This is a genomic window from Pseudomonas sp. KH_027, from assembly GCF_057838565.1.
In genome coordinates this window covers 3,239,042-3,296,398 of record NZ_CM174470.1, presented here as the reverse complement: position 1 = coordinate 3,296,398, position 57,357 = coordinate 3,239,042, and the positions used below count along the sequence as shown (strand labels likewise).

Below are 57,357 nucleotides of genomic sequence, written 5' to 3'. Positions count from 1 at the left end.
TGCTTTCGGGTATGCGCCCCAGTGGCCGTTTGCACCTTGGTCACTACCACGGCGCGCTGAAGAACTGGGTCAAGTTGCAGCATGAATACGAGTGCTTCTTCTGCATCGTCGACTGGCATGCGCTGACCACCGATTACGACGAAGTCGGGCAGATTTCCCAGCACGTCATGGACATGGCGGTGGACTGGCTGGCCGCGGGCGTCAGCCCCAGTTCGGCGACCCTGTTCATCCAGTCGCAGGTGCCGGAGCACGCTGAGCTGCATCTGCTGCTGTCGATGATCTGCCCGCTCAGCTGGCTGGAGCGGGTGCCCTCCTATAAAGAGCAGCAGGATCAACTGCACCACAAAGACCTCGGCACCTATGGTTTTCTCGGCTATCCCTTGCTGCAGGCCGCCGACATCCTGTTGTACCGAGCCGGCCTGGTGCCGGTCGGTTCCGACCAACTGCCGCATATCGAGTTTGCCCGCGACGTCGCGCGGCGCTTCAACCACCTGTACGGCCGCGAACCGGGCTTCGAGGACAAGGCCGAGGCGGCGATCCTCAAACTCGGCAAGAAAACCGCCAAGCTCTATAACAGCTTGCGCAAAGCCTTTCAGGAGCAGGGCGATGTCGAGGCGCTGGAGACCGCGCGGGCGCTGCTCAAAGAGCTGCAAAGCGTCACCCTCGGGGATAAGGAGCGCTTGTTCGGTTACCTGGAGGGCGGCGGCAAGGTGCTGTTGCCGGAGCCGCACGCATTGCTCAGCGATTCACCGCGGTTGGCCGGGCTGGACGGCGGCAAAATGTCCAAGTCCAATAGCAATGCCGTCTACCTGCGCGACAGCGCCGATGACGTGGAAGACAAGCTCAACCGCATGCCGACCGACCCGGCGCGGGTCCATCGTAGTGATCCGGGTGATCCGGCGCGCTGCCCGGTGTGGCCCTTGCATGAGGTTTACTCCAGCGACGAGACGCGGGCCTGGGTGCAACAAGGCTGCAAAAGCGCCGGCATCGGCTGCCTGGACTGCAAGGCGCCGCTGATCGAGGCGGTTCAAATCGAACTCAAACCTCTGCAAGCACGCGCCATCGATTACCAGGACAGCCCGGAGTTGGTGCGTAGCATCCTCGCCGAGGGCGCTGAACGGGCCCGCGATGAGGCGCGTGAAACCTTGGTCGAAGTGCGTTCGGCCCTGGGTTTGAATTACCGCTGACCCGTTCTAGTCCCGTCACGGGCGCTGCCCCGGTATAGGCAGTTGCCCGCCCCAGAGGAATATATGCAGGACATTTCGCCAGTAGATCCGCCAGACAGCCAGGCCGGTGCGCAGCAGGAGTTGCCGTTCGCCCTGGTGTACGGCAAGGCCGTCACCGAGATGCCGCTGGATCTGTATATCCCGCCGGATGCGCTGGAGGTGTTCCTCGAAGCCTTCGAAGGCCCGCTCGACCTGTTGCTGTACCTGATCCGCAAACAGAACATCGACGTGCTGGATATCCCGGTGGCGGAAATCACCCGCCAGTACATGGGCTATGTCGAATTGATGCAGTCGGTGCGCCTGGAGCTGGCCGCCGAGTACCTGGTGATGGCCGCAATGCTCGCCGAGATCAAGTCGCGCATGCTGCTGCCACGTTCCAGCGCGGTGGAAGAGGAAGAGGACGACCCGCGTGCTGAGTTGATCCGTCGCCTGCAGGAGTACGAACGCTACAAGGCCGCGGCCGAAGGCATCGACCAGCTGTCGCGGGTCGGTCGCGATCTCACCGTGCCGCGCCTGGATGCGCCGGAGGCGCGGGCGCGCAAGCTGTTGCCCGATGTCAGCCTGGAAGAGCTGTTGCTGTCGATGGCCGAGGTGTTGCGCCGCGCCGACATGTTCGAGAGCCACCAGGTCACGCGCGAAGCGCTGTCGACCCGCGAACGCATGAGCGACGTGCTGGAGCGGCTCAAGGGCGGGGCCTTCGTACCGTTCGTGGCGTTGTTCAGTGCCGATGAGGGCCGCCTCGGTGTGGTGGTGACCTTTATGGCGGTGCTCGAATTGATCAAGGAATCCCTGGTCGAGCTGGTGCAGAATGAAGCCTTTGGGCCTATCCATGTGCGTGCGCGAGCCGAATAAGAGCTGATAGATGAACCTGACCGACCCCCGCGAGCTGGCCTCGCTACTCGAGGCTTTCCTTCTGGCTTCCGGCAAGCCGCAGTCGCTGGAGCGGCTGTTCGAGCTGTTCGAAGAGGCTGAGCGGCCCGAGCCGGCCGTGTTTAAAAAAGCCCTGCTGCTGCTGGAGAAATCCTGCGCCGGGCGCGCCTTCGAGCTGAAGGAAGTGGCCACCGGTTACCGTTTGCAGGTTCGCGAACAGTACGCCCCCTGGGTTGGCCGGCTGTGGGAGGAACGCCCGCAGCGCTACTCCCGCGCCATGCTGGAAACCCTGGCGCTGATCGCCTATCGCCAGCCGATCACCCGTGGCGAGATCGAGGATATCCGTGGCGTGGCGGTGAACAGCCATATCGTCAAAACCTTGCTCGAACGCGAGTGGATTCGCGTCGTCGGTTACCGCGACGTGCCGGGCAAGCCGGCGATGTTCGCCACCACCAAACTGTTTCTCGATCACTTCAACCTGAAAAACCTCGATGAGCTGCCACCGCTGGCTGTGCTGCGCGAGTTGGAGCCCGAGCCGCTGTTGGCCTTCGGCGATGATGATGTGCCGGTACCGAGCGACTTGCAGGCCCGCGCTGACTTGGCCGATACGCCAGAGGAGGCGCTGGAGGCGCGGGATGAAACCAGCTTCAGCAGCCTGTTGGCGGAGTTGGATTCGATGGAGCAGGGCCTGAAAACCGATTTCGATGATTTGGCCGACGTGGAGCCGGACGACGAGCAGGAAGAAGCCCTGCCGGACGAGCAAGAGGCGAGCCGCGACTGAGCGGGCAGTCATCGTTGGTGGGGAAAGGGGCGTGGGAGGCGGGATGAGTGAAACCAAGAACCCCTGCATCAAGGTGTGTGAGTTCGAGCGGCGCATCTGCCTGGGGTGCGGCCGCAGTCGTGCCGAGATCAGGGGCTGGAAGGCGTTTGACAAGGCCGATAAACGCGCCGTCCTGGCCGAAGCCGCGCTGCGGTTGCTGAGCCTGGCGGCCACGGGGCGGCGTAAAAAACGCTAGCAGGCGAAGACTTCGAGCGCGGAGCTGGGCGCCTGGCTGCTCTTTCATCGGCTCGTGTCCGCCAGGGTTGGCCATATACGCTAGGCTTGCAAGGCTGCGCAGCGTATGATGCGCGCCCCTCGGCGAGTCCTCGCCGCAGGCGATCAGATTGCTACACCGGGAGGTGCCCAGAATGAGTGAGTCCGAAGAATACAGCCCCGCTGGCGAAAAACTGCAGAAAGTCCTGGCGCGCATAGGCCTGGGCTCGCGCCGCGACGTGGAAGCCTGGATCGGCGAAGGTCGGGTCAAGGTCAACGGCAAGCCCGCCACCCTCGGTCAGCGTGTCGATCTGCACGACGCCATCGCCATCGATGGTCGCCTGCTCAAGCGCGAAGAGGCTGCGGAAGAAACGCGCCGCGTGCTGATCTACAACAAGCCCGATGGCGAAATCTGCACCCGCGACGACCCGGAAGGTCGCCCCACCGTATTCGATCGCCTGCCACGGCCGAAAGATGGCCGCTGGATCAATATCGGTCGCCTCGACATCAACACCACTGGCTTGCTGATGTTCACCACCGATGGTGAGCTGGCCAACCGCTTGATGCACCCGTCCTACCAGATGGACCGCGAATATGCCGTGCGCGTGCGTGGCGAAGTCGATGAGGACATGCTCCTGCGCTTGAAAAACGGCGTGCTGTTGGAAGACGGCCCGGCGCGTTTTACCGATATCAAAGAAGCGCCCGGCGGCGAAGGCTTCAACCACTGGTATCACTGCGTGGTGATGGAAGGCCGCAACCGCGAGGTGCGGCGCCTGTGGGAGTCCCAGGGTCTGGTGGTCAGCCGCCTGAAGCGCGTACGTTTCGGTCCGGTGTTCCTGACATCCGATCTGACCATGGGCCGCTGGCGCGAAATGAGCCAGAGCGAAGTGGACATCCTCAGTGCCGAAGTCGGCCTGGCGTCCGTCACTCAGCAGGGTATGAAAGCCAAGACCCGCGAGAAGCTCGACCGCCTGCAGCGCAAATCGGCCAAGCCCGTGGGTCGTGGCGAACGCCCGGTGCGGACTTTGCGTCCCGCCCATGGTGGTGGCCCTGCCGTGAATAGCGAAGGTGGCGAGCGTCCGTCCCGCACTCCGCGTTCCGAGGCGGGTGAGCGCCCTGTGCGCGCCCCGCGTGGCGAGGGTGCTGAGCGTCCGCAACGCAGTGGCGAACGCCCGGTGCGCAGCCCGCGTCCGGAAGGCGGCGAGCGTCCGCAGCGTAGCGGTCCGCGTACCGACTCGAGCGAGCGTCGCAACCCGCGCCCTGAGGCTGGCGAACGTCCGCAGCGCAGCGGGCCGCGCTCCGACTCCGCCGAGCGTGGTTCGCGCACGCCGCGTCCAGCCGCTGGGCGTGGTGAGCAGAACCGTGGCACGCCATTGGCCGAGCGTCCGAGCGATGTGAACAAGAAGCGTCCAGGCAACGGTAAAACCGGCCGGCCGGGTATCGAATTGGCTGATCGGCCGGCGCGCAAGCCCGCCGGTGCGCCAGCCAAGCGCCGTGGCCCGCCGACTGGCGAAGGTCAGCGCCCGGGTTTCGGTCGCGGTCGCAAGCCGGAGAAGTAATCCGGCCAATCAAAAAAAGGGGCTCATTGAGCCCCTTTTTTTTGGGTCTGTCACTTTGCAGGGTTCCCACCTTCGCGGGAGTGACGGGATGCCAGAAGTGCTCCGTCGTCCCCGCGAGGGCGCGGAGCTAAAACCTCAGCCGGCCATGGTCAGGCGGTTACGGCCATCGCGCTTGGCAATGTAGAGCGCGTTGTCTGCGCGGCGCAGCAGGCTCTCCACCGACTCCCCGGGCAGCAGGCTGGCGCAGCCAAGGCTGGCGGAGAGTTCGATGGCTTGCCCTTGGGCCAGGCATTGCAACTCCTGCACCGCAGAGCGCAGGCGCTCGCCGACCATCGCGGCGGCTTCGCGGTTGGTATTGGAGAGCAGGATCAGAAACTCTTCGCCACCGTAGCGAAAGATCATGTCGATGTTGCGCAACTGCGCCTTCATGGTTGTCGCCAGCGCTTTCAGCACTTCGTCGCCGATGCTGTGGCCGTGGCTGTCGTTGATCCGCTTGAAGTGATCGACATCCAGCATCAGCAGCGACAAGGGTTGCAGGTTGCGCCGGGCCAGGTCGACTTCACGCTGCAAGGCCTGATCCATGGCGATCCGGTTGCCGGTGTCGGTCAAGGGGTCGCGCAGGGCGCACTGCACGGCCGCGCGATAGAGCAGGGCATTGCGCAGCGGAAAGAGCAGGCTGGCCAGAAGGGATTCGAGGTGGCTGAGTTCTTCTTCGGTGAAGCGCTGGTTGCGCCGGAAGATCAGTTCGCCAAGGTATTCGCCTTCATGGCTCAGGCGGTAGCCGGCGGAGTGGCTGGCGCGTTCGCCAAGCTCGAGGCGCAGGTCGCTGGCCGGCTGTTGATAGGCCAACGCATCCAGAGGCACCAGGCGTTTAACCTCGCGGAAAAACAGGCTGATGATCCGTTCGGCTTCCAGGCTGGTCTGCAACTGCAGGCTCAGTTGCTGGCGCAATTGGGCCAGGCTGACCGGATGCAGGGATTGCGTGCGGTTGCTGGAGAAACCCAAGCGCTGCAATTTGGCAGCGTCGAAATCGATGGTGTTGGTCTTGCTCGGGGGAACCATAGGCATACCTCTGGCGCGGGGCGCGGCGACAGGGTGTTAGAGCGAAATTCGTGCCAGAGGGTTCATTTTAATTTAAGTCCTTTATTTTCAATTCCTTGTGTTGTTTGTCTGATGGCGTGCGGCCAGCTTTTGCCGGTTGTTTGGCGAAAGCTGGCAATGTGATGCCGATCACATCAGGGGGTTGCCGGTTTCCCGTCGCGAGCCTGGCTGGTTGCTGATTCGGGTGCGGCGGCGGGGCGTGCGGCAGACCGTGTCCGAAGCATTGCCGACGCAGCCTGCCGAGGCTTTGAGGTGGAAGGGTGGGCTGGGATTATTGCGCGTCGAAGGCCTGGCCGTTGACCCCGATACTGTCCGGGCCCATCAGGTAAAGGTAAACCGGCATGATCGCTTCGGGCAGCGGGTTGTTCGTCGGCTTCTCGCCCGGGTAGGCCTGGGCGCGCATGTCGGTGCGGGTGGCGCCCGGGTTGACGCTGTTGGCGCGGGCGCCGCTGGTGCCGTCGAGTTCGTCGGCGAGGGTCTGCATCAGGCCTTCGGTGGCGAACTTGGACACCCCATAGGCACCCCAGTAGGCGCGGCCCTTGCGCCCGACGCTGCTGGAGGTGAAAAGCACGGAGGCGTCTGGCGAGAGTTTCAGCAGTGGCAGCATGGTGCTGGTCAGCATGAACATGGCGTTGACGTTGACGTGCATGACGCGCATGAAGTTATCGCCGGACAGCTGTTCCAGTGGCGTGCGCGGGCCAATGATCGAGGCGTTGTGCAGCAGGCCGTCGAGGCGCCCGAATTCGTTTTCGACCATGGCGGCCAGTTCGTCGTACTGATGCGCCAGAGCGGTTTCCAGGTTGAAGGGAATGATCGCCGGTTGCGGGTGGCCGGCGGCTTCGATCTCGTCATACACCTGGGTCAGGTTCGCTTCGGTCTTGCCCAGCAGCAGTACGGTGGCACCGTGGGCGGCGAAGGTCTTGGCGGCAGCGGCACCAATGCCACGGCCGGCGCCGGTGACGAGGATCACGCGATCCTTCAGCAGGTCGGGGCGGGCAGAGTATTGAAACATCGTAAAGTCTCTCTCATTTGTAGGGGGGATTAGCGCAGCGTAATCCACCAATGCCGCCACAGGCGGCACCTTGCGGTACCGATGGTGGATTACGCCGCTTTGCGGCTAATCCACCCTGCGCCTGCCGTCAGTCGTTCAGCAGCTGCACAGCGCCCGGTCGAGTACGGCGCGCAGCTGCAACGGGTGATCGACCACCACATCGGCGCCCCAGTGCGTGGGGTTGTCGTCCGGGTGGATATAACCGTATGTCACGGCAGCGGTCTTGGTGCCGGCCGCGCGTCCCGATTCGATGTCGCGCAGGTCGTCGCCGACGAACAGCACGCTGGCCGGCTCCAGGCCCAGCTGGCTGCAGGCGAGTAGCAGCGGCTCGGGGTCCGGCTTGCTGTTTTTCACGTGATCCGGGCAGATCAGCACGGCCGAGCGCTCTGCCAGGCCGAGCTGCTGCATGATTGGCGCGGCGTAGCGCACGGGTTTGTTGGTGACCACGCCCCAGATCAGCTTGGCTTGCTCGATGTCGGCCAGCAGTTCGAGGATGCCGTCGAAAGGTCGGGTCAGGACGGCGCAGTGTTCCTGATAACGTTCGAGGAACTCCAGGCGCAGTGCTTCGAACTCGGCCGATTGCGGGTCCGCGGCGAAGGCGGCGGCGACCATGGCGCGGGCGCCACCGGAAACCTGATCGCGGATCAGTTTCTCCGCCAGGAGGGGCAGGCCGTGGGCGACGCGCATGGCCTGGGTGATGGCAATGAAGTCCGGCGCGCTGTCGAGCAGGGTGCCGTCCATATCGAAAAGAACCGCTCGCAGGCGCATCAGGCTTCCTTCAGGGTCTGGATCATGTAGTTGACGTCCACGTCGGCGGCCAGCTTGTAGTGCTTGGTCAGCGGGTTGTAGGTCAGGCCGATGATGTCCTTGACCTCAAGCCCGGCAGCCCGGCTCCAGGCGCCCAGTTCCGAGGGGCGGATGAACTTCTTGAAGTCATGGGTGCCGCGCGGCAGCAGGCGCATCAGGTATTCCGCGCCGATGATGGCGAACAGGTAGGCCTTGGGGTTGCGGTTGATGGTGGAGAGGAACACCTGGCCGCCCGGCTTGACCATGGCAAAGCAGGCGCGGATGACCGAGGCGGGGTCGGGCACGTGTTCGAGCATCTCCAGGCAGGTGATCACGTCGTACTGCTCGGGCATTTCTTCGGCCAGCGCTTCGGCGGTGATCTGCCGGTATTCCACCGAGACGCCGGACTCCAACTGATGCAGCTGGGCAACGGCCAGCGGTGCTTCACCCATGTCGATGCCGGTGACGGTGGCGCCGCGCTGGGCCATGGCTTCGCTGAGGATGCCGCCGCCGCAGCCGATGTCCAGCACCTTCTTGCCGGCCAGGTTGGCGCGCTCGTCGATCCAGTTCACCCGCAGCGGGTTGATGTCGTGCAGCGGCTTGAACTCGCTTTCGCGGTCCCACCAGCGGTGTGCCAGGGCGGCGAATTTGGCGATTTCGGCGTGGTCGACGTTGCTCATGATGCGGTCCTCAAATCCAGAAATTCGGCTTGTGGAAGCGGTTATCCCAATCAAGCGCCATGCGGTTCCGTGGGGCGTACTCGCGAGGCGGTACGCCAGCTGTTTGTTGGGTTCCCGTCTTCACGGGAATGATGCAAGCAGGGCTCGGTGTCTTCATGGCTCTGCGGCGGGCTGTGCGCTTCGCTCCTGAGTCCGCCCTAGTTGCCGGGTCGGGTTGCAGCGATCTTCCTGCCCCACGCCTGAGCGCGGGCGATCAATTTCTCTTCGTCCAGGCGCGTCAGGCGGCGGTCGTCGAGCAGTTGCTTGCCGCCTACCCAGACGTGCCTCGCGCAGTCACGGTTGCTGGCATAAAGCAATTGCGATACCGGGTCGTAAACAGGTTGCTGGGCCAGGCCGGACAGGTCGAAGGCCACGATGTCGGCGGCCTTGCCGACCTCCAGCGAGCCGATCTGGTCGTCCAGGCCGAGGGCGCGGGCGCCGTTGAGCGTGGCCATGCGCAATGCGCGGTGCACATCCAGGGCCTTGGCCGAACCGGCCACGGCTTTGGCCAGCAGCGCCGCGGTGCGGGTTTCGCCGAGCAGATCCAAATCATTGTTGCTGGCCGCACCGTCGGTGCCGATCGCCACGTTCACCCCGGCCTGCCACAGGCGTTCCACCGGGCAGAAGCCGCTGGCCAGCTTGAGGTTGGATTCGGGGCAATGGATGACGTTGCTGTTGCTTTCTACCAGCAGTTGCAGGTCGTCATCGTTGATCTGGGTCATGTGCACGGCCTGGAAGCGCGGGCCGAGCAGGCCCAGGCGCGCCAGGCGGGCGAGCGGGCGTTCGCCGCGCTGCTCCAGGCTCTGTTGCACCTCGAAGGCGGTTTCCTGTACGTGCATATGAATGCCGGCGTCCAGCTCCTCGGCCAGCATGCAGATGTTTTCCAGCTTGTCGTCGCTTACGGTGTACGGCGCGTGCGGGCCGAAGGCGACTTTGAGGCGTGGGTGCACTCTGAGGTCGTCGAACAGGGCCAGGCCTTTGCGCAGGGCTTCGTCGGCGTCGCGGGCGCCGGGAATCGGGAAATCCAGCACGGGAATGGTAATTTGCGCGCGGATACCGCTCTTGTGCATCAATTCGCTGGCAACTTCCGGGAAGAAGTACATGTCGGAGAAGCAGGTGATGCCGCCTTTCAATTGCTCGGCGATGGCCAATTCGGTGCCGTCGCGTATGAATGCCTCATCCACCCACTTGGCTTCGGCCGGCCAGATGTGCTGTTCCAGCCAGTTCATCAGTGGGGTGTCGTCGGCCATGCCACGGAACAGTGTCATCGCTGCGTGACCGTGGGCGTTGACCAGGCCGGGGGTGAGCAGCATGCCCGGCAGCTCGCGCACTTCGCGGGCGGAATGCTTGAGGGCCTCGGTGCGGGGCGCGATCAGGGCGATACGGCCATCGCGGATGCCCAGGCCATGCGCGTGCAGCACTACGCCGGCGGGCTCGACAGGCACCAGCCAGGTTGGCAGGAGCAGCAGGTCGAGCGGGGCAGCGTGGTCGGGCATGATGGCTTCCAAGGGCATATCCTGAGGTCGATGAAGTATACCCGAGCGCCTTGGCAGGGGGCTCGCTATAATCCGCGGCTTTTCGTTTCCGAGTACGAGGTTGGCCATGCGCGAGCAATTGTTGGCGGCAGAGAAGGTTAAGGCCATCGATTGGCGGGATGGCGCGCTGTATCTGCTCGATCAGCGGCGCCTGCCGTTCGAGGAAACCTGGTTGCGCTACGACTCCGCGGCCGGGGTGGCCGAGGCGATTAAAGCCATGGTGGTGCGCGGTGCCCCGGCCATTGGCATCAGTGCGGCCTATGGCCTGGTGTTGGGTGTGCGGGCGCGGCTGGCTGCAGGCGGGGACTGGCAGGCGGCGCTGGAAGAGGATTTCCGCGTGCTGGCCGATTCGCGGCCGACGGCGGTCAACCTGTTCTGGGCGCTGAACCGCATGCGTGAGCGTCTGGGGCGTCTGAAGGCGACGGACAGCCCCCTGGTGGTGCTGGAGGCCGAGGCGGTGGCCATCCATCTGAGCGATCGCGAGGCCAACCTGACCATGGCGCAGCTCGGCGTCGATCTGATCCGCAAGCACCAGGGCAATCTGCAAACCCTGCTGACCCATTGCAACACCGGCGCGCTGGCCACTGGCGGCTTCGGCACGGCACTGGGGGTGATTCGCGCGGCTTATCTGGATGGGCTGGTCGAGCGGGTCTACGCCGACGAAACCCGGCCCTGGCTGCAAGGTTCGCGGCTGACCGCGTGGGAGCTGGCCAACGAGGGTATTCCGGTCAGCCTGAATGCCGACTCGGCGGCGGCCCATCTGATGAAGACCAAGGGCATTACCTGGGTGATAGTCGGTGCCGACCGGATAACCGCCAATGGTGATGTGGCCAACAAGATCGGCACCTATCAGTTGGCAGTCAATGCCATGCACCACGGGGTGCGCTTCATGGTGGTGGCGCCGAGTTCGACTATTGATATGACCCTGGAAAGCGGCGATGACATCCCGATCGAGGAGCGTGATGGTCGTGAGTTGCTGGAATTGGCGGGGCAGCGGGTGGCGGCGGATGTGGATGCGGTCAATCCGGTGTTCGATGTCACGCCGGCCGATCTGATCGATTTCATCGTGACCGAAAAGGGCATAGTCGAGCGCCCGGATGCCGCCAAGATGACGCAATTGATGTGCCGCAAGCGCCTGCACTGATCGGGTTGGGCGAAAGCGGCCGTGCCCGTTCCGGGTGCTGGCATTTGCATGGCGCGGCTAGCGCGTTGTCTGCTGGCTGGGGATAGGTGCGGGGCGCTGATTGTGGTACTCTCCGTCAGTTTTCAAGGGGGGCGACCAGGGGCGTAATTACTGCGCAGGTCCATGTCGTAACCCGTTGATTTGTCGTGAGTCGTTGCTGGGCCTCAGCCCGCGGCGGCGAGCTTCGCCCTATTCAGGATGGATGCGGTGGAGCTTCACCAGAAAAAGGAACCAGGCTTCTCATGGGCGAACTGGCCAAAGAAATCATACCGGTCAATATCGAAGACGAGCTGAAGCAGTCCTACCTCGACTACGCGATGAGCGTAATCGTCGGACGAGCCTTGCCGGATGCGCGCGATGGCCTCAAGCCCGTGCACCGTCGAGTGCTGTTCGCGATGAGCGAGCTGGGTAACGACTGGAACAAAGCGTACAAGAAATCCGCCCGCGTGGTCGGTGACGTGATCGGTAAGTATCACCCGCACGGTGATACGGCGGTATACGACACCATCGTACGTATGGCGCAGCCGTTCTCGCTGCGCTACCTGCTGGTCGACGGCCAGGGCAACTTCGGTTCGGTGGACGGCGATAACGCCGCGGCCATGCGATATACCGAAGTGCGCATGACCAAGCTGGCCCACGAGCTGCTGGCGGACCTGGACAAGGAAACCGTCGACTGGGTGCCCAACTACGACGGCACCGAGATGATCCCGGCGGTCATGCCGACCAAGATTCCGAACCTGCTGGTCAATGGTTCCAGCGGCATCGCCGTGGGCATGGCGACCAACATTCCGCCGCACAACCTCGGTGAGGTCATCGACGGTTGCCTGGCGCTGATCGAAAACCCCGAGCTGACGATCGACGACCTGATGCAGTACATCCCGGGTCCGGACTTCCCGACGGGCGCCATCATCAATGGCCGCGCCGGGATCATCGAGGCCTATCGCACCGGTCGTGGGCGGATTCAGATCCGTGCCCGCGCCGAGATCGAAGACATCGACAAGGTCGGTGGTCGCCAGCAAATCGTCATCAGCGAGCTGCCGTACCAGCTGAACAAGGCACGGTTGATCGAGAAGATCGCCGAGCTGGTGAAAGAGAAGAAGCTTGAAGGCATCACCGAGTTGCGCGACGAGTCCGACAAGGATGGCATGCGCGTGGTGATCGAGCTGCGTCGCGGCGAAGTGCCGGAGGTGATCCTCAACAACCTCTATGCCCAGACCCAGCTGCAGAGCGTGTTCGGTATCAACGTGGTGGCGCTGATCGACGGCCAGCCGAAGATCCTCAACCTCAAGGACCTGCTCGAAGCCTTCATCCTTCACCGCCGTGAAGTGGTGACCCGGCGTACCGTCTACCTGCTGCGCAAGGCCCGTGAACGTGGCCACATCCTTGAAGGGCAGGCGGTCGCGCTGTCCAACATCGACCCGGTTATCGCGCTGATCAAGGCCTCGCCGACGCCCGCTGAAGCCAAGGAAGCCTTGGTCTCCACGGCGTGGGAATCCACCGCGGTACAGGCCATGGTCGAGCGCGCTGGCGCCGACTCCTGCCGCCCGGATGACCTCGATCCGCAGTACGGCTTGCGTGACGGCAAATACTTCCTCTCGCCGGAGCAGGCCCAGGCCATCCTCGAGCTGCGCTTGCACCGTCTGACCGGTCTGGAGCACGAGAAGCTGCTGGCCGAGTACCAGGAAATCCTGACCCAGATCGGCGAGCTGATCCGCATCCTCACCAGCGCCACGCGCCTGATGGAAGTGATCCGCGAAGAGCTGGAGGGGGTCAAGGCCGAGTTCGGCGATGCTCGTCGCACCGAGATTCTCGATGCCCGCCTCGATCTGACCCTGGGTGACCTGATCACCGAGGAAGATCGCGTGGTGACCATCTCCCACGGTGGCTATGCCAAATCCCAGCCGCTGACCGCCTATCAGGCTCAGCGTCGTGGCGGTAAAGGCAAGTCCGCGACCGGGGTGAAGGACGAGGATTACATCGAGCACCTGCTGGTCGCCAACAGCCACACCACGCTGATGCTGTTCTCCAGCAAGGGCAAGGTGTACTGGCTGAAGACTTATGAGATTCCGGAAGCCTCGCGGGCTGCGCGTGGTCGGCCGCTGGTCAACCTGCTGCCGCTGAGCGAAGGCGAGAGCATCACCACCATGTTGCCGGTGGACGAGTACACCGAAGGTCACTTCATCTTCATGGCCACCGCTGGCGGTACCGTGAAAAAGACCCCGCTGGAGCAATTCAGCCGTCAACGCAGCGTCGGTTTGATCGCACTGGAGCTGGACGAAGACGACATCCTGATTTCCGCCGCCATCACCGATGGTTCTCGTGAGGTCATGCTGTTCTCCGATGGCGGCAAGGTCACCCGCTTCAAGGAAACCGACGTGCGCGCCATGGGCCGTACCGCTCGTGGCGTGCGTGGCATGCGCCTGCCGGAAGGGCAGAAGCTGATCTCCATGCTGATCCCGGAAGAGGGCAGCCAGATCCTCACCGCCTCGGCCCGTGGTTATGGCAAGCGCACCGCCATCGCCGAGTTCCCCGACTACAAGCGTGGTGGTCAGGGTGTGATCGCCATGGTCAGCAACGAGCGCAACGGCAAACTGGTAGGCGCCGTGCAGGTGCTGGACGGCGAGGAAATCATGCTGATTTCCGACCAGGGCACGCTGGTCCGTACGCGGGTCGACGAAGTTTCCAGCCTGTCGCGCAACACCCAGGGTGTGACCCTGATCAAGCTGGCCAGCGATGAAACGCTGGTGGGCCTGGAGCGTGTGCAGGAACCGTCGGCGCTTGACGAGGAAATGGGCGAGGGCGAAGAGCTGGAAGGCGAGGCGTCCGAAGAGGCCGAACTGGAAGGCGAAGAGGGCGTAGAAGCCCCGGCTGCGGAAGCCAGCGAAGAGTAAGCGCGTAGGGCGTACTGCTACGCGAGTGCGCCCTGCACGAAAGCGCACCGTCGTCCCGGCGGCGGTGTTGGTGAACTGAGAGAGATTGACGTGAGCAAGCGAGCCTTTAACTTCTGCGCCGGCCCCGCCGCGCTTCCCGAAGCTGTACTGCAACGCGCCCAGGCGGAACTCCTCGACTGGCAGGGTAAAGGCCTGTCGGTGATGGAGATGAGCCATCGCAGCGACGAGTATGTTGCGATCGCCGAAAAGGCCGAACAGGACCTGCGTGACCTGCTCGTCATCCCCTCGAACTACAAGGTGCTGTTCCTGCAGGGCGGCGCCAGCCAGCAGTTCGCCGAGATCCCGCTGAATTTGCTGCCGGAAGACGGCATTGCCGATTACATCGACACTGGCATCTGGTCGAAGAAGGCCATCGAAGAAGCGCGCCGCTATGGCAACGTCAACGTCGCCGCCAGCGCCAAGCCGTACGACTACTTCGCGATTCCCGGGCAGAACGAGTGGCAGCTGAGCCGCGATGCGGCCTACCTGCATTACGCCTCCAACGAGACGATCGGCGGCCTGGAGTTCGACTGGGTTCCCGAGACGGGCGATGTGCCGCTGGTGGTGGACATGTCCTCGGACATCCTCTCGCGGCCCATCGATGTGTCGAAGTTCGGCCTGATCTACGCTGGCGCGCAGAAGAACATCGGCCCGTCCGGCCTGGTGGTCGTCATCGTGCGCGAAGACCTGCTCGGTCGCGCCCGTTCCAGCTGCCCGACCATGCTCAACTACAAGGTCGCCGCGGATAACGGCTCCATGTACAACACCCCGGCAACCTTCTCCTGGTACCTCTCGGGCCTGGTGTTCGAGTGGCTGAAGGAGCAGGGCGGTGTCGAGGCGATGGAGCGGCGCAACCGCGCCAAGAAAGACCGGCTCTACGGCGTCATCGATGCCAGCGAGTTGTACAGCAACCCGATCGCGAAAAACGCCCGTTCCTGGATGAACGTGCCGTTCCGCCTGGCGGACGAGCGCCTGGACAAGCCCTTCCTGGTGGGTGCCGAGGCCCGTGGCCTGCTCAACCTCAAGGGCCATCGTTCTGTTGGCGGCATGCGTGCCTCCATTTATAACGCCGTGGGTCTCGATGCCGTGGAGGCTTTGGTGGCTTACATGGCGGAGTTCGAGAAGGAGCACGGTTGATGTCCGAGCAAGAGCTGAAAGCCCTGCGGGTGCGGATCGACAGTCTCGACGAGAAGATTCTCGACCTGATCAGCGATCGCGCCAGCTGTGCCCAGGAAGTGGCGCGGGTGAAGATGCTGGCCTTGCCGGAAGGCGAGAAGCCGGTGTTCTACCGTCCCGAGCGCGAAGCCTGGGTGCTCAAGCACATCATGGATCGCAACAAGGGGCCGCTGGGTAACGAGGAGATGGCGCGCTTGTTTCGCGAGATCATGTCCTCCTGCCTGGCGTTGGAGCAGCCACTCAAGGTGGCCTACCTCGGCCCGGAGGGTACTTTCACCCAGGCGGCCGCGCTCAAGCATTTCGGCCATGCGGTGATCAGCGTGCCGATGGCAGCGATCGACGAAGTGTTCCGTGAAGTGGCCGCCGGTGCGGTCAATTTCGGTGTGGTGCCGGTGGAGAACTCCACCGAAGGCGCGGTCAACAACACCCTGGACAGCTTCCTTGAGCATGACATGGTGATCTGTGGCGAAGTCGAGCTGCGTATCCACCATCACCTGCTGGTGGGCGATACCACCAAGACCGATCGCATTACCCGCATCTACTCCCATGCCCAGTCCCTGGCGCAGTGCCGCAAGTGGCTGGACGCGCATTACCCGAATGTCGAGCGCGTGGCGGTTTCCAGCAACGCCGATGCGGCCAAACGGGTGAAAAGCGAGTGGAATTCGGCGGCGATTGCTGGCGATATGGCGGCAAGCCTGTATGGCCTGACCAAGCTCGCCGAGAAGATCGAAGACCGTCCGGATAACTCCACGCGCTTTTTGATTATCGGCAGCCAGGAAGTGCCGCCTACCGGCGACGACAAGACTTCGATCATCGCCTCCATGCGCAACAAGCCGGGCGCGCTGCATGAATTGCTGGTGCCGTTCCATGCCAATGGCATCGACCTGACCCGGATCGAAACGCGTCCGTCGCGTAGCGGCAAGTGGACCTATGTATTCTTCATCGACTTCGCCGGCCACCACCGTGATCCGCTGATCAAGGATGTGCTCGAGAAGATCAGTCAGGAAGCAGTGGCGCTCAAGGTGCTGGGCTCCTACCCGAAAGCCGTTCTTTGACCCTGGAGAGGGTGTTTTCGAAACCGTCGAGCGAGCCCGTATCTATTGGGGCAAAGGGCGCCGCGCAGTATTGCACGCGAGCCCGTCGGCAATTTGAAAGCAACTTCTGAAAGCGATTCTCTGAGGAGAGCCCATGAGTAGCGACTTCCTCGCCCTGGCCCAGCCTGGCGTGCAGAAACTTTCGCCTTACGTGCCGGGCAAGCCGGTCGACGAACTGGCCCGTGAGCTGGATCTCGATCCGGCCAGCATCGTCAAACTGGCCAGCAACGAAAATCCGCTTGGCCCCGGCCCGAAAGCCCTGGCGGCGATCCGTGAGGCGGTGGCCGAGCTGACCCGTTACCCGGATGGCAATGGTTTTGCGCTGAAAGGCCTGCTGGCCGCCCGTTGTGGCGTGCAGGTCAAGCAGGTCACTCTGGGCAATGGGTCCAACGACATTCTTGAGCTGGTCGCCCGCGCTTACTTGGCGCCGGGGCTGAATGCCGTGTTCAGCCAGCACGCCTTTGCCGTTTATCCCATCGCTACTCAGGCGGTGGGGGCGGAGGGGCGCGTGGTGCCGGCCAAGGACTGGGGGCACGATCTCGAGGCCATGCTGGCGGCGATCGATGCCAATACCCGGGTGGTCTTTATCGCCAATCCGAACAACCCGACCGGCACCTGGTTCGGCCCGGCTGCGCTGGCCGACTTTCTGGCGCGTGTGCCCGGGCATGTGCTGGTGGTGCTGGATGAGGCCTATATCGAGTACGCTGAAGGCGAAGAACTGCCCAATGGCCTCGACTATCTGGCCGGTCACGCCAATCTGCTGATTTCCCGTACCTTCTCCAAGGCTTATGGCTTGGCGGCGTTGCGTGTCGGCTATGCGCTGTCTTCGGCGGTGATCGCCGATGTGCTCAATCGCGTGCGCCAGCCCTTCAACGTCAACAGCCTGGCTCTGGCTGCGGCCTGTGCGGCGCTGGAGGATGCCGAATACCTGGCGCACAGCCGCCAGCTCAACGATGCCGGCATGGCGCAACTGGAAGAGGGTTTTCGTCAGTTGGGGTTGAGCTGGATTCCATCCAAGGGCAACTTCATCGCTGTCGATCTCGGTCGCGAGTCGGCGCCGCTGTTTCAGGCGCTGCTGCATGAAGGAGTGATCGTGCGGCCGGTGGCCAATTACGGTATGCCGACTTACCTGCGCATTTCCATTGGTCTGCCGGCGGAAAACACTCGCTTCCTCGAAGCGCTGCGCAAGGTGCTGGCAAGTGTCTAATGTCACGCCTGTGCAACAGGCCGGGCCTATGATCGGCCGCCTGGTGGTGGTGGGGCTCGGCCTGATCGGCGGTTCCTTTGCCAAGGGTTTGCGCGAGAGCGGGCTCTGCCGCGAAGTGGTAGGAGTCGATCTCGATCCGCAGTCACGACGCCTGGCGGTCGAGTTGGGGGTGGTCGATCGCTGCGAAGAACAGCTCGCTGCCGCCTGTCAGGGGGCCGATGTGATTCAGCTGGCGGTGCCTATTCTGGCCATGGAGAAGCTGTTGGCCGAGCTGGCCAAACTCGATCTGGGTGACGCGGTGCTGACGGATGTCGGCAGCGCCAAAGGCAATGTGGTGCGCGCCGCGCGTCTGGCCTTTGGTGGGTTGCCGCCGCGCTTTGTTCCGGGTCACCCGATTGCGGGCTCCGAAGAGAGCGGGGTGGAGGCCTCGAATGCCGGGCTGTTCCGTCGCCACAAAGTGATTCTGACGCCGCTGGAGCGGACCGATGCCGCCGCGCTGGCGCTGGTCGATCGGCTCTGGCGCGAGCTGGGTGCGGATGTCGAGCACATGGCGGTCGAGCATCACGATGAGGTGCTGGCGGCTACCAGTCACCTGCCGCATCTGCTGGCCTTCGGTCTGGTGGATTCGCTGGCCAAGCGCAGCGAGAACTTAGAGATTTTTCGATACGCCGCGGGCGGTTTCCGTGATTTCACACGGATCGCCGGCAGCGACCCAGTGATGTGGCATGACATCTTCCTCGCCAATCGCGAGGCGGTATTGCGCACGCTGGATGCATTTCGCAGTGACCTCGACGCCTTGCGCGACGCGGTCGATGCAGGGGATGGGCATCAACTCCTGGGCGTGTTCACGCGCGCTCGGGTGGCCCGCGAGCATTTCAGCAAAATTCTGGCCCGTCGGGCCTATGTGGATGCTATGAACACCAACGACCTGATTTTCCTGGCCAATCCTGGTGGTCGCCTGTCTGGGCGGATTCGCGTACCGGGCGACAAATCCATCTCTCACCGCTCGATCATGCTCGGCTCCCTGGCCGAAGGCACGACCGAGGTCGAGGGTTTCCTTGAGGGTGAAGACGCACTGGCGACCTTGCAGGCGTTCCGCGACATGGGTGTGGTCATCGAAGGCCCGCACCATGGTCGCGTGACCATTCATGGGGTTGGCCTGCATGGCTTGAAAGCGCCACCTGGCCCGATCTACCTGGGTAACTCGGGCACCTCGATGCGCCTGCTCTCCGGCCTGTTGGCGGCACAGCCTTTCGATACCACCCTGACCGGCGATGCCTCGCTGTCCAAGCGGCCGATGAACCGCGTGGCCAAACCGCTGCGCGAGATGGGGGCGGTGATCGAGACTGCGGCGGAAGGTCGCCCGCCAATGACCATTCGTGGCGGTCAGCGCCTGTCTGGCATGAACTATGAGATGCCCATGGCCAGCGCTCAGGTCAAATCCTGCCTGTTGCTGGCGGGTCTCTACGCGTCCGGTAAGACGGCGGTGACCGAGCCGGCACCGACCCGTGACCATACCGAGCGCATGCTGCGTGGCTTCGGCTACCCGGTTGCGGTCGATGGCAGCACGGCGACCGTCGAGTCTGGCCACAGCCTGACCGCGACCCATATCGAAGTGCCGGCGGATATCTCCTCGGCGGCCTTCTTCCTGGTCGCCGGCAGCATCGCCGAAGACTCCGAGCTGCTGCTGGAGCACGTCGGTATCAACCCGACGCGCACTGGCGTGATCGATATTCTGCGCCTGATGGGGGCGGACATCAGTCTGGAGAATCAGCGTGAAGTCGGTGGCGAGCCGGTGGCGGATCTGCGCGTGCGCTCGGCCAAGCTCAAGGGTATCGATATCCCCGAGCATCTGGTGCCGCTGGCTATTGATGAATTTCCGGTGTTGTTCGTCGCCGCGTCCGTGGCTTCCGGCCGCACCGTGCTGCGTGGCGCCGAAGAGCTGCGGGTGAAGGAATCCGACCGGATCCAGGTCATGGCCGACGGCCTGCTGGCGCTGGGCGTCAAGGTCGAGCCTACGGCCGACGGCATCATCATCGATGGGGGCGCCATTGGCGGTGGCGAGGTGCACAGCCATGGCGATCACCGGATTGCCATGTCTTTCAGCGTGGCATCGTTGCGGGCGACCGCCCCGATCCGCATCCACGATTGCGCCAACGTCGCGACCTCCTTCCCGAACTTCCTCGGCTTGGCCGCGCAAGTCGGAATTCGTGTGAGTGAAGAGGCTAAATCATGACTGCTCAGGCTCCGGTAATTGCGATTGACGGGCCGAGCGGTTCCGGCAAGGGCACGATTGCAGGTCTGCTGGCGAAGAAACTGGGCTGGAGCCTACTGGATTCCGGCGCACTCTATCGGTTGTTGGCATTCGCGGCGCGTAACCATGGCGTCGACCTGACCAACGAAGAGTCGATGAAGGTGCTTGCCGCTCATCTGGATGTGCAGTTCATTGCGGCGACCAATGGTCAGCCGCAGCGCATCATTCTCGAAGGCGAGGAGGTGACCGACGCCATCCGCAATGAGCAGGTGGGTGCCGGTGCTTCCCAGGTCGCGGCCTTGCCGGCGGTCCGTGATGCCCTGCTGCAGCGCCAGCGCGCGTTTCTCGAAGCGCCGGGCCTGGTGGCGGATGGGCGCGATATGGGTACCGTGGTTTTCCCCGAAGCACCGCTGAAAATCTTCCTGACCGCCAGCGCCGAGGAGCGTGCCCGTCGCCGCTACTTACAGTTGAAGGCCAAGGGTGATGATGTTAATCTTGCGAGTCTGCTAGACGAGATTCGTGCGCGTGATGAGCGTGACACGCAACGCGCGGTAGCACCGCTGAAACCGGCGCCTGACGCCATTCAGCTGGACTCCACGGAGCTCTCGATCGAACAGGTGCTGGAGCGCATTCTGAGTGAAGTCGCCAATCGCGACCTCGCCGGATGACCAAGCAGGCAGGTGGGAATCCAGTCTTAATCCCGCAGCCGGCTTTTAAATAAACGAAACCCACATTGTCTGGGATGTGGAAGCTGGGCGTATTTTTCGCCCTAGATCAATCAGGAATCAACATGAGCGAAAGCTTTGCAGAACTCTTTGAAGAAAGCCTAAAGACCCTCAATCTTCAGCCAGGCGCCATCATCACCGGTATCGTTGTCGACATCGACGGCGACTGGGTGACTGTCCACGCCGGCCTGAAATCCGAGGGCGTCATCCCGCTCGAGCAGTTCTACAACGACGCTGGCGAGCTGACTATCAAGGTCGGTGACGAAGTTCACGTTGCGCTGGACGCGGTCGAAGACGGCTTTGGCGAAACCAAACTGTCCCGCGAAAAAGCCAAGCGTGCCGAGTGCTGGATCGTTCTGGAAGCGGCTTTCGCAGCTGAAGAAGTGGTTAAGGGCGTTATCAACGGTAAGGTTAAAGGCGGCTTCACAGTCGACGTTAACGGCATCCGTGCGTTCCTGCCAGGTTCTTTGGTCGACGTTCGCCCAGTGCGCGATACCACGCACCTGGAAGGCAAAGAGCTCGAGTTCAAAGTTATCAAGCTCGACCAGAAGCGCAACAACGTTGTCGTTTCCCGCCGCAGCGTATTGGAAGCCGAGAACAGCGCCGAGCGCGAAGCTCTGCTGGAATCCCTGCAGGAAGGTCAGCAAGTCAAGGGTATCGTCAAGAACCTCACGGATTACGGCGCATTCGTCGATCTGGGTGGCGTCGATGGCCTGCTGCACATCACCGACATGGCTTGGAAGCGCATCAAGCATCCGTCGGAAATCGTCAACGTTGGCGATGAGATCGATGTAAAAGTCCTGAAGTACGATCGCGAGCGCAATCGTGTTTCCCTGGGTCTGAAGCAACTGGGCGAAGACCCATGGGTTGCTATCAAGGCTCGCTACCCGGAAAGCACCCGCGTTACCGCGCGTGTAACCAACCTGACCGACTACGGCTGCTTCGCAGAGCTGGAAGAAGGCGTGGAAGGCCTGGTGCACGTGTCCGAGATGGATTGGACCAACAAGAACATCCACCCGTCCAAAGTCGTACAGGTTGGCGACGAAGTGGAAGTCATGGTTCTGGATATCGACGAAGAGCGTCGTCGTATCTCCCTCGGCATCAAGCAGTGCAAAACCAACCCGTGGGAAGATTTCTCCGGTCAGTTCAACAAGGGCGATAAAATCTCCGGCACCATCAAGTCGATCACCGATTTCGGTATCTTCATTGGTCTGGATGGCGGCATCGACGGCCTCGTTCACCTGTCCGACATCTCCTGGAACGAAGTAGGCGAAGAAGCTGTACGCCGCTTCAAGAAAGGCGACGAGCTGGACACCGTGATCCTGTCGGTTGATCCGGAGCGTGAGCGCATCTCCCTGGGCATCAAGCAGCTGGAAGACGATCCGTTCTCCAACTACGTGTCCGTTAACGATAAAGGCACCATCGTGCGCGGCATCGTTAAAGAAGTTGACGCTAAAGGCGCTGTGATCACCCTGGCCGAAGGCATCGAAGCTGTACTGAAAGCCTCCGAAATCAGCCGTGACCGCGTTGAAGATGCGCGCAACGTGTTGAAAGAAGGCGAAGAAGTCGAAGCTAAGATCATCAGCGTCGACCGCAAGAGCCGCGTAATCAGCTTGTCGGTCAAGTCGAAAGACGTAGACGACGAGAAAGAAGCTATCAAGGACCTGCGTAAGCAAGAGCCTAGCGAAAGCACTGGCCCGACCACCATCGGTGACCTGATTCGTGCGCAAATGGAAAACCAGAACTAAGTTCTGATTGACCATCAAAAAGGGCGACTTCGGTCGCCCTTTTTTGTTTCTATATCAATGGCCTGCAGTGGTTTGGGGGCTGTTCAAAACCCGGTGGCCATGCTAAAACCTTCTTAGAGCTGATCTAGTCGCTTGAAAACGAAGGGAAAACCATGACCAAGTCGGAGTTGATCGAACGCATCGTCACCCATCAGGGGCTCCTTTCACCCAAGGATGTGGAGCTGGCGATCAAAACCATGCTGGAACAAATGTCCCAGGCTCTCGCGACGGGCGATCGCATCGAGATCCGTGGCTTCGGCAGCTTTTCCCTGCACTTCCGCGCCCCCCGCGTGGGCCGCAACCCGAAGACAGGGCAGTCGGTGCGCCTGGATGGCAAATTCGTACCGCATTTCAAGCCGGGCAAGGAGCTGCGGGATCGGGTGAATGAGGATGAATAGCGCTTCGGGTATGTACGCCCTGCTGGCAGGGACTATTGCAGGACTAACTAGCATGAGCCTTGCGCGTTCATAGTTGCTTCTGCTCGGTTCAAAGCCCTTCCATCATTAGCAGTGCATCTTTATTCCGCTGTGATGCGCCTTCATTCAGAAATCTTAATGCTCTCTGGGCACGGCAGAGGCCCTATGGGATAGGGGCGTTCTCGGTTGCTGCTGGCCGCATGTGGGGGCTTCTAAGATTTTTCCGAACTCTGGCTTGTATCATGGCAAAATATCCCCCCTCTCGATGCCGAGCTGTCTAAAATCTCCTTTTCCCATCCTGATCGAGTAGATTTTTGGGGGCGGAGGTCGGCTTGTAAAATTTCATTGCTTATACTAAAGGGCTTTACCTTCCTGTCATTTGTTTTCGTTCTTTCGCGGGGCAGGTAATAAAAATATTCAAAATTTAGTTACTTCTTGATAGATGGTTAAAGTAAACGGATAACTCTATGCAAGACGGTTTCAGTGTTTTGATAAGGATTTATCGATAGTGAGTCTAGGTATTGCATGGGTTTTGGCAGTGGGCTGATTATCAATGATGCATATGGGAAGTGTAGCTTCTTGCTGGGAGTTATTTTTAGAGTAAGTCATGAGCATACGTCGAAATACACTTTATAACCTTTTAGGCGCGGGGGTGCCGCTAGCTGTATCCCTGCTTACTGTGCCGACCTATCTCGAGTTTATGGGCGAAGCGCGCTATGGCGTCTTAGCCATTGCTTGGCTTCTACTTGGGTATTTTGGTCTATTTGATCTTGGGCTGGGACGCGCAACAGCGCAGCGTATTGCTGCGCTGAAAGATAGCGCTGCGGAAGATCGAGCCCGAATATTCTGGACTGCTCTCAGTCTGAATGCCGGTTTGGGCATCATTGGTGGTCTGTTGATCTGGCCTGCGGCGATATATTTTTTTGGCAATGTGTTCAAGGTTGAGGATGCGTTGCGCGCCGAGGTAGTGGCTGCCGTGCCCTGGTTGGTGATCGCGGTACCCATGGCGACGCTTACAGGCGTGCTGACTGGGGCGCTTCAGGGGCGAGAGCGTTTCTTTGAACTAAATATTATATCAATAGTAGGAACGTTGCTTTTTCAATTATTACCGTTAATTGTCGCTGTATTTTATAGTGTCGAGTTGTCGGTTATCCTTCCAGTTGTACAGTTCTCACGCCTGATTACGCTGCTTTTTCTATTCGGCTGTTGCAGTCGCTATGTTTTTGGTGGCTGCCCTGTTTTATTCGACCGCTCACAGGTTGGGCAGTTGGTCAGGTTTGGGGGGTGGATAACCGTATCTTCGTTTGTAGGTCCAATGATGGTTGTGCTCGATCGCTTCATCATTGGTGCGCTCTCCGGGGCGAAGGCTGTTAGCTATTATACGGTCCCTTTTCAATTGGGGGAGCGTAGTACGGTCATTGCGAGCGCGCTCGTGACTACCCTGTTCCCGCGTTTCGCATTGGTCAGCCGAGAGGAAGAGTTGCGTTTAGCTCACGAAGGGCTTCGGTCTATTGTGGTCGTAATGACACCATTAGTAGCAGTAGGCATCCTGATCATGAAACCATTCTTGTCGTATTGGATTACGCCTGATTTTGCGGAGCGGTCTGCTTTTGTCGGTCAGATTATTTTACTGGCTTTCTGGTTTAATGGTTTTGCGCTTATACCGCTTGCGCAACTGCAGGCGAGGGGGCGGCCAGATTTAGTTGCTAAATGCCACTTGGCGGAGTTGATTCCGTATTCTCTCATGCTGTATGCGGGGCTGAAGCTTTGGGGGATGAGTGGTGCGGCATTGGCGTTTGCAATGCGTGTATTGATTGATTTTGCATTGTTGGCAAAATTGGCTGGGGCTTTTCGGGAAACGCTTAAGGTGCTGATTATCCCGGTATTGCTTCTGTCTTCAATATTTTTGATTTCAAATCTTTATACCGGTAGAGGTATGGGTTGGTTTTTTCTTGTGGCTTTTCATCTGCTAGTGATATTTATATGGTCTTGGTGGCAGGCGCCGTTTTCGATTAGATCGGCTTTTTTGCGAAGCGCAAGAGTCTAGTGTTTTTTTTGTCTCTGCAAAGCTTTTGATTATAGCGATAGGCTGAGGTTTTTATGAGTGTCAGTGTTCTTGGTGAGTGGCCTGAAGAAGGTCTCGAATACTTAGGAAAGTGTCCGGTCTGTGGTGGGGTGCATAGAGAAGTTTTGCATAAAGAACTTTCTGATCGAATTTTTAATTGTGCGCCTGGTCTTTGGACCATGTACAAGTGTCTTTCTTGTGAGTCTGGCTATCTTGATCCGCGGCCAAATGAAGCAACGATTTCTCAGGCATATACGAGTTATTTTACGCATTCATCCTCATCCGGCGCCCAAGTAAAACCTGAGGGGATTAGCGCTTATCTTCGGCGTAGTTTAGTAAACGGATACCGAAATAAGAGGTTCGGAACGAGGCTTTCGCCTTCAACTGTAATTGGCTGGCCTTTAGTCAGCTTGATGCCAGCCGTAAAAAGACACTTTGAAATGGCCTATCGTCATCTACCGAAGCTCAAAACTGGCGGAAGGTTGCTGGATGTCGGGTGTGGTAATGGCGACTTTCTGTTTCTTGCTCGTGAGGCCGGTTGGCAGGTAGTTGGGGTTGACTTTGATCCAGTAGCGGTTGAGGTTGCACGCTCCCATGGTGCCGATGTCCGGTTGGGGGGGCTGGAAACGATAGATATCAAGACTGAAAAATTTGATTTAATAACGCTTAGTCATGTGATTGAACATGTCCATAACCCTGCTGAGATGCTGGAGCAATGCTTTAATCTTCTAGTCGAGGGGGGGCGGGTATGGGTGGATACACCCAATATAGCTGCCCAAGGTCATCATCTTTATAAAGAAAATTGGAGAGGGTTGGAACCGCCCAGGCATCTTGCAGTCTTTAGTCGAAAGGCGCTATCTGATTTGTTCGGGAAAGTAGGGTTTGTAAAGGTTGAAGATGTTCCTTATAGAGCTTTGTGTGAGCCTATTTTTTTGGAGAGTGAGAGGGTTGCTCGGGGAATGACAGGCTTGGACGGCGATATACAGATTCCTCGCTCTATGCTTGATATTGCAGAGCAGAAGGCAAAGGCAACGCCGGGGATCAGGGAATTTATAACTTTCAGAGCTGTGCGCCCATCAAAAACAGGTGCTTAAATTTTCTATTTTCGGTGATATGCTTTGCTCATGTTGTTTTAGTCATGGATGAGGAAAATGTTCTTCCCTGATATTTAAAGTATCCGGTGTATGTAAAAGGGGTGCTCATGATTGATATTGTGTGGTGCTACGGTGTTGTATGAATGCTTTCAGTGTGCTGCCTTTGCCTTTGCAGGTTTTTTGCGTAGGGCGCCCTTGTGCGGCAGCGATGCCAGTAAAGGTTGTTTTTTGAGCTCTGTAAATTGTCTTTCAGTCGATGGTGCTGTTAGATATTCTGATGTTCGGGTGCGGTGGTTATTTGTTTTGGAATCTCGTTATGGTTGAGATAGATATTCTGCTTGCTACATTTAATGGTGAGAAATATATTTCCGAGCAGTTAGATTCTTTGTTGGCGCAAACCAGCAAGAGTTGGCGGGTTGTAGTTCATGATGATGGATCGACAGATGAAACTGTTCAGATTTTAAAAAAGTACCAGTCAGATTATCCGGAAAGAATAAAAATCATTGATGATGGAGTTAAATTTGGTAACGCCAAGGATAACTTCCATCATTTGATGGGCTTTTCAGATGCGCCCTACGTGATGTTTTGTGATCAGGATGATGTGTGGGTTGAGAATAAAATAGAGCTTACTCTTTTGAGGATGAGGAACGAAGAAGGGAAGTTCCCAGGGGTTCCGGTTCTTGTGCATACTGATTTGATGGTGGTCGATCAGGCGCTTGAGGTAATAAGTTATTCAATGTTTGATTATCAAGGCCTGTCGCGAGAGAGTGGAAATCTACTTGCTCTGATGGCTCGGAATAATATTACAGGTTGTACTGTTATGATTAATAGAGCCGCCTTGCTGGTTTCTATTCCTATGGCGGGCTCGGCTATTATGCATGACTGGTGGGTGGGTTGTAAGGTTCTACAGTCGGGGGGGGTTGTTTCATTTGTTCCTGACCCCCTGATTCAGTATCGTCAACATTCATCGAATGCTATTGGTGCAAAGTCTAAAGATTCTTTTTCATTTGTAGAAAGGGTTTTTAATTTGAATATTACTATTAAAGCTTGTTGGCAAATTGTCCGGCAGGCTAAAGCTGTTGATGCTGATGTTAGTTATGCTTCTGTTTTTGTAGCGATTGTCCGTCGCTCTAGAATATTGGCTAAACTTTTGAGCGTGGGGCGGTAAGCATTTTAGCGCTCTAAGTGTTAGGTGGGTTTTTTAATCATGAGTGGTTGTTTTGGCTCTGGCACTTGCAGTTATTTAATGCGTGATCGATTTTTGGATGCATTAGTATTTTATGTCATATTCTAAGCCTTGTACGCCAAGAGTATTTTTCTCGATTGTTTCTCACGGGCATGTCGATATGCTGTTGGCTGCGCGTTGGCTCAGTGAGGTTTCGGTCTCGCCATACCTTCAGATTATTATTGTCGATAATCTGGGAGAGCCACGGCTCGCGGAGTTTTGCTGTGTGCGTGGATTTATTTATATTTTTCAGGCTGGCGATGCGCGCGGTTTTGGAGAAAATAATAACCTGGCATATTCGTATGTCGAAAAACATTTTTCGCCAACGGATTCCGACTTCTTTATTTGTTGTAATCCGGATATCGATTTATCAACTGCTGGGCTTCAAAATCTCTTTGAATCCTTGAGTTCCTGCCCTGTTGGTGTTTATTCGGTCAGCCTTTATTCTGATAAGGAGTTGAGTGTTCCGGCTCCTTCAGTTAGGCGCTTTATGCATATTTCCGATTATTTTTCACCCGCATTTTACAAACCGAATCCACGGGTTTCGACTCCAGAGCCGCGTGAGTCATTTCATGATTGGGCTTCCGGTGCTTTTTTGATATTTTCGGTTGGTATTTTCAGAGGCGTAGGTGGTTTCGATAGTCGCTTTTTCATGTATTTTGAAGATTGCGATATCTGCTTGCGGATTTGGCGTAAGTTTAACTATCGAGTCAAGTTGCTGCCGAGTGTTAAGGCGTTTCATCTTGGTGGCTATCAAAACAGAAATGTGTTTTCCCGGCATTTCTATTGGTATCTCACTAGCATGCTTAGGTATTTTTCAAGGCTGTACTTTGCTGGCGTGACGCCACCTCGAAAGCGAGAGAGCAATGTCTGATCTTTGTTTGGTTACAGGCGCTAATGGCTTTATCGGCTCGGCGTTGGTCGAGAACCTTTCGGGTGGCGGATGGCGTGTGCGCAAAGCGGTGCGCTCTGCTCGTGCAGTTTCGCAGGCAGAGGTGGCTGTTGGAAATATTGATGGAGCAACGGACTGGTCTGTTGCCCTGCATGGTGTATCGGTGGTCGTGCATACCGCAGCACGTGTTCATGTGATGAATGAATCGTCTGCTGATCCTTATGCGGAGTTTTTGCGCATCAACAGGGATGCAACACTCAATTTGGCGCGCCAGTGCGTTGCCGCGGGAGTCAAGAGGTTCATTTTCCTCAGTTCGATCAAGGTGAATGGCGAGTTCACCAAGCCCGGGCAGCCCTTCACCGCCGAGGATGATTGTCGTCCTTTGGATGCCTATGGGCGATCTAAGCTTGAGGCGGAGCGCGCTTTGCTGAACTTGACGAAAGAATCGGGCCTTGAGGTTGTGATCATAAGGCCGCCTTTGGTATATGGGCCTGGGGTCAAAGCTAACTTCCTGAGTATGATTCGCTGGATTTACAGGGGGATTCCTTTGCCATTCGGCGCTATTCACAACAGTAGAAGTCTTGTTGCTCTTGGCAATCTGGTTGATCTGATTGCCCTCTGCCTTGAGCATCCGGCTGCGGCCAATCAGGTTTTTCTTGTGAGTGACGGTGAGAGTATTTCGACCAGCGATCTATTGCGGCGGATATCCAAGGCGTTAGGCGTAAAGTCCAGACTGCTTCCAGTTCCCGGTGTTCTTCTCGACTTGGCCTTTGTGGTCATCGGTAGAAAGGATCTCGGCGCTCGCTTGTGCGGATCCTTGCAGGTGGACATCAGCAAGACTCGTACCTTGCTGGGTTGGACGCCGCCCCTGAGCATCGACGCCGCTCTGGCAGAGACAGCAGAATATTTTATGGGGCGGTTGGACGGATGAGTGCTTGGTTGTTTTTCTTCTCGGTTTTTATTGTGTCGGTGGGTCTGACATTTGTTCTGCGTCAGTATGCACTGGCCCACAGCATCATTGATCTCCCTGGTGCGCGAAGTTCGCATTCTGTGCCGACCCCGCGTGGTGGTGGGGTTGCGATTGTCATTTCGTTTCTGCTTGGGCTCGTCTTTCTATTTGCTACCGGTCATGTTGAGTCGATCAGCTTCTTTTTCTCCTTGATGGGTGCTGGAGCAGCTATAGCGCTTCTTGGTTTTTTGGATGATCACGGACATATCGCTGCGCGCTGGCGATTACTGGGGCACTTTCTCGCTGCGGCCTGGGTGCTTTTCTGGCTTGATGGGCTGCCGCCTTTGGCGATGTTTGGCGTAACCGTCGATTTAGGCTGGGTCGGGAATTTGGGTGCGGCGGTTTATCTTGTGTGGCTGCTGAATCTCTATAATTTCATGGATGGCATCGATGGTATTGCCAGTGTTGAGGCTATAAGCGTTTGCGTGGGTGGCGCGCTGCTGATGAGTTTTGCTGGCGATCCTGAGGGCGCTTTGGTTCTTGTGCTTCTGGCTATAACGGTCGTTGGGTTTTTGTTGTGGAATTTCCCGCCTGCCAAGATTTTCATGGGGGATGCGGGCAGTGGTTTTTTAGGCATCGTTCTGGGGGTTTTTTCCTTGCAGGCGGCGTGGGAAAACCCACAGTTTTTCTGGAGCTGGTTGATTTTGTTGGGCGTGTTCATTGTCGATGCCACATTCACCTTGCTCAGGCGTCTGCTGCGTGGCGAGAAGGTATACGAGGCGCATCGCAGCCATGCCTATCAATTCGCCGCGAGACAGTTCGGGCGTCATTTGCCAGTGACTTGCGCCGTTGCGTTGATCAACCTCTTCTGGCTGTTACCCTTGGCGTTGCTGGTTGGTTTTGCCGGTCTGGATGGCATGCTCGGCCTGTTGCTCGCCTATCTCCCACTCGTGCTCTTGGCTGCCAGGTTTCGTGCCGGGGCAGTGGAAATCCGATGAAAACGCTGAGCGGGCGATAAGTTGATGGGAGTTTTCCTTGGGTACTGAATCTATCGGCTTGCGTGAAAGTCTTCTGGGTCTTTCCCGGAAGAAAAAGCGTTTGCTGCAAGTTGTTGTCGATATTCTGCTGATCTGGATTTCGCTCTGGCTTGCTTTCGCCATCCGCTTGGGTAGCGATCAACTGGTCAGCCCGCTGGGTGAGTACCTCTGGCTGTTCCTCGCTGCGCCTCTCACCGCTATTCCGTTGTTTGTCCGCTTTGGTCTTTATCGCGCTGTTTTGCGGTATTTCGGTAGCAATTCCCTTCTGACCATCTTCAATGCCGTCAGTCTTTCCGCTTTGCTTTTTGCCGTTATCATTTATCTGGTGCGCCCGGATGAGTTGATGCCGCGTTCTGTGGTGATTATCTATTGGTGGCTTGTCCTGACGCTGGTCGCGGGCTTGCGCTTGTTGATGCGCCAGTACTTTAGCGGCGGTCTGTTCACTCAATCGATGTCCTTTCTTGCGGTTGATGACTCCCTGCCAAGGGTCGCTATCTATGGCGCTGGGGCTGCAGGCAACCAACTGGCTGGTGCTTTGCACATGGGCAAGGGTATGCGTCCGGTGGCCTTTATCGATGACGATGATGGCATTGCAGGTAGAACCATCGCAGGGCTAAAGGTTTATAAACCCGGACATATTGCCAATTTGATCGAGCAGACAGGAGCGCAGGAGGTGCTTCTTGCCATCCCGTCGGCCTCTCGTGCGCGCCGTAGAGAAATACTTTCTTCGCTTGAAGGTCACCCAGTACATGTTCGTACTGTCCCGAGCTTCATGGACCTGGCCAGCGGTCGGGTCAGTGTCAGTGATCTGCAGGAAGTGGATATCGCCGACCTGCTAGGGCGGGATTCGGTGCCGCCGCGCCAGGATCTGTTCGAGCGTTGCATTCGTGCTCAGGTGGTTATGGTTACTGGGGCCGGAGGGTCTATCGGTTCTGAGCTATGCCGGCAGATTATGTCCTGCGGGCCGGCTGTCTTGGTCTTGTTCGAGCACAGTGAGTACAACCTTTACAGCATTCAAGCCGAGTTGGAGCAGCACATCCAGTGCGAGTCGTTGCCGCTCAAACTGGTCCCCATCCTGGGCTCGATTCGCAATCCTGAGCGCTTGCTGGACGTCATGCATACCTGGGGTGTCAACACTGTCTATCACGCGGCGGCTTACAAGCATGTACCGATCGTCGAGCACAACGTTGCCGAAGGGGTGTTGAACAATGTGCTGGGCACCTTGCAGACTGCCCAGGCGGCGGTGCAGGCGGGTGTCGAGCATTTCGTGCTGATCTCCACGGATAAGGCGGTGCGGCCAACCAATGTCATGGGCAGTACCAAGCGGCTGGCTGAAATGACCTTGCAGGCGCTCAGTCGTGAGCCGGCGCCAGTGTTGCTGGGGGAGAGGTTCACTGCGCAGCAGGCGAATAAAACCCGTTTCACCATGGTGCGTTTCGGCAACGTACTGGGCTCGTCCGGTTCGGTGATTCCGCTATTTCGTGAGCAGATCAAGCGGGGTGGGCCGGTCACGGTCACGCACCCGAATATCACTCGGTATTTCATGACCATCCCCGAGGCCGCCCAGTTAGTGATCCAGGCCGGTTCCATGGGGCGGGGCGGGGATGTGTTCGTGCTGGACATGGGGCAGCCGGTGAAGATTGCCGAACTGGCCGAGAAGATGGTCCACCTGTCTGGCTTGGCGGTGCGCAGTGAACAAAACCCCAATGGTGATATCACCATTGAGTTCACCGGGCTGCGGCCTGGCGAGAAGCTCTACGAGGAGTTGTTGATCGGCGATAATGTCAGCCCGACCGAGCATCCGATGATCATGCGCGCAAGTGAGGAGCACCTGCCCTGGGAGGCGTTCAAACGGGCGCTCACGGCGCTGCTCGCGGCGGTCGAGCAAGACGACTACCTGCGTGTGCGCGAGTTGTTGCTGGAAACGGTCAGTGGCTATATGCCGGAGTGCGAGATAGTCGACTTGATTCATCAGCAGCGCCAGCTACGGCCTTTTCCAGACGGGATTTGACAAGTGTTAGGCAGGAGCTAGTTTGATAATCGCGGGGCATGGAAGTACCGCATCAATGTCTACACACATGGAGCTTCATTATGTCTAAAGGAAATGTTTACTCCCTCTTGTTTGCTGTACTCGCCAGTCTCTCCATTAGCGCTTTTGCCGCCGAGCCTCCCAAGGTGGAGGCGAGCAAGCCGAAGCCGGCTGTCACTCAGGCGGCCGAAGTGGATAAGGTCGATCTCAATACGGCTGATGCTGACACGCTGCAGCGTCAGTTGATCGGCATTGGAGAGGTCAAGGCCAAAGCCATCGTCGCGCACCGCGAAACCAATGGTCCATTCACTTCGGTCGATGAGTTGCTGGAGGTGAAAGGGATTGGTGCGGCAACGTTGGAGAAGAATCGCGACAAGTTGAGCCTCAAGTAAGAGGCGAGGTGCATTGACGCGATGTGACGCAACCCGGGCCGATCGATGATCGGCCTTCTTGTTTTCTGGTACGCATAAAAAAACCCAGCCATTGGCTGGGTTTTGAATTTGGCTCCACGACCTGGACTCGAACCAGGGACCCAGTGATTAACAGTCACTTGCTCTACCAACTGAGCTATCGCGGAACAACGATGCGTATCCTACTGATTAAAAAGGGGAAGTCAAGCTTTCGCACGCTTCCCCTCAGGCTTTCAGATAACCTTGGCAATGGCGCTGGTGACGGCCTGCAGGTTGCCGTTGTTCAGCGCGGCAACGCAAATGCGACCGGTGCTGACGGCGTAGATGCCGAACTCGTTCTTCAGGCGCTCGACTTGCTCGGCGGTCAGGCCGGAGTAGGAGAACATGCCACGCTGGCGGGCGACGAAGCTGAAGTCGCGTTTAGTGCCCTGGGCGGCCAGTTGCTCGACCATGGCCACCCGCATGGTGCGAATGCGCGTGCGCATTTCACCCAGCTCATCTTCCCAGAGGCTGCGCAGTTCCGGGCTGTTGAGGATGGCGGCAACGACTGTGGCGCCATGGGTCGGCGGGTTGGAGTAGTTGGTGCGGATCACCCGTTTGACTTGGGAAAGCACCTTGGCTGCCTGTTCTTTCGACTCGGTGACGATCGACAGTGCGCCAACCCGCTCGCCATACAGCGAGAACGACTTGGAGAAGGAGCTGGAGACGAAGAAGGTCAGCCCTGACTGGGCAAACAGGCGCACGGCGGCGGCGTCTTCTTCGATGCCATCGCCAAAGCCCTGGTAGGCGATGTCGAGGAACGGCACATGCTCCCGCTCCTTCAGTACTTCGAGAATGTTGTGCCAGTCTTCTGGTGTCAGGTCGACGCCGGTCGGGTTGTGGCAGCAGGCGTGCAGCACCACGATCGAGCGGGGCGGCAGGGCCTTGAGGTCTTCCAGCAGGCCGGCACGGTTGACGCCGTGGCTGCCGGCGTCGTAGTAGCGATAGTTCTGCACCGGGAAGCCGGCGGATTCGAACAGCGCGCGGTGGTTTTCCCAGCTCGGGTCGCTGATGGTGACTACTGCGTTAGGCAGCAGGCGTTTGAGGAAGTCGGCGCCGATTTTCAGTGCGCCGGTACCGCCGAGGGCCTGGGTGGTGACCACACGGCCTTCGGCCAGCAGGCTGGAATCGGCACCGAAGATCAGTTTCTGCACCGCCTGGTCGTAGGCGGCAATGCCTTCGATCGGCAGGTAGCCGCGCGGTGCATGGGCCGCGATGCGAGCTTGTTCGGCTTCGGCCACTGCGCGCAGCAGCGGAATTCGGCCCTCTTCGTTGCAGTAAACGCCTACGCCCAGGTTGACCTTGGTCGTGCGGGTGTCGGCGTTGAACGCTTCATTCAGGCCAAGGATGGGGTCGCGCGGAGCCATTTCTACGGCAGAGAACAAACTCATGATGCGGCAGCTCGAAGAGGAGGATGGGAGGCCAGGCAACACCCCGCGACGACTGATGCTAGGGGGTTGCGTAAGTCGGCCGCTATTATAGCGGCCAAGGTTGTGTGCGGCGATATCGCATGCACGCTTTTCGCCAGGTTTGACGCAGGCTCTGCGGCTGCGTCACAGCCGTTTGTCGAGGTAGTTATGTCGCTGTTTCAACTCGTGACCCGTTTTCAGCCGGCCGGTGATCAGCCTGAGGCGATTCGACAGATGGTGGAGGGCCTGGAGGCTGGGCTTTCGCACCAGACCCTGCTGGGCGTGACCGGCTCCGGCAAGACCTTCAGCATCGCCAATGTGATCGCCCAGGTGCAGCGCCCGACCCTGGTGCTGGCGCCGAATAAAACCCTGGCGGCGCAGCTCTATGGCGAGTTCAAGAGCTTCTTCCCGAACAATTCGGTGGAGTACTTCGTTTCCTATTACGACTACTACCAGCCGGAAGCCTACGTGCCGTCCTCCGATACCTTTATCGAGAAGGACGCCTCGATCAACGACCACATCGAGCAGATGCGCCTCTCGGCGACCAAGGCGCTGCTGGAGCGGCCGGACGCCATCATCGTCACCACGGTGTCGTGCATCTACGGTTTGGGCGACCCCGAGTCGTACCTGAAGATGGTGCTGCACATCGATCGCGGCGACAAAATGGACCAGCGCGCACTGCTGCGGCGCCTGGCCGACCTGCAGTACACCCGCAATGACATGGACTTCGCCCGTGCGACCTTCCGGGTGCGCGGCGATGTGATCGATGTATTCCCGGCCGAATCGGACCTGGAGGCCATTCGCATCGAGCTGTTCGACGACGAGGTGGAAAACATTGCCGCGTTCGATCCGTTGACCGGCGAGGTGCTGCGCAAGTTGCCGCGCTACACCCTTTACCCCAAAAGCCATTACGTAACGCCGCGGGAGAAGCTGCTGGAAGCGGTGGAACATATCAAGGTGGAGCTCAAGGAGCGCCTGGAATACCTGCGCAGCACCAATAAACTGGTGGAGGCGCAGCGTCTGGAGCAGCGCACCCGTTTCGATCTGGAGATGATCCTCGAGCTGGGCTACTGCAACGGCATCGAAAACTACTCCCGCTACCTCTCCGGCCGTGGTTCTGGCGAGGCGCCACCGACCTTGTATGACTACCTGCCGGATAACGCGCTGCTGGTGATCGACGAATCCCACGTCAGCGTGCCGCAAGTTGGCGCCATGTATAAGGGCGACCGTTCGCGCAAGGAAACGCTGGTCGAGTACGGCTTCCGCCTGCCCTCGGCGCTGGACAACCGGCCGATGCGTTTCGATGAGTGGGAGGCGATCAGCCCGCAAACCATCTTCGTTTCCGCGACGCCGGGCAACTATGAGGCCGAGCACGCCGGCCGTGTGATCGAGCAAGTGGTGCGGCCCACGGGCCTGGTCGACCCGCAGATCGAAGTGCGCCCAGCCACCACCCAGGTGGATGACTTGCTTTCGGAGATCAAAAAGCGTGTGGCCATTGAAGAGCGGGTGCTGGTGACCACGTTGACCAAGCGCATGGCCGAGGATTTGACCGACTACCTGGCCGATCACGGTGTGCGCGTGCGCTACCTGCATTCGGACATCGATACCGTCGAGCGCGTGGAGATCATCCGCGACCTGCGCATCGGCGCCTTCGATGTGCTGGTGGGCATCAACCTGCTGCGTGAAGGCCTGGATATGCCCGAGGTGTCGCTGGTCGCGATCCTCGATGCGGACAAAGAAGGCTTCCTCCGTTCCGAGCGTTCGTTGATCCAGACGATTGGCCGCGCCGCCCGTAACCTCAATGGTCGGGCGATTCTCTATGCCGACCGCATCACCGGCTCAATGGAGCGGGCGATGGGCGAGACCGAGCGGCGGCGCAACAAGCAGATCGCCCACAACGAGTTGCACGGGATCACGCCCCGAGGCGTCAAGAAGGATGTTCAGGACATCCTCGAAGGCGCCAACGTTCCCGGCTCGCGCAGCACCAAGCGCAAGGGCATGGCGAAGGCGGCGGAAGAGAGCGCCCGCTACGAAAACGAACTGCGCTCGCCGAGCGAAATCAGCAAGCGCATTCGCCAGCTCGAGGAAAAGATGTACCAACTGGCGCGCGACCTGGAGTTCGAGGCCGCGGCGCAAATGCGCGACGAGATCCAGAAGTTGCGCGAGCGTCTGTTGCAGGTGTGATCCGAGTTTTACCAGGTTCCTGGCCTGAGGGGAGGGCTACACCGTTTTTGTAGGAGCGCTCCATGGCCGCGATAGGCGCTGAGCGGATGTCGAGTGTGTTTCGCGGGCATGGCCCGCTCCTACGGGGTGTTTTTGCGTCAGCGCCGCCCGAAAATGATCAGCATCACCCCGCCAAGCGTTACCAGGCACGCCAGCAGAGTGGTTAGGCTCAGGCTCTCATCCAGCAGCAGATAGCCCAGCACCAGGGCAATCAGCGGATTGACGAAGGCAAAGGTCGACACCAGGCTTGGCCGCACTTCGCGCAACAGCCAGAAATACGCCGGATAGACGCCGAGGCTGACCGGCACCACCAGATACGCCAGCCACAGCCAGCCCTGCTGGCTGAGTTCGGCGAACCGCATGCCCTGCCACTCGCCGCGCCACAGGCCGAACAACGCCAGCAGCACTGCGCCGATCAGCATTTGCAGGCTCATGCCCAGCCAGTTGGAGCGGAACGACGGGCGGCTGCGCAGCCACCAGGCGCCGATGGCCCACAGTAGCGTGGCGATCACCACCAGGCTGCCGGCGAACCACTGTTGTGCGGTTGCGGTACTGCCCAGGCCATTGTTCATCAGCAACACGATGCCGCCCGAGGCCAGCGCAAGGCCGCAGAGCACCCAGAGCGGCGGGCGCTCGCCGAGCAGCCACTCCAGCGCCACGCTCCAGAGTGGCAGGCTGGTGTAGAGCATCGCCAGCAGGCCGGTGGGCAGGTACTGGTTGGCGTAAAGCAAGGCGCCCTGGCCGACCGTGATCAGCAACAGGCCGCCAATCAAGGCTCCGCCCCAGTCGCTGCGCTGCATCCGTGCCTGGCCGCTGAGCAGTACCCAGGCCAAGGCCAGGCTGCCGGCGAAGAAGAAGCGCAAGGTGGCGATCACGAAGGGGGGCAGTTCGCGCAGCAGGAAATGGTTGGCCAGGTACGTGGTACCCCAGCCGATATAGATGGCGGCGAACGCGCCAATCAGCAGTAGCGAGCGGGCGCGGTGTGCGGTTACGGACATGGGGAGCCTGGAATGACGCATGCCGGCATGCGCCGGAATGCGCTTAGTGAGCCGCGCCGCCTTGGACGCCAGCTGGCAGCGAACGGGTCAGCAGCACGGCGAGCATGCTGACGCCCAGCGCGATGCCGACGAAATGGAAGGCGTCATTGTAGGCCATGATCATCGCCTGCTGGTGGGCGATCTCGCTCAGTTTGCCCAGTGCCGCCTGTTCGTTGCCGAGTTTCTCGGTCAGCAAGGTCAGGCGTTCGGCCACCTGCGGGTTGCTCGGCACTATGGCTTCGCGCAGGTAGTCGAAGTAGATCTTGGCGCGGCTGTCCAACAGCGTTGCCAGCAGCGCGATGCCGATGGCGCCACCGAGGTTGCGCAGGATGTTGAACAGGCTCGAGGCCGAGCCGGCATCCTGCGGCAGGATGTAGGCGGTGGCGATCAGTGAGATGGTGACCATGATCAGCGGCTGGCCGAGGGCGCGGATCAGTTGGATCTGGTTGAACTGCGGGCCGGCAAAATCCAGGTTCAGCACGCCCGAGGCAAAGCTGGCGAAGCCGAACAGGCCGAAGCCCAGCGCGCACAGCCATTTAGGCGAAATGATCTTCATCAGCTTGGGCACGAACGGAATCAGGAACAGCTGCGGAATGCCCATCCACATGATCACCTCGCCGATCTGCATGGAGTTGTAGCCCTGGATCTGCGCCAGATAGAGCGGCAGCAGGTAGATCGAGCCATACAGGCCGACGCCCATGCCCAGGCTGGAAATGCTCGAGAGGCCGAAGTTGCGGTTGCTGAGGATGCGCAGGTTGATCAGCGCGTTGGGCTTGGACAGTTGCAGGATTACGAAGGTGACCAGGCTGATCGAGGCAATGCTGCCGAGGCTGAGGATCAGGTTGGACTCCAGCCAATCCTTGCGGTGACCTTCCTCGAGAAACACCTGCAGGCAGCCCAGGCCGACCCCGAGCGTGAGGATGCCGGCGTAGTCGGTGCTTTTCAGCAGCTCCCAGTGCGGTGCCTTCTTTTCCAGGCCATAGAGCAGCCCGGCGATCATCAATAAACCCGGCGGCACGTTGATGTAGAAAATGTATTCCCAGCCGAAGCTTTCCGTCAGCCAGCCGCCAAGCGTGGGGCCGATGGAGGGCGCGAACGTGGCGGTCATGGCGAACAGCGCCATGCCCTTGGCGCGGTGGTGTTCCGGTAGCTTGATCAGCACCAGGGTGAATGCCAGCGGGATCAGCGCGCCGCCGGTAAAGCCCTGCATGGCGCGGAACACGATCATGCTCTCCAGGCTCCAGGCCATCGAGCAGAGCAGGGAGGCGATCAGGAAACCGATGGAGACATACACCGCCAGGCGCCGGGCCGACAGCAACTGCACCAGCCAGGCGGTGAGCGGGATCATGATGATCTCGGCCACCAGGTAGGAGGTGGAAATCCACGAGCCTTCTTCCAGGGTGGCGGAGAGCGCGCCTTGGATGTCCTTGAGCGATGAGTTGGTGATCTGGATATCCAGTACCGCCATGAAGGCGCCGAGCATGGCGCTCATCACCGCGATCCAGTCGCGCCGGCTTGGCTCGCCGGTCGGGCGGATCAGTTCATCAGCTGCCACTGGCGGCGGCCTTGATGTCGACTTTGACGGTGACCGACATGCCGGGGCGGATCTTGCCCTTCAGCGGGTTATCGGCGGCAAAGGTCAGCTTCACCGGAATGCGTTGCACCACCTTGGTGAAGTTGCCGGTGGCATTGTCGGGCGGCAGCAGGCTGAACTGCGCGCCCGAGGCGGCGAACAGGCTTTCGACCTGGCCTTCGATCGGTGTGTCCGGGTAGGCGTCGAACAGCAGTTCAGCCGTTTGCCCGACCTGCATCGGGCCGATCTGGGTTTCCTTGAAGTTGGCCTGGATCCAGATGTCTTCGTCCGGCACCAGCGACATCAGGTAGGCACCCAGTTGCACGTACTGCCCGGTGCGCGCGGCGCGCTGGCCGACCAGGCCGCTGATGGGGGCGCGGATTTCGGTGCGGCTGAGGTTCAGCTCGGCCTGGGCGAGTTCGGCGCGGGCATTGGTGATCTGCGCATCGAGGCGCTTGAGCTCGGCGTTGAGCGAGTTGACCTGCTGGCGTTGCGCTTGCAGGTCGGCCTCAGCCTTGCTCAACAGCGAGTGGGCCACGCGGCTGTCGGCGGCCAGGGTGGTGACGCGCTCCTCGGAGACGTAGCCGGGTTTGCGCAGGGTCTGGGCGCGGGACAGGTCGATCTGGGTGCGCCCAAGGGTCGCCTGGCTGGCCGTGACGTCGGCCTGGCTGGCGGCAATCATGCTGGCTTGCTGGGTCAGCTTGCTTTGTGCCTGGGTCAGTTCGGCTTCGCGGGTTGCCAGGTTGGCGCGTGCGCGTTCGACGGCGAGACGAAAGTCATCGGCTTCCAGAACCGCCAGCAGCTCGCCTTGTTGCACATGCTGATTGTCATGCACCCGAACTTTTTCGATGCGCGCGCTTAGCTGGCTGGAGATGCGCGTGATTTCGCCCTGCACATAGGCGTTGTCGGTGCTTTCGATAAACCGACCGATGAAGATCCAGTGGGCGAAGAAGGCGAGCCCGATCAGGCTGAGTGCGGCAAGAAAGGTATATAGGCGGCGTTGCAGTTGGGCAGGCATGCGTGTGCTCGAAATGCGGGCAAAGTGTAAGCAAATCTAACAGTGTTCCCTCTGGGTAAGTAGTCGATACAATTCATAAACTTTGTTGCTTATGGGGAACAATAATGGGGCTGGATGATGCGCTGATCTTTACCCGGGTGGTGGAGTGCCACAGTTTCACCCAGGCCGCTCTGGGGTTGGGGATGCAGAAGTCCACGGTCAGCCGCCGCATCGCCTTGCTGGAGGAGCGCCTCGGCGTGCGCTTGCTGAACCGCACCACGCGTAAATTGCGCCTGACCGAGGTCGGCCAGGCCTATTACGAGCGTTGCCGGCAGATCATGCTGGATTTCGCCGAGGCCGAGCAGGCGGTCATGCAGCTGCAGCAGGAACCCTCCGGTTTGCTGCGAATCACCGCGCCGATCGAATTCGGCCAACTGTTCCTTGGCCGTGTACTGGGTGCATTCATGCGTCAGTACCCGCAAATTACCGCAGAGGCCGAGATCACCTCGCGGCAGGTCGACCCGGTGGAAGAGGGCGTGGATATCGCCATTTTGCTCGGCCAGCCGCAGGACTCGACGCTGATCGCGCGCAAACTGTTCGCCAGCGGCCGGCGCCTGTGCGCCAGCCCCGCGTACCTGGCGGCCCACGGCGTGCCGGCGACGGTCGAGCAGTTGGTCGGCCACCGCGCGATCCTCTTGCCGCAGGACTCGCCGCGTTACTGGCCGCTGCTGGGCGCAAACATCCCCTGTCAGCGCGTGCTGTCCTGCAACAACATCACCTTTGCCCGTGAAGCGGCATTGGCCGGGGCGGGGATCGCCGGTCTGCCGGTGATGATCAGCGAGGCCATGGTGCAGAGTGGTCAACTGATCGAACTGCTGCCCGACGCGCACCTGCCGATCAGTGAGTTCTATGCGGTCTATCCGTCACGCCGGTTCCAGGCGATGAAGGTGAAAACCTTTCTGGATTTCCTGATCCGCAGTCTGCCGCTGGAAGAAGGCCAGTTGCTGGAGCCCACGGCGGTGCGCCTGTTAACATTGCACCTTTAATAAACGGTACAGCCATGTGCCGCAGAGCCCTTGAGTCAATCGGGGCTCCTCCATCGATCCGTTGATTCGAGACTCTCCATGACCACCGTTCGCACCCGTATCGCGCCGTCACCGACTGGCGATCCGCACGTAGGTACCGCCTACATCGCCCTGTTCAACCTGTGTTTTGCCCGTCAGCACGGTGGCGAATTCATCCTGCGCATCGAAGACACCGACCAGGTGCGCTCGACCCGCGAGTCCGAACAGCAGATCTACGACGCCCTGCGCTGGCTGGGCATCGAATGGAGCGAGGGGCCGGATGTGGGCGGCCCGCACGGCCCGTATCGACAGAGCGAACGCGGCCCGATCTACCAGAAGTACAACGCTGAACTGGTGGAAAAGGGGCATGCCTTCCATTGCTTCTGTACCGCCGAGCGCCTGGACAAGCTGCGCGCAGAGCAGACCGATCGCAAGGAAACCCCGCGCTACGATGGCCTCTGCATGCACCTGTCGAAAGATGAAGTGCAGCAGCGCTTGGCGGCGGGCGAGCCGAATGTGACGCGCATGAAGATGCCGACCGAAGGCGTCTGCGTGGTACCGGACATGCTCCGTGGCGAGGTCGAGATCCCTTGGGACCGCATGGACATGCAGGTGCTGATGAAGACCGACGGTCTGCCGACCTATTTCCTCGCCAACGTGGTGGATGATCATTTGATGGGCATCACCCATGTGCTGCGTGGCGAAGAATGGCTGCCGTCTGCGCCCAAGCTGATCAAGCTCTACGAGTACTTCGGTTGGGAGCAGCCGCAACTCTGCTACATGCCGCTGCTGCGCAACCCGGACAAGAGCAAACTGTCCAAGCGCAAGAACCCGACCTCGATCACCTTCTATGAGCGCATGGGCTTTCTGCCGCAGGCGATGCTCAACTACCTCGGTCGGATGGGCTGGTCGATGCCGGACGAGCGCGAGAAGTTCACCCTCGACGAAATGATCGAGCATTTCGACATCCAGCGGGTGTCCCTCGGCGGGCCGATTTTCGATATGGAAAAGCTCTCCTGGCTGAACGGCCAATGGATGCGTGAGTTGAGCGTTGAGGCGTTTGCAGCGCAAGTGCAGAAGTGGGCACTCAACCCCGAATACCTGATGAAGATCGCCCCGCATGTGCAGGGCCGGGTGGAGACGCTCAGCCAGGTCGTACCGCTGGCCGGGTTCTTCTTCGCCGGTGGGCTGACGCTGGATGCCAAGCTGTTCGAACACAAGAAGCTTTCACCCGATCAGGTGCGACAGGTTCTGCAGTTGATCCTGTGGAAGCTGGAGGCCCTGCGGCACTGGGAAAAGGAATCGATCACCGGCTGCATCCAGGCGGTGGTCGAGCATCTGGAACTGAAGTTGCGCGATGCGATGCCGCTGATGTTCGTGGCGATCAGCGGTCAGGCCAACTCGGTATCGGTGCTGGACGCCATGGAAATTCTCGGCCCCGACCTCACGCGCTTCCGTTTGCGTCAGGCCATCGAGCTGCTGGGCGGGGTGTCGAAGAAAGAAACCAAGGAGTGGGAAAAGCTGCTGGCGGCCATCGCCTGAGCTATTGTTAAGCCAGTCGTAACCGCAGCGCGTGCTGGCGGGGCAGGGTAAGTAGTTGTTCTGCCAGCATAAAGAAACGTGAGGCGAGGAAAATTCTGTTGACAGGTCACAGGGGCGCACTTAACATGCGCCCCGTCCTTGAGATGGGGCTATAGCTCAGCTGGGAGAGCGCTTGCATGGCATGCAAGAGGTCGACGGTTCGATCCCGTCTAGCTCCACCAATCTCTTTAAAGCCGAAAGGCTTGCCACGACCGGTTCCTAGAACGGGTCGAGTTGTTAGAAGGGTTTTGCGTCCCCTTCGTCTAGTGGCCTAGGACACCGCCCTTTCACGGCGGTAACAGGGGTTCGAGTCCCCTAGGGGACGCCAGTATTAAAAAGCAGTTCCGCAAGGTGCTGTGAGCCGAGAGGCGATAAATCTGGGGGTATAGCTCAGCTGGGAGAGCGCTTGCATGGCATGCAAGAGGTCAACGGTTCGATCCCGTTTATCTCCACCAATTTTGCGGTTGTACGTCGAGTTGTATATCGAGGTGTAAAAACTGCCACGGGCCAGCGTAAAGCTGGCCTTGTTTTTCGAAGGTTATGTCCCCTTCGTCTAGTGGCCTAGGACACCGCCCTTTCACGGCGGTAACAGGGGTTCGAGTCCCCTAGGGGACGCCATTTACCCGCTTCGCGGGATTTTAGAGGGTCATTCTTTACGGAATGGCCCTTTTGTTTGTCTGCTGTTTTTCCCCTTCTCCCTGCTGGCTTGTTGCTGGCTTGTCGACCGATGGTGCAGGTTTCGCTTTGCCAAAATTTATTACGTGCATAATATGTTGGGCGTAATGCCTGGAGGCGAACATGAACGATAAAAAGGCGCAAACCCGCGAACGTATCCTCGGTGCTGCCACCAAGGCGTTGTTTTTGCGCGGCCCGGTAGAGCCCGGCGTGGGTGAGGTGATGGGGGCGGCAGGGCTCACCGTTGGTGGTTTTTATGCGCACTTCGAGAGCAAGGATGCACTGATGCTGGAGGCCTTCCGGCAGTTGCTCGGGCGCCGTCGTAGTTTGCTCGGTGACCTCGAGCGGAGCTTGCCGGCAGTCGAGCGGCGGGCATTGCTGGCGGCGTTTTATCTGTCTCGCAAGCATCGTGATGCGCAAGTCGATGGTTGCCCGTTACCCAGTTCGCTGGGTGAGTTGGCACGCCTGCCCGAGGGTTTTCGCAACAGTCTGGTCGAGCATCTGGAGCTGATGACCGCGGAGCTGGCAGGCCGCCCCGAAGAGACGAATAACGTACTGGCCGACCTGGCCTTGATGGTCGGCGGGATGGCTCTGGCGCGGGCATTGGGCCCTTGCGAGCTGTCCGATCGGGTGTTGCGTGCCGCCAAGTCGGCGGTTATTTGAGTGGTACGGCTGCGAGCGTGGTGCTTGTGCTTGGCGCATGAGCGCCCGACGCTTTAACCTCCGATAGGCTGCGAGCCTGCCGAGAATGGCGCATGATGACGGCGTCTATTCCGATCGTTAGCGTGTCCGCCTTCCGTCATGAACCAGTCTGTTTTCTTGCGCTATCCACAGCGCGAAAGCTGCGTCGCGCAATTGGCTGCCGATCTCGGCGCGCAGTTGCAGCAGGCGCTGGCCGAGCAATCGCGCGCCTGCCTGTTGTTGCCGGGCGGCAGCAGCCCGCAGGCGTTGCTGCCCTTGCTGGCGGCGCAGCCACTGGAGTGGTCACGCGTTGACCTGAGCCCGACCGATGAGCGTTGGGTGGCGGCCGAGGACGAGCAAAGCAATTGGCGCTTGCTGAGCGCGGGGCTGCCACAGGCCAATTGCCTCGATCCGCGTCAGGCCGCTGAGCCGCAGCAGGCGGCCGCTGCCTGGGCGGCGCGGTTGCGCGAGTGGTTGCCGTTCGATGCGGTGCTACTGGGCATGGGCGAGGACGCCCACATCGCCTCGCTGTTCCCCGCTATGCCGGGGCTGGCGGCGGCGCTCGATCCTGCGGCGAAGCCGGCCGGCGTGGTCGGCGCGGCCCCAACCGCGCCACATACCCGGCTGTCACTGAATCTGCCGATGCTGCTGCAGGGCAGCTGGATCGGCCTGCTGACCTTCGGTGAGCTCAAGCGCCAGCTGCTCGAAGCCGTGCTGGCCGACGAGCCGGGCAGCCGCCTGCTGCCGTTGTATGCACTGCTCTGGCACAGTCCGTTGCCTGTGAGGATTTATTGGGCGCCCTGAGCCGTTACACTGCGGGTGAGTACTTGTTGAAAACAGGGTGTTGCCATGCTGCAGGTCGTTGTCGAACAGGTTACCGCCGCGTTGGAGCAGCGCTCCACCGTGCGCCGTGCGCAGTATCTGGCGCAGTTGGAGATTGCCGCGGCGCGTGAATCGCGGGGCAAGCTCGGCTGTTCCAACCTGGCCCATGCGTTGGCCGCCCAGGCGGATGATGCGCGGCTGATCATAAAGCAGGGCGGCGCGCCGCATATCGCCATCGTCTCCAGCTACAACGACCTGCTGTCCGCCCATGCGCCGCTCAAGGACTATCCGGAGCGGCTCAAGGTGGCACTGGCCAGGGCTGGCGCCACCTCGCAGTTCGCTGCCGGAGTGCCGGCCATGTGCGACGGCATCACCCAGGGCGAGGCGGGCATGCAGCTGTCCTTGTTTTCCCGCGACCTGATCGCCCAGGCCACCGCCATCGGCCTGACCCACGGGATCTTCGATGGTGGCCTTTACCTGGGGGTCTGCGACAAGATTGTTCCCGGGCTGCTGATCGGTGCCTTGCACTTCGGCCACTTGCCGGCGGTGTTCGTGCCGGCCGGGCCGATGCATTCCGGCTTGGCCAACAAGGACAAAGCCGCCGTGCGCCAACGCTATGTGCGTGGCGAGGTCGGTCGCGACGAGTTGCTTGCCGCTGAGCTGGCGGCCTATCACCAGGAGGGCACCTGCACCTTCTACGGCACCGCCAACACCAACCAGTTGCTGATGGAGGCCATGGGTCTGCATGTGCCGGGCAGCGCCTTCGTCCATCCGCATACGCCGCTGCGCGACGCCTTGACCGATGAGGCAGCGCGCCTGATTGCGCGCAACAGTCGTCAGGGTGAACGCTATCTGCCGTTGGGCAAGCAGATCGACGCGCGTGTGCTGGTCAACGCCGTGGTGGCGTTGCTGGCCAGTGGTGGTTCGACCAACCATGGCCTGCACCTACCCGCCATTGCTCGTGCCGCTGGCTATGAGCTGACGTGGGAAGACTTTGCCACGCTGTCGAACGTGGTGCCGCTGCTGGCGCGGGTTTATCCCAATGGTGCGGCCGATGTAAACCAGTTCCAGGCGGCGGGCGGGCCGGGCTGGATCATTCGCGAGTTGCTCGACGCCGGGTTGTTGCACGCCGATGTCCAGACGGCCGCCGCCGAGGGTTTGTCGGCCTACGCCCGTGAGCCCTGGCTGGACGGCGAGCGCCTGGCCTGGCGCGAACTGCCGCGGCAAAGCCCGGCACCGGATATCGTCCGCACGGCGCAACAACCATTCGATACGCAGGCGGGGCTGGCGCTGCTCAGCGGCAATCTGGGGCGAGCCATGCTCAAGACTTCGGCGGTCGACCCGGCGCATTGGCGCGTACGGGCGCAGGCGTTGGTGTTCGACAGCCAAGAGGCGGTGCAGGCGGCCTATGCGCGCGGCGAATTTCTGGGTGACTTGGTGTTGGTGGTGCGCTTCCAAGGACCGCGTGCCAATGGCATGCCGGAGCTGCACAAGTTGATGCCGCTGCTGGCGAACCTGCAGCAGGCCGGGCAGCAGGTGGCGTTGGTCACGGACGGACGCTTGTCCGGGGCTTCGGGCCAGGTGCCGGGCGCGCTGCACCTGACTCCGGAAGCAGCGGTTGGCGGTAACTTGGCGAAGCTGCGCAATGGCGACTGGATCGAGCTGGATGCACTGCAAGGTGTGCTGCGGGTGGAATTGAGCGCTGCCGAACTGGCCGCGCGCGAGCCGGCCAGCGTGCCGGAAGAATTGGCCGCCGGCTTTGGTCTGGAACTGTTTGCTGCCCAGCGCCGTCTGGTTGGCCCGGCCGACCAGGGCGCGACGACGTTGTTTTAGCCAGGATTATTGGGGAGCGAGAGCATGAGCCTGACGATGGATGTGGTGCTGCAACAGGCCCGCCCGGTGCTGCCGGTGCTGGTGATCGAGGACATCAGCCTCGCGGTCGACCTGGCCCGCGCGCTGCACGCCGGGGGTATCCGGGTGCTGGAAGTGACCTTGCGCACGCCGGGCGCGCTGGACGCGTTGGCGGCGATCCGCAAGGAGCTGCCGGATCTGCTGGTGGGTGCCGGGACCCTGATCCACACCGAGCAGTTTCTCGAAGCGCGCGAGGCGGGCGCGCACTTTGCCGTCAGCCCTGGTTGCACCGAGCGCCTGGCAGCGGCGGCGGAAGATTCCGGCCTGCCTTACCTGCCCGGCGTGATGACGCCCTCGGAAGTGCTGCTGGCGCTGGAATACGGCTACCGCTCGCTGAAGCTGTTCCCGGCCAACGGCGCCACCAGCGTGAAAATGCTGAAAAGCTTCAAGGGCCCGTTCACCGGTATTCGTTTCTGCCCGACCGGCGGGGTGACGCCAGACAACTTGCTGAGTTTCCTGCGCCTGCCTAATGTCGCCTGTGTCGGCGGTACCTGGATCGCGCCGAGCAACCTGGTGCGTGCGCGTGCCTGGGATCAGATCACCCAACTGGCGGCCGAGGCGCGTGGCCTGGTCAGTAGCCTGGAGCAGCAGCCATGAGCTGGGATTTGCCGACGCCGTTCACCATCGACCTGCAGGTCGGTGCCGAGGATATCGATGGTCTGGGGCATGCCAACAACGCGGTGTACATCAGTTGGCTGGAGCGCTGCGCCTGGCGTCATTCGCAGAGCCTGGGGCTGGATTTGACCGAGTACCGGCGCCTGGATCGTGCCATGGCGGTGTTGCGCCACGAGGTCGACTACCTGGCCAGCGCCTACGAGGGCGAGGAGTTGCAGGTCGCCACCTGGATCGTCGAATCGGACCAGCGGCTGAAGATGAAACGGCGCTTTCAGCTGATCCGTCCGGCGGACGGCACCACGTTGCTGCGGGCGATGACCACCTTTGTCTGCATCGAACTTTCCAGTGGCAAGCCCAAGCGCATGCCGCAAGAGTTTCTCGAAGGCTACGGCCCGGCGCTGGTCGAGCCTTATCCGTTGCAGCTTTAAGCTTTAAAACGCCTCACGGTGCTATGGCCCGGGCGCTGTTCCTGGTCGCAACCCGTCCATTGGTCGCGTGCGCAAGCTGGCACGCCGGGCGGGTTTCATCTGCGCCGGGCTTGCCCGTAAACTGCGCGCCTTTTCCTCGAGAGCCCTGTTTATGCAAATCGCCCTGGCGCCTATGGAAGGCTTGGTCGACGAAATCCTGCGCGATGTGTTGACGCGGGTCGGCGGCATCGACTGGTGTGTGACCGAATTCATTCGCGTCAGCGAACGCCTGCTGCCGGCCACGCATTTCCACAAGCTGGCGCCCGAGTTGGAGGCCGGGGCGCGTACCGCGGCCGGTACACCGCTGCGGGTGCAGCTACTGGGGTCCGATCCGGCTTGCCTGGGTGACAACGCGGCCTTGGCCTGCGAGTTGGGGGCGCCGGTGATCGACCTGAACTTCGGCTGCCCGGCGAAAACCGTGAACAAGTCCCGTGGCGGTGCCGTGTTGCTCAAGGAGCCGGAGTTGCTGCATGCGATCCTCCGCGAGGTGCGGCGTGCGGTGCCGGCGGCGATTCCAGTGACGGCGAAGATGCGCCTGGGTTTCGACAGCCCGGATGGCGCGCTGGATTGCGCGCGGGCGCTGGCCGAAGGTGGGGCGGCGCAGATCGTGGTGCATGCGCGGACCAAGGTCGATGGCTACAAGCCGCCGGCGCATTGGGAGTGGGTGGCGCGGGTGCAGGAAGTGGTCAAGGTGCCAGTGTTCGCCAATGGCGAAATCTGGAGCGTCGATGACTGGCGCCGTTGCCGCGAGGTGAGCGGGGTCGAGGACATCATGCTCGGCCGTGGGCTGGTCTCGCGCCCGGACTTGGCGCGGCAGATCGCGGCGGCGCGGGCCGGCCTCGAGGTGCGGGAAATGCCTTGGGCCGAGTTCATGCCCTTGCTGCAGTCGTTCTGGCTGCAGGCGCGCTGCAAGTTGTCTGCGCGTTATGCGCCGGGGCGGCTGAAGCAGTGGCTGGGCCAGCTGACGCGCAACTACCCGCAAGCGCTGGAGTTGTTCAACGCCGTGCGGCGCGAGAGCAGTTGCGAGCGGATCGACGCGCTGCTGGGTGTCGAGCTGGATCAGCCGCGGCTATTGGCGGCGGTCTGAAGTTTTTTCCGCACGGTGCGCTTGCCCTTGAAATCACTTCGTCAGTCCCTATTTCTAGGAGTGTCGGGATGCCGCTAGCGGGTCCCGACCCAATCACTCGCTGAAATCAGGAGATTTACATGAGCACTGCATTTTCTCTCGCCCCACTGTTTCGCAGCTCCGTTGGTTTTGATCGTTTCAACGATTTGTTCGAATCGGCCCTGCGCAATGAGCCCGGCAGTTCCTACCCACCCTATAACGTCGAAAAGCATGCGGATGACCAGTACCGCATCGTGATCGCCGCCGCCGGCTTCCAGGAGGATGACCTGGAGCTGCAGGTCGAGCGCGGCGTGTTGACGGTGAGCGGCGGCAAGCGTGCCGACAGCGCACAGAACGTCACCTACCTGCACCATGGCATCGCCCAGCGGGCCTTCAAGTTGTCTTTCCGCCTGGCGGACCATATCGAGGTCAAGGCGGCGGTCCTGGCTAACGGTCTGCTGAACATCGACCTGGAACGGCAGGTGCCGGAAGAGGCGAAGGCCAAGCGCATCCCGATCAATGGTGTGCGTCCCGCGCTGAATAGCTGATTAAACGGCGGTATCAATGAGGGCGCCGGTTGGCGCCCTCGTTCGTTTCTACCCGCGGTCTTGTCGTCGGCGCCTCACGGCCGTTGCGCGGCATGGGCGAGCAGGGCGCGAAACTCCGGCAGCGGCAGCGGCTTGCTGTACAGGTAGCCCTGATACAGGTGGCAGCCCTGCTGCTGCAGGAACTCCAGTTGCTCCTGCTGCTCGACCCCTTCGGCGATCACTTCCAGGCCCAGGCTGCGGGCCATGGCCACGATGGCGCGGATAATCTCGGAGTCGTTGGGGTCGTGGGTGGCATCGCGGACGAAGGATTGGTCGATCTTCAGCACATCCACCGGCAGGCGCTTGAGGTAGGTCAGCGATGAGTAACCGGTGCCGAAATCGTCCATCGCGAAGCTGACGCCGAGCTTCTTCAGGCGGTGCATCTTGGCGATGGTGTCGTCGATATTCTGGATGACGATGCCTTCGGTGATTTCCAGCTTGAGCATGGCGCTGGGTAGGCTGCTGTCGCGCAGACTGCTCGCGACCCGTTCGACAAAGTTGTTCTGGCGGAACTGCAGCGGGCTGATGTTGACGCACAGGCTGAAGTGTTCGGTGTCGACCAGGCACTCCTCGAGCAGCTGGGCGCAGGCATGGCAGGCCTCGGCCAGTACCCAGCCACCGACTTCGAGGATCAGCCCGCTTTCTTCCAGCACCTGGATGAATTGCGCCGGCGACTGCGGGCCGAGGCTCGGATGCTGCCAGCGCAGCAGGGCTTCGGCACCGACGATGCGACCGTTGCGCGCGTCCACTTGCGGCTGGAAGTGCAGGTCGAACTCGCCGCGCACCAAGGCTTGGCGCAGGTCGTTTTCCAGGCGCAGGCGTTCGCTGGCGGCTTCTTGCATGGTCGTGCGGAACAGTTGGATGGCGTTGCGCCCGGAGTCCTTGGCGCGGTACAGGGCGATGTCGGCGCGTTTGAGCAGGTCGGCGGGGGTGCTGCCGTGATCGGGGATCAAGGCAATGCCCATGCTCGGCGTCACTTGCAGGCGATGGCCGTCGAGCAGCATGGGTTCGGCCAGCAGTTTGCGCAGCTTTTCTGCAATCTGGCGCACCTGGTGGGTCACTTCCGAGCGCTTGCCTTCCAGGCCGGAGAGCAGCACGACGAACTCGTCGCCGCCGAGGCGGGCCACTGTGTCTTCCTGGCGGACGCTGGCTTCCAGGCGGGCGGTGACCATTTTCAGCACCGAGTCGCCGACCGGGTGGCCGAGCGAGTCGTTGATGTGCTTGAAGTGGTCGAGGTCGAGGAACAGCAATGCACCGCGCAGTTCGTGGCGCTTGAGCAGGGCGATCTGCTGGGTCAGGCGGTCCATCAGCAGCGCGCGGTTGGGCAGGTTGGTCAGCGAGTCGTGGTAGGCCAGGTGTTGGATCTGCGCGTGGGCTCTTTTCAGTTCGTCGATGTCGCGTGCCGTCAGCAGCAAGCACTGGCTGCCATTGAGCACGATCGGTTCGACCGAGACTTCCACTTGTTTGACCGTGCCATCGCGGTGCTGCCCGAGCATTTCCATGTGATGCACGCGGCCCTCGCGCTGCAGGTTGTCCAGCATGCGCGCGCGTTCGCTGGGCTTGGCCCAGACATTCAGCTCCGTGGCGGTGCGGCCGATGACGTCCTCCGGGCGGTAGCCGGTGAGGCGGTAGAAACCTTCGTTGACCTCGATATAGCGCCCGCTGTCGCGCTCGGTGATGGTGATGGCGTCCGGGCTGGAGTGGAACGCCTTGGCGAACTTCTCCTCGCTGGCTTTGAGCGCCGCCTCGGCCTGCTGCCGCGCGGTGATGTTGCGGAACGTGGTGCTGATGCACAGTTGGCGTTCGACCCGAATAAAGCGACTGGAGACCACGCAGGTCAGTTCGCCGCCGGACTTGCTGCGAAAGCGCGCCTCGATGTTGTTCAGCGTCTTTTCGCGGCTGAGCCGTGCATAGAGCTGTTGGCGCAGTATGGGGTCTACCCAGAATTGCAACTCTTCGGACCGCTGCCCGGCGATCTCTTCGGGTTGCCAGCCAAACGTCTCGCTGAAACTCGGGTTGACCTCGATGAAGACGCCGTCGCGAATGCGCGACACGCAAATCGGGTCGGGACTGGTCTGGAACAGGGTGGCGAACTTTTCCTCGGAGGCCGCCAGGCGCTGCTCGCGCCGTACGCGTTCGCTGATATCCATGAGGATGCCGACCATCCGCTGTGGCTGGCCTTTTTCGTCACGGTAGAGCTTGGCGGTGCTCTCCAGGAAATGCGTTTCGCCGTTGGCGAAGCGCGAACTGTAGGTGACCTGGTATTCCTTGCGTTTGCCACTCAGCAGGTCGCGGTAGGCCTGGCGCATGGCCATCTGATCGCTTTGCGGAACGCAGCGGAAGAAGTGGGCGAAGTCGCCCTGGTAAGGCTCGACAGGCAAGCCGTGGAGTGCCGAGGCGCGGGCCGAACCGTAGAGAACGTTGCTGGGGATATGCCAGTCCCAGGTGCCCAGGTCGGCGGACTCCAGGGCCAGGGTCAGGCGTTCCTGGCTGTCCTTGAGTGCCTGTTCCTGTTCGCGCTGCCGGGTGATGTTACGCACGGTCAGCACCAGGCAGGCACGGCCGTCCAGGTCGATTTCGCCACCATAGATCAGGTTGCGACTGACCTGACCGCTGCGGCTGCGCAATTGCACATCGAGATGATCCAGGCGGCCATCGCGCTGGAGGGCTTCGAGCATCCGCAGGCGATCTTCAGCTTGTGCCCATATGCCCAGCTCGATTGAGGTGCGCCCCAGGGCTTCGGCGGCGCTCCAACCGAACTGCGCCTCGAAGCTTGGGTTGACCTCGATGAAGTGACCGCTGCTCAGGTCGGTGATCACCACCGCGTCCGGGGTGTTGCGGAAAGCTTTGGCGAATTTGTCCTCGCTGGCGCGCAGGGCCGCCTCGCTGCGCTTGCGCGTGCTGGTGTCGAGGAAGGTGCTGAGCATGAAGGTCTGACCTTCCAGCTCGATGTATTGGGTCGACAACGTGCCGTCGAGGATGCGGCCGTCGCGGGTGCGCAATTGCACGTCGCTGGTTATCGGTTGGTGGGTCTGGGTGGCGCCGAGCAGGTGCCGTTCGCGTGCGCTGTCGTCGACCCAGAGGTTCAGTTCCTGGGTCGAGCGGCCGATGGCTTGCGCCGCGCTCCAGCCGAACAACGTTTCGAAGTGCTGGTTGACGGCGCTGATCATGCGGTCTTCGTAACGCACCAGCACAACGACATCAGGGTTCAGGTGAAAGAGGCTGGCGAAGCGCTGCTCGGAGTTGCGCAGGGCTTGTTCGCGCTCCTGTTGGACCGTGATGTCGCGGATCACGCCCATCATGCGTTGCTTGTTGTCGCCCTCGCGCTGCAGGCTGCCGGTTATTTCCAGCCAGTGCAGGCTGCCATCCGGCCAGCGGATGCGGTGGCGGACGGCGTGGTTGCTGGGCGTGCCCTTGAGCACGTCCTGGAACAGTTCGAGCACGGCGCCACGGTCTTCTTCCGGGATCAGCTCGAAATATTCGACCTGGGTGCGCACCGGTCGCTTCGGGTCCAGGCCGAACAACGCCTGGGCGCCGCGTGACCAGCTGATCCGGCCGCTGTCGATATCCCAATGCCAGGCGCCGAGGCGGGCGCCATTGAGCGCGGCCAGCAGGCGCGGGGCATCTTGCCAGGCCTTTTCCGATTCGACGGGGTCGAGGGCCGGGATGTGCGGCAGCGGTGGCGTGTGGTCAGTGGGTTTGGCCATGGGCGGCCCAGTCTGTGTGGGGTGTGGCGCGGCAGTTGGCGCTGGGTTGGCGGGGCTTGGTCATGCACGGGCCCTTATTGTCATTATGCTCGTCACGTTAGCCTTTGCGCGGGCGTCTGCGCAAGGCTGTCGCGTTGCTCATCCAGCAGTGTCATAAAGGCTTTCGCCGCGTTCGACAGGGTGCGCTCGGTGTGCAGGATATAGCCGAGCTGGCGGCTGAGCTGGATGCCCGGTAGCGGCAGGCGCGCCACCTGCTCATCGAGCATGGTGCGCGGCAGGACGCTCCAGGCCAGGCCGATGGAGACCATCATCTTGATGGTCTCCAGGTAGTTGGTGCTCATGCCGATGTTCGGCGTCAGGCCTTGCGCGGCGAACAGCTTGCTGACGATGTGGTGGGTGAACGTATTGCCGCCGGGGAATACCGCCGGATGCCGCGCCACGTCGGCGAGGCTGATGGCGCCGCTACGCGCCAGCGGGTGCTCGGGGGCGGCGACGAAGTCCAGCGGATCGTCCCACACCGGCACCGCTTTGACCGGTGCATGGGTTTGCGGTGCCAGGGTGATCACCGCCAACTCGGCCCGGCCATGGAGGATTTCCTCGTAGGCGACTTCCGAGTCGAGGAACTGGATATCCAGGGCCACCTGCGGATGCGCGCGGGTGAAGGCGCGCAGCAGCGGCGGCAGGCGATGCAGGCCAATGTGGTGGCTGGTGGCGAGCGTCAGGCGGCCGCTGACCTCGCCGTTGAGGTTGCTCAGGGCGCGACGGGTGTCGTCCAGTACATTGAGTATCTGATAAGCCCGCGGCAACAGGGCGCGGCCGGCTTCGGTGAGGCTGACTTCGCGGCCCAGGCGGTCGAACAGGCGCATGTTCAGTTGCTGCTCGAGGCTGGCGATGCGTTTGCTGATGGCGGGCTGGGTCAGGTGCAGGCGTTCTCCCGCGCCGGAAAAGCTGCTGGTTTCGGCAATGGCAATAAAGGCATTGAGGTTGGCCAGGTCCATGCTCGAATTCCTGTTGGTTATTCAAAGTATGAAAAATATGAATTTGAGTTATTTAATGCAAGTCCCTAGGATCATCCCCATAAGCCAAAGGGTCTTTACGGCGCTGTTGCGAACTGTTGGTGCTCGACGATTGTGCCAACACCTGCCGAGACTCCAGGCATAGAAAGACGCTGATGAGGATATTCTGATGGCCGGCAAAACGCTCTACGACAAGCTTTGGGACGCGCACGAGGTTAAACGTCGGGATGACGGTTCGTCGCTCATTTATATCGACCGCCACATTCTCCACGAAGTGACCTCGCCGCAAGCCTTCGAGGGCCTGCGTCTGGCCGGGCGTAAACCGTGGCGCATCGACGCTAACATCGCCACCCCCGACCACAACGTGCCGACCACCTTGACCGAGCGCCAGGGCGGCATCGCCGCCATCGCCGATGAAGTCTCGCGCATCCAGGTGCAGACCCTCGACGATAACTGCGATGAGTTCGGCATCCTCGAATTCAAGATGAACGATGTGCGCCAGGGTATTGTGCACGTGGTCGGCCCCGAGCAGGGCGCCACTTTGCCGGGCATGACCGTGGTCTGCGGCGACTCCCACACCTCGACCCACGGCGCCTTCGGGGCATTGGCCCACGGCATCGGCACCTCCGAAGTGGAGCACGTGCTGGCGACCCAGTGCCTGGTCGCGAAGAAAATGAAGAACATGCAGGTCAAGGTCGAAGGGCAGTTGCCGTTCGGCGTCACGGCCAAGGACATCGTGCTGGCCATCATCGGCAAGATCGGCACCGCCGGTGGCAATGGCCATGCGCTGGAGTTCGCGGGCAGCGCGATTCGCGAGCTGTCGATGGAAGGGCGCATGACCATCTGCAACATGTCCATCGAGGCTGGCGCGCGCGTTGGCCTGGTGGCGGCGGATGAAAAAACCGTCGCCTACATCGAAGGCCGCCCGTTCGCCCCGCAAGGCGCTGACTGGAATGCGGCGGTCGAGGCGTGGAAAGATTTGGTTTCCGATGCCGATGCGGTGTTCGACACCGTGGTCGAGTTGGATGCTGCGCAGATCCAGCCGCAAGTGACCTGGGGCACCTCGCCGGAGATGGTCTTGCCGGTGCATGCGAGTGTTCCAGATCCGAGCCAGGAAGCTGATCCGGTCAAGAAGGATTCGATCGAGCGCGCCTTGAAGTACATGGGCTTGACGGCCAATCAGGCGATTACCGATATCCAATTGGATCGTGTATTCATTGGCTCCTGCACCAACTCGCGGATCGAAGACCTGCGTGCTGCCGCCGTGGTCGCCAAAGGCCGCAAAGTGGCTTCGACCATCAAACAAGCGATGGTGGTGCCGGGTTCTGGTCTGGTTAAGGCCCAGGCCGAGCAGGAGGGGCTGCACACGATCTTTCTTGAGGCAGGTTTCGAATGGCGCGAGCCTGGCTGCTCGATGTGCCTGGCGATGAACCCGGACAAACTGGGCAGCGGCGAGCATTGCGCTTCTACCTCCAACCGCAACTTCGAAGGTCGTCAGGGCGCCGGCGGGCGTACCCACCTGGTCAGTCCGGCGATGGCGGCGGCGGCGGCGGTGACCGGCCGTTTTATCGATGTTCGTGAATTGACCCAGGCCTGAGGAGCAGCCAGATGAAAGCCTTTACCCAACATACCGGCCTCGTCGCGCCACTCGACCGTGCCAACGTCGACACCGACCAGATTATTCCCAAGCAGTTCTTGAAGTCGATCAAGCGCACGGGCTTCGGTCCGAACCTGTTCGATGAGTGGCGTTACCTGGATGTCGGTCAACCGGGCCGGGATAACAGCAATCGCCCGTTGAACCGCGACTTCGTGCTCAACCAGCCGCGCTATCAGGGCGCGAGCGTGTTGCTGGCCCGTGAGAACTTCGGCTGCGGTTCGAGCCGCGAACATGCGCCGTGGGCGCTGGAAGAGTACGGTTTCCGCGCCATCATCGCGCCGAGTTATGCCGACATCTTCTTCAACAACAGCTTCAAGAACGGCCTGTTGCCGATCATCTTGCCGGAAGCCGAGGTCGATGCACTGTTCGAACTGGTCGAAGCCCATGAGGGTTATCAGCTGAGCGTGGATCTGGCGGCCCAGACCGTGACCCGTGCCGATGGCAAGGTGCTGAGTTTCGACGTCGACGCATTCCGCAAGCATTGCCTGCTCAATGGCCTGGACGATATCGGCCTGACCTTGCAGGACCGCGAGGCTATTACCGCCTTCGAGGTCAGGCACCGGCAGAGTCAGCCCTGGCTGTTTCGCGACGCCTGAGTTTTTCGCCGTCGCCGGCCCCCATACCCAGAAGGAAATCACCGTGAGCGACCATAAGCAGGTAGTCCAGCGCCAGTTTGGCGAGCAGGCCAGCGCTTACCTGAGCAGCCAGGTGCATGCCCAGGGGGCCGAGTTCGCGTTGCTGCAAGCGGCGGTCGAAGGCCGTGCGGATGCGCGCGTGCTGGATCTCGGCTGTGGCGCCGGGCATGTCAGCTTTCACGTTGCGCCCTTGGTGGGCGAGGTCGTGGCCTATGACCTGTCGGCGCAGATGCTCGAGGTGGTCGCTGCCGCCGCTGCGGAGCGTGGGTTGGGCAATGTGCGCACCGAGCGCGGCGCGGCCGAAAAGCTGCCGTTTGCCGATGACGGGTTCGATTTCGTTTTCAGCCGTTATTCTGCGCACCACTGGAGCGACCTGGGCGTGGCCCTGCGGGAAGTGCGTCGGGTGCTCAAACCGGGTGGGGTGGCCGCTTTCATCGATGTGATGTCACCGGGCAGCCCGCTGCTGGACACCCATCTGCAAGCGGTGGAAGTGCTGCGCGACACCAGTCATGTACGCGACTATTCGGCCGCCGAATGGCTGCAGCAGGTCAGTGATGCTGGTCTGCACACCCGCAGCCATACGCGCCAGCGCTTGCGCCTGGAGTTCAGCTCCTGGGTCGAGCGCATGCGCACCCCCGAGGTGTTTCGCGCGGCCATCCTGGCCTTGCAAGCGGCGGTGGGCGAAGAGGTGCGCGGGTATTTCGAAATAGCCGGTGACGGCTCCTTCAGTACCGATGTGCTGGTGCTGTGGGCGGAAAAATAAGATTTTATAGGTCGGCTGGAGGCGCCATGCAGCGCGATCCAGCACTTGAATTCAACGAGGACAGGCATGAGCAAGCAGATTCTGATTCTTCCCGGTGATGGCATCGGTCCGGAAATCATGGCCGAGGCGGTCAAGGTGCTGGAGTTGGCCAATGACAAGTTCCAGCTCGGTTTCGAACTGAGCGAGGATGTCATCGGCGGCGCGGCCATCGACAAGCACGGCGTGCCGTTGGCTGACGAAACACTGGCCCGCGCCCGCACGGCGGATGCGATCCTGCTCGGCGCTGTTGGCGGCCCGAAGTGGGACAAGCTTGAGCGCGATATCCGTCCGGAGCGCGGTCTGCTGAAGATCCGCTCGCAACTGGGCTTGTTCGCCAACCTGCGCCCGGCCATTCTTTATCCGCAACTGGCCGACGCCTCTTCGCTGAAGCCGGAAGTGGT

At 60.7% G+C, this 57,357-nt stretch carries 46 protein-coding genes, 5 tRNA genes and 1 pseudogene (2 of these 52 only partly in view); 40 read left to right on the top strand and 12 right to left on the bottom strand.

The features are described 5' to 3' along the window. The 5 genes and pseudogenes from AC3IYG_RS15445 to rluB all read left to right on the top strand — a co-directional run. A protein-coding gene (locus AC3IYG_RS15445; protein ID WP_489332112.1) for a tryptophan--tRNA ligase crosses the window boundary here: on the top strand, positions 1 to 1,187 show its 3' portion. It extends 28 nt beyond the left edge of the window; the window shows 1,187 of its 1,215 coding nt (coding positions 29–1,215); the start codon falls outside the window, past its left edge; its stop codon occupies positions 1,185 to 1,187. Positions 1,188 to 1,259: 72 nt separating this feature from the next. Further along, positions 1,260 to 2,078, top strand: a complete 819-nt coding sequence (locus AC3IYG_RS15440; protein ID WP_489313927.1) for a segregation and condensation protein A — start codon at positions 1,260 to 1,262, stop codon at positions 2,076 to 2,078. Between the two features lie 10 nt (positions 2,079 to 2,088). After that, positions 2,089 to 2,844, top strand: a pseudogene (scpB, locus tag AC3IYG_RS15435) (SMC-Scp complex subunit ScpB); the annotation flags it as partial. A 76-nt stretch (positions 2,845 to 2,920) separates the two neighbouring features. Continuing rightward, positions 2,921 to 3,112: a DUF1289 domain-containing protein gene (locus AC3IYG_RS15430; RefSeq protein ID WP_489309814.1), complete on the top strand. Its 192-nt coding sequence runs from the start codon at positions 2,921 to 2,923 to the stop codon at positions 3,110 to 3,112. A 172-nt stretch (positions 3,113 to 3,284) separates the two neighbouring features. Then, on the top strand, positions 3,285 to 4,688 hold the full coding sequence (gene rluB / locus AC3IYG_RS15425; protein WP_489309813.1) for a 23S rRNA pseudouridine(2605) synthase RluB: 1,404 nt from the start codon (positions 3,285 to 3,287) through the stop codon (positions 4,686 to 4,688). A 135-nt stretch (positions 4,689 to 4,823) separates the two neighbouring features. Here the strand turns inward: rluB and AC3IYG_RS15420 are convergent, their stop codons facing one another. The 5 genes from AC3IYG_RS15420 to AC3IYG_RS15400 all read right to left on the bottom strand — a co-directional run bounded on the left by AC3IYG_RS15420 (position 4,824) and on the right by AC3IYG_RS15400 (position 9,841). Further along, positions 4,824 to 5,750, bottom strand: coding sequence for a GGDEF domain-containing protein (locus AC3IYG_RS15420; protein WP_489313926.1), 927 nt, complete (start codon positions 5,748 to 5,750; stop codon positions 4,824 to 4,826). 310 nt (positions 5,751 to 6,060) lie between these two features. Further along, positions 6,061 to 6,801 carry a YciK family oxidoreductase gene (locus AC3IYG_RS15415; protein ID WP_489309811.1) on the bottom strand — a complete coding sequence of 247 codons (741 nt, stop codon included), beginning with the start codon at positions 6,799 to 6,801 and terminating at the stop codon, positions 6,061 to 6,063. Between the two features lie 135 nt (positions 6,802 to 6,936). Next, a complete protein-coding gene (gene mupP, locus AC3IYG_RS15410; RefSeq protein ID WP_489309809.1) occupies positions 6,937 to 7,608 on the bottom strand; it encodes an N-acetylmuramic acid 6-phosphate phosphatase MupP in 672 nt (223 codons plus the stop codon). After that, positions 7,608 to 8,306 carry a bifunctional 2-polyprenyl-6-hydroxyphenol methylase/3-demethylubiquinol 3-O-methyltransferase UbiG gene (ubiG, locus tag AC3IYG_RS15405; RefSeq protein WP_489309807.1) on the bottom strand — a complete coding sequence of 233 codons (699 nt, stop codon included), beginning with the start codon at positions 8,304 to 8,306 and terminating at the stop codon, positions 7,608 to 7,610. Before ubiG ends, mupP begins: the two co-directional genes overlap by 1 nt. A gap of 197 nt (positions 8,307 to 8,503) precedes the next feature. Next, positions 8,504 to 9,841: a TRZ/ATZ family hydrolase gene (locus AC3IYG_RS15400; RefSeq protein ID WP_489309805.1), complete on the bottom strand. Its 1,338-nt coding sequence runs from the start codon at positions 9,839 to 9,841 to the stop codon at positions 8,504 to 8,506. Between the two features lie 106 nt (positions 9,842 to 9,947). On the opposite strand from AC3IYG_RS15400, the gene mtnA reads away from it, so the two are divergent. The 17 genes from mtnA (at position 9,948) to AC3IYG_RS15315 (ending at position 32,335) form a co-directional block, all read left to right on the top strand. Then, on the top strand, positions 9,948 to 11,024 hold the full coding sequence (gene mtnA, locus AC3IYG_RS15395) for an S-methyl-5-thioribose-1-phosphate isomerase (protein ID WP_489309803.1): 1,077 nt from the start codon (positions 9,948 to 9,950) through the stop codon (positions 11,022 to 11,024). A gap of 281 nt (positions 11,025 to 11,305) precedes the next feature. Then, positions 11,306 to 13,954 carry a DNA gyrase subunit A gene (gene gyrA / locus AC3IYG_RS15390; protein WP_489309801.1) on the top strand — a complete coding sequence of 883 codons (2,649 nt, stop codon included), beginning with the start codon at positions 11,306 to 11,308 and terminating at the stop codon, positions 13,952 to 13,954. Positions 13,955 to 14,044: 90 nt separating this feature from the next. Continuing rightward, positions 14,045 to 15,130 (top strand): 3-phosphoserine/phosphohydroxythreonine transaminase, encoded by a 1,086-nt coding sequence (serC, locus tag AC3IYG_RS15385; RefSeq protein ID WP_489309799.1) that lies wholly within the window; start codon positions 14,045 to 14,047, stop codon positions 15,128 to 15,130. Further along, complete coding sequence (gene pheA / locus AC3IYG_RS15380) at positions 15,130 to 16,224, top strand: prephenate dehydratase (RefSeq protein WP_489309797.1); 1,095 nt, start codon at positions 15,130 to 15,132, stop codon at positions 16,222 to 16,224. Before serC ends, pheA begins: the two co-directional genes overlap by 1 nt. 133 nt (positions 16,225 to 16,357) lie before the next feature. Further along, positions 16,358 to 17,470 carry a histidinol-phosphate transaminase gene (hisC, locus tag AC3IYG_RS15375; protein ID WP_489309795.1) on the top strand — a complete coding sequence of 371 codons (1,113 nt, stop codon included), beginning with the start codon at positions 16,358 to 16,360 and terminating at the stop codon, positions 17,468 to 17,470. A 28-nt stretch (positions 17,471 to 17,498) separates the two neighbouring features. Further along, a complete protein-coding gene (locus tag AC3IYG_RS15370; RefSeq protein ID WP_489313925.1) occupies positions 17,499 to 19,706 on the top strand; it encodes a bifunctional prephenate dehydrogenase/3-phosphoshikimate 1-carboxyvinyltransferase in 2,208 nt (735 codons plus the stop codon). Further along, on the top strand, positions 19,703 to 20,392 hold the full coding sequence (gene cmk / locus AC3IYG_RS15365) for a (d)CMP kinase (RefSeq protein WP_489309793.1): 690 nt from the start codon (positions 19,703 to 19,705) through the stop codon (positions 20,390 to 20,392). The genes AC3IYG_RS15370 and cmk overlap by 4 nt, the downstream gene beginning before the upstream one ends. A 122-nt stretch (positions 20,393 to 20,514) precedes the next feature. Further along, on the top strand, positions 20,515 to 22,197 hold the full coding sequence (rpsA, locus tag AC3IYG_RS15360) for a 30S ribosomal protein S1 (protein WP_489309791.1): 1,683 nt from the start codon (positions 20,515 to 20,517) through the stop codon (positions 22,195 to 22,197). Between the two features lie 152 nt (positions 22,198 to 22,349). Next, a complete protein-coding gene (gene ihfB, locus AC3IYG_RS15355; protein WP_108098123.1) occupies positions 22,350 to 22,634 on the top strand; it encodes an integration host factor subunit beta in 285 nt (94 codons plus the stop codon). 625 nt (positions 22,635 to 23,259) lie between these two features. Further along, positions 23,260 to 24,699: a flippase gene (locus AC3IYG_RS15350; RefSeq protein ID WP_489309789.1), complete on the top strand. Its 1,440-nt coding sequence runs from the start codon at positions 23,260 to 23,262 to the stop codon at positions 24,697 to 24,699. A 53-nt stretch (positions 24,700 to 24,752) separates the two neighbouring features. Further along, on the top strand, positions 24,753 to 25,811 hold the full coding sequence (locus AC3IYG_RS15345) for a class I SAM-dependent methyltransferase (protein ID WP_489309787.1): 1,059 nt from the start codon (positions 24,753 to 24,755) through the stop codon (positions 25,809 to 25,811). A gap of 316 nt (positions 25,812 to 26,127) precedes the next feature. Next, positions 26,128 to 26,979, top strand: coding sequence for a glycosyltransferase family 2 protein (locus tag AC3IYG_RS15340; protein ID WP_489309785.1), 852 nt, complete (start codon positions 26,128 to 26,130; stop codon positions 26,977 to 26,979). 112 nt (positions 26,980 to 27,091) lie between these two features. Continuing rightward, on the top strand, positions 27,092 to 27,910 hold the full coding sequence (locus AC3IYG_RS15335) for a glycosyltransferase family protein (RefSeq protein WP_489309783.1): 819 nt from the start codon (positions 27,092 to 27,094) through the stop codon (positions 27,908 to 27,910). Next, positions 27,903 to 28,859, top strand: coding sequence for a UDP-glucose 4-epimerase family protein (locus AC3IYG_RS15330; protein WP_489309781.1), 957 nt, complete (start codon positions 27,903 to 27,905; stop codon positions 28,857 to 28,859). The genes AC3IYG_RS15335 and AC3IYG_RS15330 overlap by 8 nt, the downstream gene beginning before the upstream one ends. Beyond that, entirely contained in the window at positions 28,856 to 29,875 is a 1,020-nt protein-coding gene (locus AC3IYG_RS15325) for an MraY family glycosyltransferase (RefSeq protein ID WP_489309780.1), read from the top strand. Before AC3IYG_RS15330 ends, AC3IYG_RS15325 begins: the two co-directional genes overlap by 4 nt. A gap of 37 nt (positions 29,876 to 29,912) precedes the next feature. Further along, positions 29,913 to 31,925, top strand: a complete 2,013-nt coding sequence (locus tag AC3IYG_RS15320; RefSeq protein WP_489309778.1) for a polysaccharide biosynthesis protein — start codon at positions 29,913 to 29,915, stop codon at positions 31,923 to 31,925. Positions 31,926 to 32,005: 80 nt separating this feature from the next. After that, the gene (locus AC3IYG_RS15315) at positions 32,006 to 32,335 is read left to right on the top strand and encodes a ComEA family DNA-binding protein (RefSeq protein ID WP_489309777.1); all 330 of its coding nucleotides are present in this window, start codon (positions 32,006 to 32,008) and stop codon (positions 32,333 to 32,335) included. Positions 32,336 to 32,444: 109 nt separating this feature from the next. On the opposite strand, the gene AC3IYG_RS15310 is transcribed toward AC3IYG_RS15315, so the two are convergent. Beyond that, a tRNA-Asn gene (locus tag AC3IYG_RS15310) sits at positions 32,445 to 32,520 on the bottom strand. A gap of 66 nt (positions 32,521 to 32,586) precedes the next feature. Next, positions 32,587 to 33,783 (bottom strand): amino acid aminotransferase, encoded by a 1,197-nt coding sequence (locus AC3IYG_RS15305; RefSeq protein WP_489309775.1) that lies wholly within the window; start codon positions 33,781 to 33,783, stop codon positions 32,587 to 32,589. 186 nt (positions 33,784 to 33,969) lie between these two features. Here AC3IYG_RS15305 and uvrB point away from each other — a divergent pair, with 186 nt between their 5' ends. Further along, positions 33,970 to 35,985, top strand: coding sequence for an excinuclease ABC subunit UvrB (gene uvrB, locus AC3IYG_RS15300; protein ID WP_489309773.1), 2,016 nt, complete (start codon positions 33,970 to 33,972; stop codon positions 35,983 to 35,985). A 137-nt stretch (positions 35,986 to 36,122) separates the two neighbouring features. On the opposite strand, the gene AC3IYG_RS15295 is transcribed toward uvrB, so the two are convergent. From AC3IYG_RS15295 to AC3IYG_RS15285, 3 genes are read right to left on the bottom strand one after another with little or no spacing between them, the layout of a single operon-like run. Next, positions 36,123 to 37,022, bottom strand: a complete 900-nt coding sequence (locus AC3IYG_RS15295) for an EamA family transporter (RefSeq protein WP_489309771.1) — start codon at positions 37,020 to 37,022, stop codon at positions 36,123 to 36,125. 43 nt (positions 37,023 to 37,065) lie between these two features. After that, positions 37,066 to 38,616, bottom strand: a complete 1,551-nt coding sequence (locus AC3IYG_RS15290; protein ID WP_489309769.1) for an MDR family MFS transporter — start codon at positions 38,614 to 38,616, stop codon at positions 37,066 to 37,068. Then, complete coding sequence (locus AC3IYG_RS15285; RefSeq protein WP_489309768.1) at positions 38,606 to 39,652, bottom strand: HlyD family secretion protein; 1,047 nt, start codon at positions 39,650 to 39,652, stop codon at positions 38,606 to 38,608. Before AC3IYG_RS15285 ends, AC3IYG_RS15290 begins: the two co-directional genes overlap by 11 nt. 104 nt (positions 39,653 to 39,756) lie before the next feature. Between AC3IYG_RS15285 and AC3IYG_RS15280 the strand changes: the two genes are divergently transcribed. The 13 genes from AC3IYG_RS15280 (at position 39,757) to AC3IYG_RS15220 (ending at position 49,100) form a co-directional block, all read left to right on the top strand. After that, the gene (locus tag AC3IYG_RS15280; RefSeq protein WP_489309766.1) at positions 39,757 to 40,677 is read left to right on the top strand and encodes a LysR family transcriptional regulator; all 921 of its coding nucleotides are present in this window, start codon (positions 39,757 to 39,759) and stop codon (positions 40,675 to 40,677) included. Between the two features lie 78 nt (positions 40,678 to 40,755). Continuing rightward, a complete protein-coding gene (gltX, locus tag AC3IYG_RS15275; RefSeq protein WP_489309764.1) occupies positions 40,756 to 42,237 on the top strand; it encodes a glutamate--tRNA ligase in 1,482 nt (493 codons plus the stop codon). A gap of 145 nt (positions 42,238 to 42,382) precedes the next feature. After that, positions 42,383 to 42,458, top strand: a tRNA-Ala gene (locus AC3IYG_RS15270). Positions 42,459 to 42,528: 70 nt separating this feature from the next. Further along, positions 42,529 to 42,604, top strand: a tRNA-Glu gene (locus AC3IYG_RS15265). Positions 42,605 to 42,655: 51 nt separating this feature from the next. Beyond that, positions 42,656 to 42,731 (top strand) — tRNA-Ala (locus AC3IYG_RS15260). 87 nt (positions 42,732 to 42,818) lie between these two features. Next, positions 42,819 to 42,894: transfer RNA gene (locus AC3IYG_RS15255), tRNA-Glu, on the top strand. Between the two features lie 180 nt (positions 42,895 to 43,074). Next, positions 43,075 to 43,614: a TetR/AcrR family transcriptional regulator gene (locus tag AC3IYG_RS15250; RefSeq protein ID WP_489309762.1), complete on the top strand. Its 540-nt coding sequence runs from the start codon at positions 43,075 to 43,077 to the stop codon at positions 43,612 to 43,614. A gap of 138 nt (positions 43,615 to 43,752) precedes the next feature. Then, complete coding sequence (gene pgl / locus AC3IYG_RS15245; protein ID WP_489309760.1) at positions 43,753 to 44,436, top strand: 6-phosphogluconolactonase; 684 nt, start codon at positions 43,753 to 43,755, stop codon at positions 44,434 to 44,436. Between the two features lie 48 nt (positions 44,437 to 44,484). Continuing rightward, positions 44,485 to 46,287, top strand: a complete 1,803-nt coding sequence (gene edd / locus AC3IYG_RS15240) for a phosphogluconate dehydratase (RefSeq protein WP_489313924.1) — start codon at positions 44,485 to 44,487, stop codon at positions 46,285 to 46,287. A gap of 24 nt (positions 46,288 to 46,311) precedes the next feature. Then, positions 46,312 to 46,962, top strand: coding sequence for a bifunctional 4-hydroxy-2-oxoglutarate aldolase/2-dehydro-3-deoxy-phosphogluconate aldolase (locus AC3IYG_RS15235; RefSeq protein WP_489309758.1), 651 nt, complete (start codon positions 46,312 to 46,314; stop codon positions 46,960 to 46,962). Beyond that, entirely contained in the window at positions 46,959 to 47,408 is a 450-nt protein-coding gene (locus tag AC3IYG_RS15230; RefSeq protein WP_489309756.1) for an acyl-CoA thioesterase, read from the top strand. The genes AC3IYG_RS15235 and AC3IYG_RS15230 overlap by 4 nt, the downstream gene beginning before the upstream one ends. 151 nt (positions 47,409 to 47,559) lie before the next feature. Continuing rightward, complete coding sequence (locus tag AC3IYG_RS15225; protein WP_489309754.1) at positions 47,560 to 48,534, top strand: tRNA dihydrouridine synthase; 975 nt, start codon at positions 47,560 to 47,562, stop codon at positions 48,532 to 48,534. 119 nt (positions 48,535 to 48,653) lie between these two features. Further along, on the top strand, positions 48,654 to 49,100 hold the full coding sequence (locus tag AC3IYG_RS15220) for an Hsp20 family protein (RefSeq protein WP_489309752.1): 447 nt from the start codon (positions 48,654 to 48,656) through the stop codon (positions 49,098 to 49,100). A gap of 74 nt (positions 49,101 to 49,174) precedes the next feature. Here AC3IYG_RS15220 and AC3IYG_RS15215 read toward each other — a convergent pair whose 3' ends face one another. After that, positions 49,175 to 52,846, bottom strand: coding sequence for a sensor domain-containing protein (locus AC3IYG_RS15215; protein WP_489309750.1), 3,672 nt, complete (start codon positions 52,844 to 52,846; stop codon positions 49,175 to 49,177). 92 nt (positions 52,847 to 52,938) lie between these two features. Next, a complete protein-coding gene (locus tag AC3IYG_RS15210; RefSeq protein WP_489309748.1) occupies positions 52,939 to 53,844 on the bottom strand; it encodes a LysR family transcriptional regulator in 906 nt (301 codons plus the stop codon). 187 nt (positions 53,845 to 54,031) lie between these two features. Here AC3IYG_RS15210 and leuC point away from each other — a divergent pair, with 187 nt between their 5' ends. From leuC to leuB, 4 genes are all read left to right on the top strand, one after another. After that, positions 54,032 to 55,459, top strand: coding sequence for a 3-isopropylmalate dehydratase large subunit (leuC, locus tag AC3IYG_RS15205; protein ID WP_489309746.1), 1,428 nt, complete (start codon positions 54,032 to 54,034; stop codon positions 55,457 to 55,459). A gap of 11 nt (positions 55,460 to 55,470) precedes the next feature. Next, on the top strand, positions 55,471 to 56,115 hold the full coding sequence (leuD, locus tag AC3IYG_RS15200; protein WP_489309744.1) for a 3-isopropylmalate dehydratase small subunit: 645 nt from the start codon (positions 55,471 to 55,473) through the stop codon (positions 56,113 to 56,115). Between the two features lie 43 nt (positions 56,116 to 56,158). Further along, on the top strand, positions 56,159 to 56,917 hold the full coding sequence (locus AC3IYG_RS15195; protein WP_489309742.1) for a class I SAM-dependent methyltransferase: 759 nt from the start codon (positions 56,159 to 56,161) through the stop codon (positions 56,915 to 56,917). A gap of 66 nt (positions 56,918 to 56,983) precedes the next feature. Then, on the top strand, positions 56,984 to 57,357 hold the 5' portion of the coding sequence (gene leuB, locus AC3IYG_RS15190; RefSeq protein ID WP_489309740.1) for a 3-isopropylmalate dehydrogenase. Its footprint extends 709 nt past the window's final position; 374 of the gene's 1,083 nt are visible here — the first part of the coding sequence; the start codon lies at positions 56,984 to 56,986; its stop codon lies beyond the right edge, outside the window.

Excerpts from the sequence above, each read along its gene's own strand:
- AC3IYG_RS15430 (WP_489309814.1), top strand. The coding sequence starts at position 2,921 with ATGAGTGAAACCAAGAACCCCTGCATCAAGGTGTGTGAGTTCGAGCGG.
- rluB (WP_489309813.1), top strand. The coding sequence starts at position 3,285 with ATGAGTGAGTCCGAAGAATACAGCCCCGCTGGCGAAAAACTGCAGAAA.
- AC3IYG_RS15420 (WP_489313926.1), bottom strand. The coding sequence starts at position 5,750 with ATGGTTCCCCCGAGCAAGACCAACACCATCGATTTCGACGCTGCCAAA.
- AC3IYG_RS15415 (WP_489309811.1), bottom strand. The coding sequence starts at position 6,801 with ATGTTTCAATACTCTGCCCGCCCCGACCTGCTGAAGGATCGCGTGATC.
- mupP (WP_489309809.1), bottom strand. The coding sequence starts at position 7,608 with ATGCGCCTGCGAGCGGTTCTTTTCGATATGGACGGCACCCTGCTCGAC.
- ubiG (WP_489309807.1), bottom strand. The coding sequence starts at position 8,306 with ATGAGCAACGTCGACCACGCCGAAATCGCCAAATTCGCCGCCCTGGCA.
- AC3IYG_RS15400 (WP_489309805.1), bottom strand. The coding sequence starts at position 9,841 with ATGCCCGACCACGCTGCCCCGCTCGACCTGCTGCTCCTGCCAACCTGG.
- mtnA (WP_489309803.1), top strand. The coding sequence starts at position 9,948 with ATGCGCGAGCAATTGTTGGCGGCAGAGAAGGTTAAGGCCATCGATTGG.
- gyrA (WP_489309801.1), top strand. The coding sequence starts at position 11,306 with ATGGGCGAACTGGCCAAAGAAATCATACCGGTCAATATCGAAGACGAG.
- pheA (WP_489309797.1), top strand. The coding sequence starts at position 15,130 with ATGTCCGAGCAAGAGCTGAAAGCCCTGCGGGTGCGGATCGACAGTCTC.
- hisC (WP_489309795.1), top strand. The coding sequence starts at position 16,358 with ATGAGTAGCGACTTCCTCGCCCTGGCCCAGCCTGGCGTGCAGAAACTT.
- AC3IYG_RS15370 (WP_489313925.1), top strand. The coding sequence starts at position 17,499 with ATGATCGGCCGCCTGGTGGTGGTGGGGCTCGGCCTGATCGGCGGTTCC.
- cmk (WP_489309793.1), top strand. The coding sequence starts at position 19,703 with ATGACTGCTCAGGCTCCGGTAATTGCGATTGACGGGCCGAGCGGTTCC.
- rpsA (WP_489309791.1), top strand. The coding sequence starts at position 20,515 with ATGAGCGAAAGCTTTGCAGAACTCTTTGAAGAAAGCCTAAAGACCCTC.
- ihfB (WP_108098123.1), top strand. The coding sequence starts at position 22,350 with ATGACCAAGTCGGAGTTGATCGAACGCATCGTCACCCATCAGGGGCTC.
- AC3IYG_RS15350 (WP_489309789.1), top strand. The coding sequence starts at position 23,260 with ATGAGCATACGTCGAAATACACTTTATAACCTTTTAGGCGCGGGGGTG.
- AC3IYG_RS15345 (WP_489309787.1), top strand. The coding sequence starts at position 24,753 with ATGAGTGTCAGTGTTCTTGGTGAGTGGCCTGAAGAAGGTCTCGAATAC.
- AC3IYG_RS15340 (WP_489309785.1), top strand. The coding sequence starts at position 26,128 with ATGGTTGAGATAGATATTCTGCTTGCTACATTTAATGGTGAGAAATAT.
- AC3IYG_RS15335 (WP_489309783.1), top strand. The coding sequence starts at position 27,092 with ATGTCATATTCTAAGCCTTGTACGCCAAGAGTATTTTTCTCGATTGTT.
- AC3IYG_RS15330 (WP_489309781.1), top strand. The coding sequence starts at position 27,903 with ATGTCTGATCTTTGTTTGGTTACAGGCGCTAATGGCTTTATCGGCTCG.
- AC3IYG_RS15325 (WP_489309780.1), top strand. The coding sequence starts at position 28,856 with ATGAGTGCTTGGTTGTTTTTCTTCTCGGTTTTTATTGTGTCGGTGGGT.
- AC3IYG_RS15315 (WP_489309777.1), top strand. The coding sequence starts at position 32,006 with ATGTCTAAAGGAAATGTTTACTCCCTCTTGTTTGCTGTACTCGCCAGT.
- AC3IYG_RS15305 (WP_489309775.1), bottom strand. The coding sequence starts at position 33,783 with ATGAGTTTGTTCTCTGCCGTAGAAATGGCTCCGCGCGACCCCATCCTT.
- uvrB (WP_489309773.1), top strand. The coding sequence starts at position 33,970 with ATGTCGCTGTTTCAACTCGTGACCCGTTTTCAGCCGGCCGGTGATCAG.
- AC3IYG_RS15295 (WP_489309771.1), bottom strand. The coding sequence starts at position 37,022 with ATGTCCGTAACCGCACACCGCGCCCGCTCGCTACTGCTGATTGGCGCG.
- AC3IYG_RS15285 (WP_489309768.1), bottom strand. The coding sequence starts at position 39,652 with ATGCCTGCCCAACTGCAACGCCGCCTATATACCTTTCTTGCCGCACTC.
- AC3IYG_RS15280 (WP_489309766.1), top strand. The coding sequence starts at position 39,757 with ATGGGGCTGGATGATGCGCTGATCTTTACCCGGGTGGTGGAGTGCCAC.
- gltX (WP_489309764.1), top strand. The coding sequence starts at position 40,756 with ATGACCACCGTTCGCACCCGTATCGCGCCGTCACCGACTGGCGATCCG.
- AC3IYG_RS15250 (WP_489309762.1), top strand. The coding sequence starts at position 43,075 with ATGAACGATAAAAAGGCGCAAACCCGCGAACGTATCCTCGGTGCTGCC.
- pgl (WP_489309760.1), top strand. The coding sequence starts at position 43,753 with ATGAACCAGTCTGTTTTCTTGCGCTATCCACAGCGCGAAAGCTGCGTC.
- AC3IYG_RS15235 (WP_489309758.1), top strand. The coding sequence starts at position 46,312 with ATGAGCCTGACGATGGATGTGGTGCTGCAACAGGCCCGCCCGGTGCTG.
- AC3IYG_RS15230 (WP_489309756.1), top strand. The coding sequence starts at position 46,959 with ATGAGCTGGGATTTGCCGACGCCGTTCACCATCGACCTGCAGGTCGGT.
- AC3IYG_RS15225 (WP_489309754.1), top strand. The coding sequence starts at position 47,560 with ATGCAAATCGCCCTGGCGCCTATGGAAGGCTTGGTCGACGAAATCCTG.
- AC3IYG_RS15220 (WP_489309752.1), top strand. The coding sequence starts at position 48,654 with ATGAGCACTGCATTTTCTCTCGCCCCACTGTTTCGCAGCTCCGTTGGT.
- AC3IYG_RS15215 (WP_489309750.1), bottom strand. The coding sequence starts at position 52,846 with ATGGCCAAACCCACTGACCACACGCCACCGCTGCCGCACATCCCGGCC.
- AC3IYG_RS15210 (WP_489309748.1), bottom strand. The coding sequence starts at position 53,844 with ATGGACCTGGCCAACCTCAATGCCTTTATTGCCATTGCCGAAACCAGC.
- leuC (WP_489309746.1), top strand. The coding sequence starts at position 54,032 with ATGGCCGGCAAAACGCTCTACGACAAGCTTTGGGACGCGCACGAGGTT.
- leuD (WP_489309744.1), top strand. The coding sequence starts at position 55,471 with ATGAAAGCCTTTACCCAACATACCGGCCTCGTCGCGCCACTCGACCGT.